Origin of the sequence: Streptomyces ferrugineus (genome assembly GCF_015160855.1) — a bacterium.
Taxonomy (GTDB): domain Bacteria; phylum Actinomycetota; class Actinomycetes; order Streptomycetales; family Streptomycetaceae; genus Streptomyces; species Streptomyces ferrugineus.
Map to the genome: position 1 here is coordinate 3,012,175 of NZ_CP063373.1, position 56,872 is coordinate 3,069,046.

Genomic DNA, 56,872 nt, shown 5'->3' on the forward strand with positions numbered 1-56,872 from the left:
CCACGAGGGAGCGGTAGCGGGCGTCGGGGTGGGTGTGGTTGAGGTTGTGGAGGATGCCTTCCGGGGTCCACAGGATGTACGGGAGCGCGAGATGACGGGCATGGGCAAAGGCCTCGACGTCGGCTCGGTCGTCGGGACGCAGGTCGCGCACGATCACTGTCATGTGCGCGCACGGTACGTGGCGGACAGGCCCGGATGCCTCTCATTTTCCGGCGGGTGCGGGACAATCGGCCTGTGACCTTGAAGATCCACATCGACGGCAGTGCCGCACCGTACGAACAGGTACGGGCGCAGATCTCGGAACAGGCGCGGTCGGGGGTGCTGCCGGTGGGGTACCGGCTGCCGACCGTGCGGGGGCTGGCGGAGTCCCTGGGGCTGGCGGCGAACACCGTCGCCAAGGCGTACCGGGCGCTGGAGAGCGACGGGGTGATCGAGACGCGGGGGCGCAACGGCACCTTCGTGGCCGCCGCCGGCTCGGCCGCGGAACGCCAGTCGGCGTCGGCCGCACAGGAGTACGTGGAGCGGGCTCGGCGGCTGGGGCTCACGGAGGCCGAGGCGTTGGCGGCCGTGCGGGATGCCCTGCGGGCGGCCTACGGGGAGTAGTCAACGGAGAGCGGCGGACTCCGGCGTGCGGGTCACCGTGAGGCCCGCTCGCGTCGCCGCCCTCCCGAAGGCCACCGCGTCCTGAACCGCCGCCCCGCCGGGGTCGTTGTTGAAGTACGCGTACACGTCCTCGGCGTCGGACCAGGTGGTCGCGATGCGGTCGACCCAGGTCTCCAGGGAGCGCCGGCCGTAGCGGGGCCAGGGGTGGGCGCGGCCCTCGTGGAAGCGGACGTAGCCCCAGTCCGCGGTGCGCCACAGGGGCGTCATCGGGCGGGCCCGGACGTCGGCCCAGCACAGGGCGGCGCCGCGGGACCGAAGAACCTCGCGGGTCTCGGACGCCCACCAGGACTCGTGGCGGGGCTCGACCGCGATCCGCGTTCCGGACGGGAAGCAGGCCAGGCAGGCATCGAGGAGGCCGGGGTCGGCGCGCAGAGTCGGCGGGAGTTGGAGGAGTACCGGCCCCAGGCGGTCGCCCAGGCCCGCCGCGTGGGACATCAGACGGTCGACGGGCTCCTCGGGATCCTTGAGGCGCTTGATGTGGGTGAGGTAGCGGCTGGCCTTCACCGCGACCACGAAGTCACCCGGTACCCGGTCGCGCCAGGCCTCGAAGTTCTCCCGCGTCGGCAACCGGTAGAACGCGTTGTTGATCTCCACCGTGGCGAAGTGCCCCGTGTACTCCTCCAGCCACCGTCGCATGGGCACATCGGAGGGGTAGAGGGCGCCCCGCCAGTCCCGGTACTGCCATCCCGACGTCCCGACGAACAGGGTCATACCTCAATCAAAGCACTACAGGTACAGCCCCGCGTCCGCCCCGTCCCGGGGATCCGGCAGCGACGTCGGGGACGTGCCCCGCTTGAGCGCGTACAGCTCCGCCAGGGTCGCCCCCTCCCGTCCGATGCCCTCCTCCGAGCCCAGCCAGCTCACCGCTTCCCGGCGCGTCAGCTGCCCCACCTCGATACGGGCCAGGCAGCGGCCGGGGCGGACGACGGCGGGGTGCAGGCGCTCCAGGTCCTCGTTGGTGGTGACGCCGACGAGGACATTGCGGCCCTGGCCCAGCAGGCCGTCCGTCAGGTTCAGCAGCCGCGACAGCGCCTGGCCCGCGGTGTGCTTCGCCTCGCCCCGGATCAGCTCGTCGCAGTCCTCCAGGAGCAGCAGCCGCCAGCGGCCCTTGCCCGTGGAGTCGTCCTCGCCGATCGCGATGTCCATCAGGTAGCCGACGTCGCTGAACAGGCGCTCCGGGTCGAGGACGCAGTCGACCTGGCACCAGTCCCGCCACGAGCGGGCCAGCGTCCGCAGGGCCGACGTCTTGCCGGTGCCCGGCGGGCCGTGCAGCAGGAGCAGCCGGCCCGCGATGTCCTCCGGGGTCGTCTTCATCAGGTGGTCCATCGCGTCCGCCACGGGCGCGGTGTAGTTGGCGCGCACCTCGTCCCAGGTGCCCGCCGAGATCTGCCGGGTCGTGCGGTGCGGGCCGCGCCTGGGGGAGACGTACCAGAAGCCCATGGTCACGTTCTCCGGCTGCGGCTCGGGCTCGTCCGCCGCGCCGTCCGTCGCCTCGCCCAGCACCCGCGCCGCCAGTTCCTCGCTGGTCGCCGTCACGGTGACGTCGGCGCCCCGGTTCCAGCGGGAGATCAGCAGGGTCCAGCCGTCGCCCTCGGCCAGCGTCGCGCTGCGGTCGTCGTCGCGGGCGGCGCGCAGCACGCGGGCGCCCGGCGGCAGGAGGGTCGCCCCGGACCGTACGCGGTCGATGTTCGCCGCGTGCGAGTACGGCTGCTCGCCCGTCGCGAAGCGGCCGAGGAACAGCGCGTCGACGACGTCGGACGGCGAGTCGCTGTCGTCGACGTTGAGCCGGATCGGCAGAGCGTCGTGTGGGTTCGCAGACATGCGGCCATGATCCGGCACGAAAGCGCCGTGTGCACCCGGTTTCCGTGCGACAACGCCCGGTGGTGGCAGTGCCGGACGCCTCCGCCGGATCCCGCGCGTCCTGTTACAGGACCGTGTGCGACGAAAGCCGCCCCAGCCGCTGTCACCCCCGTTACCGTTGTCCTTGATGGGACGTCATGGGTGGAATTCGGGGGCACGGCGGTGGCGGCTCACCGCGCTGCTCGGCGTGGGCGCGGCCGCGCTGGCACTGGTCGTGACCCTCCTCAACACGCTTCCCGGCAACGGTGTGGACACCGACGGCACCTCACGGGACGGGGACCGGCCGCACGGCACGCCGACCGCCACGCCGGACGCGGCGAACCCGGAGGTCGGCTGGGGCTTCACCCACACCCAGCACAGCGCGGACGAGGGCGCCGCCGCCGCCGTCCGGCGCGTCGAGGGACGGCTCGCGGACGCCGGAGGGCTGCCGCAGATCCAGCACATCATGGGCTGGGGCGCCGACAATCCCGAGCCGGTCGAGGGGCGTTACGACTTCGAGGCGATGGACCGCCGCATCGACTTCGTCCGCGCTTCCGGCGGCACTCCGGTCGTCACCCTGTGCTGCGCCCCCGACTGGATGAAGGGCGGCAAGGCCGGCGTCGGCAACACCGACTGGAGCCAGGCCGCCCTGGAGACCGCGCCCGACCCCGAGCACTTCGAGGACTTCGCCGCGCTCGCCGTGACCGTCGCCAAGCGCTACCCGGACGTACGCCACTTCATCGTGTGGAACGAGTTCAAGGGCTTCTGGAACGACGCCGAGGCCCGCTGGGACTACGAGGGCTACACCGAGCTCTACAACCTCGTCCACAAGGCGTTGAAGAAGGTCAACCCGGACATCATGGTCGGCGGGCCCTACCTCGTGATGGACAGCGTCGACCCGCGCGCGGAGGAGGCCTCGACGGCGCTGAAGGGCCCCTGGGGCGCCATGGACCGGCGCACCGTCGAGGCCTTCGAGTACTGGAACGAGCACAAGGCCGGCGCCGACTTCGTCGTCGTGGACGGCTCCAGCTACACCCGCGACGACGAGCTGCTGCCGGACGAGTTCACCGCCACCGACAAGTTCACGGCCGTCAGCCGGTGGGTGCGGGGGCAGACCGGCGATCTGCCGCTGTGGTGGGCCGAGTACTACGTCGAGCCCGCCGACGGCAACGACGACCGCAAGGACTGGTCCGAGGCCCGCCGCGTCGCCGTCCAGGCGGCCGGGATGATGGCGCTGGCCAAGGGGGGTGCCACCTCCGCCTTCTACTGGAACCCGGAGGAGGAGAAGGGCAGCGAGTGCGCCGGCTGTCTGTGGACACCGACCGACAGCGCGGACGGCGGTGCCAAGCTGCCGATGTACGACCTTCTCTCGCGGTTCGGCGAGGAGTTCCGGCCGGGGACCGCGCACCGGTCGGTGTCCGTGGACCGGCCCGACGTCCGGGTCCTGGCCACGGACCAGGTGGTCCTGGCCGTGAACACCCTCGACCGGCAGACCAGCGCGAAGATCGACGGCAAGAAGGTCGAGTTGCAGGCCTACGAGGTCAGGTGGCTCGAACGCTGAGCCACCCCACCCCTGCTACTTGAGCGTCAGCAGCCGCTGCACCATCGACGCCAGCAGCACCGCCAGCAGCGGCAGCGAGAACCAGAAGCTGCTCTGCAGCCACCGAAGCTGCCGCACGCTCGGTGCCAGCGCCACCCGGACGATCTCGCGGGCCATCAGCAGCACGATCAGCGCGAGCGCCGCGAGGCCCCCGACCACCGACCACGGCGTCCAGGTCACCTGTGGCCCGATCGGCCCGGGATCGGCCTTCGGCACCTCGCCCGCCGGCTGCTTCCTCAGCGCGTACATCGTCACGTCGGCGTTGACGAAGACCCTCTTCAGCTCCGGCCGCCGGTCCAGGTTCTGCAGCAGCCGCGTCTCCCAGCTCGCCGAATAGCCCACGTCCAGCCGGAGGAAGGTGACCTGAGCCTGGTTGATCATCAGATACGAGTTCGGGCCCGCGTCCTTCAACGCCTTCACCAGGCCCGACACCAGCACCGGGTCGGCCGGCGCCTGCGTCGGCAGATACGAGACCTTCTCCATGTCCCGCGAGCCCCACGGCATCGCCGGCGTCACGTCGTTGACCGGATCGCTGCTCAGCCACAGCAGTCTGAGGCTCGGATCGTCATGGGCGTACACGTACTCCATGGCGGCGACCTCGCCGGGCCGCACCCGCTCGAACGGCTCGTTGCCCCAACGAGCCACCAGGAAGCCGCCCATCAGCACCAGGCCCGCCATGAGCGCCGCCAGCGGAGCGAGGCTCACCTTGTCCTTGTCGCGCTCCTTGGCGGTGACGCCGGTGCGCGGGAAGAACGCCAGACCGGTGAGCAGGGCCGCGCCCGGCAGGGCGAACATGAAGACCCGCAGCGCCATCTCACCGCCGTACGACTGCATGCCGAAGCCCAGGAACGGCACGAAGGTGAGGACCAGCAGCGAGCGCTCCCGGTAGTGGTGGAAGCGGCGGCGCCACCAGCCCCAGCAGGCGAAGGCCATCACACCGCCGGCCAGCAGCACCCGCGTGTACAGCACGAGCTTGTGGGTGGAACTGCCGCCCTCGATACGGCCGGAGACGGAGGACGACACATTGCCGCCGACGCCGCCGACCCCGCCGAACAGCTCGTCGAAGTGCCCGGACCAGTACGGCTCGGCCATGAAGCCGATCCAGACCGTCACCATGACGGCGAACAGGATGGGCAGGCCGCGCACTTCGGACCTGCCGATCAGGACGAGTGCCGTCAGCACGCCCAGCATCACGAACGGCGTGAGCTGGTGGGCGGGGACGCTGGCCGCGAACAGTCCGATGACGACCATCAGCAGCACGGCCCGCTGCCGCCGGTTCGTCGGCTCGACCTCCAGCTCGCCGGGGCGCCGCTTCGTCCAGATCACGCGTGGCGCGCGGAACCAGACCAGCAGGATCGCGGCGAACGTCAGGTACAGCAGATAGGTGAAGCCCTGCGGGGAGAAGTAGTCCTGGCCGACCCAGCCGCTGAGCACGAAGACCCAGATGCCGGTCCACTTGGCCCGCCAGCTCGCCCGCATGTGCCGTACCAGCAGGAACATCGGCACCAGATAGAGCAGTTGCATGGCCAGCGGCCACCAGCGGATGACCTCGGTCAGGTCGCCGACCCCGCACGCCTTCGCGACGAACGCGGCCACCGCGAAGAAGCCCGGCCAGCTCCAGCGGGCGTCCAGGTCGGGCACGGCCGAGCCGGTGCGGTCGACGTAGTCCAGGAAGCCGAGGTGCTGCCAGGCCGTCGCGAACCGCGGCTCGGTCTCGATCAGGGCGGGCAGCGCGTGCAGTGACACGACCGTCGCCAGCAGCGTGACCAGCAGCAGCCCTCGGTGCTCCCGGCCCAGCCACAGCAGCGAGGCGAACGTCACCGCCAGCAGCGCGGCACCGAGCAGCGTCGGCGGCGGCAGCACCGAGATCAGTCCGAGCCCGCCCATGCCGTCCAGATCGCTCTCGCCCAGCCGCAGCGCGGGCACCCAGTACAGCAGCAGCGCGGCGGTCAGCAGACAGCCGAGGATCACCCCGAGACGGGTGGGCAGCAGCCGCTCACGCAAGGTCGGCGCAGGTGTCTCGGGCTGTCGTACGGGCTCTTCGGGCATGGGCGGCTCTTCCCGTACGGCACTGTCCGACCGTACGACGGCCTCCTCCTCGCGCTCCTCGGCCACGGGCTCCTCGTCGCCCTTGCCCGCGTCGAAGCCCCCCGCGAACGGCGCGTCCACTTCGGCGGGCCCTGTCGGCGTCCGCCGTTCCTCCACGGGCAGCCCCAGCTCCGGACCGCGTGCCCAGGCCGGCCGGTGTTCCGGGTGGAGGCGCGGGGTGCCCGTGGGCGGCGTCCCCGGACCGGGGCGGACGTCGGGCCGCCGCTCCAGGTGGTCGAAGTCGACGTGGATGCCGAGGGTCAGGGTGTCGGTGTCGGGCGCCCAGCCGGGCCCCCGCCTGCGCGCCCCCTCGGCCGCATCGCGTGCCCCCAGGTCGGCGAGGTCGCCGTCGGGAGCCGCGTCCTCGGGGACCTCGGCCGCACTCGCCCGCGCGGTCCGGTACAGCTTGGGCGCGGCGATCGCGACGATCACCGACAGGGACGCGATCTCGGCGACACCGGCGCCGGTCAGGCCCATGCGGGGGAGCAGCACCAGCGTCAGGCCGAGCACCAGGACGCACAACAGGCCCTGCAGCCAGGCCAGTCCCGCGGTGCGGCTCTGGGCGCGCAGGACCGCGAAGTACGTCTCCATGACGACCCGCAGCAGCGCGCCGATCGCGAACCAGCGCAGCAGCGGGGTCGCCGCGTCCGCGTAGCCCGGGCCGAAGACGCCCAGGATCCAGGGCGCCCCGAAGAACAGGACCGCGGAGACCGGCAGCATGATCCGTGCCATGCGCCTGAGCGCCGCACGGGTGTTGGCGGCCAGCCGTCCGGGGTCGTGCGAGCCCTCGACCGTGAGGGAGGCGCCCATGTTGATGGCGAGCAGGTTGACCGTGCCGCCGATGGTGGTCGTGATGTAGAAGTACGCGTTGTCCTCGGAGGAGACCTGCGCGGCCACGATCACCGGGATCAGATAGACCACGGCCAGCGAGAACAGCGAGCCGGTGTAGTCGCCCGCCAGGAACCTGCCGATCTCCCTCAGGGACGGCGGGGCGGCATGGTCCTCGGTCGCCTTCACATGCCGCGGCACCAGGCGCCGGAACACCAGCCAGCCCAGCGGCAGCACCGACACCGCGATCGCCGCGACCCACGACACGAAGACCCCGGCGGTGGGGATCGCCACCGCGAACGCCACCAGCAGCCCCAGCTTCACCGCCGAGAACACGGTGTTGCCGACCGGCACCCACACCGCGCTGCGCAGCCCGGTCAGCACGCCGTCCTGGAGCGTGAGCAGGTTCCAGGCGATGACGGCCACGACGAAGAAGAGTCCGTTCAGCGGCCCGTCCAGGAACCGGTACGAGGGCCCCCACAGATCCAGCGTCAGCAGGAACACGCCTGCGGCCAGCGCCACGATCACACAACTGCCCGCGTACGTCCGGAAGATCAGCCGGCCGCTCCTGCGGCCGGCCACCGGGATGAAGCGGGCCAGCGCGCCGGTCAGCGCCACCGCGGTGAGCCCGGCGAGGAACTTCATCGCGGCGATCGCGGCGGATCCCTGACCGACCGCGGACTCGGAGTAGTAGCGGGCGGCGGCCAGCCAGAAGCCGAGCCCCAGCACGGCGGAGACGCCGGTGTTGATCATCAGGGCGTAGGCGTTGCGGAACAGCGGACTGCCACCGGCGGACCTGCCCATGCCGGGCAGGCGAAGGCGGCGCCCCGACTGCTCGGGCGCCGTCGCGTCGGTCGAGGCGGGCTCGGTCGTGGTCGTCGTGTCAGACACGGGAACGGATGGCCTTCCGGCGGACCTGTCGGGCTCTGCGGACCAGGGCGTACCCCTTGGTGAGGGCGCGGTCCCGGGCGAAGGCGCGGGCGATGGCACGGCCCTCGACCAGCCGCCCGAACTCCTCGATGCCGGTGGTGCGGCGCACGGTCAGGCGGGTGAGGGCGTACGGGCCCTGCCGGCGCCGCGCGAGGCCGTTGTTGACGGCGAGCGCCTGGGCGTATCCGGTCTCGCGCACCGCCTCGCGCACCCGGCGGCTGGAGTAGCCGTACGGGTAGGCGAACGAGGCCGGGGCGGTGCCGAGCTGGTCCGAGACGATCTCCTTGCACAGGATCAGCTCGGAGCGCAGTCCGCCGTCCGGGAGCTGGTCGAGCTGCGGATGCGTGTGGCTGTGGCCGCCGATCTCGACGCCCGCCTCGGCGAGTTCACGGACCTGGTCCCAGTCGAGCATGGTGTCCAGGCCGCCGCCCATGTCGTGCGGGCCCTTCAGCCAGCCCGTGGAGACGAACACCGTGGCCGCGAAGCCGTGCTTGGCGAGCACGGGCAGCGCGTGCCGGTGCACGCCCTCGTAGCCGTCGTCGAAGGTGATCAGCACCGGCCGCTCGGGCAGCGGTCTGCCGGAGCGCCAGCGCGCCGCGAGATCGGCCGTCGTCACGGGTGTGCGGCCCAGGTCGTCGATCAGCGCCATCTGCCGCGCGAACTCCTCCGGCGCCACCGACAGATCGCGGGTGGCGTCGTTCGGCGCGGTGGAGACGGCGTGGTACATGAGAATCGGTACCCGCGGGTCACTCATCTCGGTCCCCCCTCGATGCCGGGTGCCCCCTCGATCCCCACCACCGAGTAGGTAACGCCGCCCCGGCGCGCCCGGACACTGCCCACGACGTACCCACCGGCCGCCGTCAGGACGCCCGCGACGATCGCCCCCGCCCGTCCCGCACCGCCCGGCCGGGCCAGCACCGCGTCCCGCAGCCCGCGCGCCACCCCGGCCGGCAGCACCCGGGTGGTGTACCGACGCTCGGACTCGAGGCCCTTGCCGGCGCCCACACTGCGGGCCACCAGCGCCTTCGACAGACCCTCGGCGTAGGTGCGGGTACGGAAGTACCGGAAGTGCTCGCGCGGTCCGGGCACCCGGTGGTGGATCACGGCGCGGTCGTCGATCAGCAGGACCGCGTCGGGCCGGGCCCGGGAGAGCCGGATGCACAGCTCCGTCTCCTCGCAGCCCAGCGGCAGCCGGTCGCCGTCGCGGCCGATGCCGGTGGCGAAACCGCCCGCGAAGTCGAACGCCGTGCGCCGGAAGGAGGCGTTGCCGCCGAGGACGTTGCGCACCTTCACCTGCCCGCGCGGCAGGCCGCGGTAGGTGCAGCCGACGACCCAGTCGAACTCCGCCGGGAACCAGTCCGGCCGCCTCCCCGACGCCCAGATCGGCTCCGTGCGCCCGCCGACGGCCATCACGTGCGGGTCGGTGTACCCCGCGGCGAAGTGCCGCAGCCAGTCGCGCTCGGCCACGGCGTCGTCGTCGAGGAAGGCGATCACCTCGCCGTACGAGGCGGCGATGCCGGTGTTGCGGCCCGCGGACAGGCCGCGGGGGCCCGCGTTGGCGAGCACCCGTACATCGGTCGCTTCCTTGTACTCCTTGGTCAGCCGGTCCAGGAGTGCCGCGTTGTGGTCGACGACCAGCAGCGTCTCCAGGGCCGGATACGACTGCGCCCGCACCGAGGAGACCGCCGCGAGGATGTCCTCCCAGCGGTCCTCGGTGTACACGCAGATCACGACGGAGATGTCGGGACCGCTCAAGACGCATCGCCCCGAACCGAGTCGAGCATCGGTGAGTGGTTCCTGCTGCGGCGCAGGGCACGCCGGTTGGAGCGCTCCTTGAGGATCACCTTGAGCACCCGCAGCCCGTCCCGCACGGCGCGCAGATTGCTCGTGCCGTGGATGCGGAGGTACTCGTGGCTGGGTATCTCCTGCACCTTCAGCCCCGCCTTGACGACCCGGATGTTCATCAGGGTCTCCACCTCGAAGCCGGTGCAGTCGAGGTCGATCTTGTCCAGGCAGTGCCGCCAGAACGCGTTGTATCCATAGCAGAGATCGGTGTAGCGGGCGCCGAACTTGCGGTTGACGGCCGTGCACAGCGCCCAGTTGCCCAGCTTGCGGATGGGCGTCATGTCGTCGGTGCCGCCGCCGTTGGCGAAACGGGACCCCTTGGCGAAGTCGGCGCCCGAGACCAGGGCGGAGACATACGACAGGATCTCGTTGCCGTCGGCCGAGCCGTCCGCGTCGACCATCACGATGATGTCGCCGGTGGCCGCCTCGAACCCGGTGATCAGGGCATCCCCCTTGCCCTTTCCGCGCTGCCGCACGACCTTCACCTCGGGCCACAGCTCCCGGGCCACGTCGACGGTGTCGTCGGTGGAGTTGCCGTCCACCAGGACCACCTCGTGGATCCACTCCGGAAGGGTCTTGAAGACGTACGGCAGATTCTCCGCCTCGTTCATGGCCGGGATCACCACGCTCACCGGCGGCGCGATGGCCAGGTGTGAGGAGACGGGCCGGTATTTGCCGGCCGGTGACGGACCGTGGTCCGCGACCGCCGGGCGCAGAACAGAACTCATGAGTCAGGTCCCTCTCGTCCGGTGGACCGCCCGCCCCTGGGCGGCCCGGCTATGTGTCCGGTTCGAAAGGGGGGTTCGTGTCACTCACGGCACGGCGGAGCGGATCCCCGTACGCGTGTGGTGAGCTGGCATGTCTGGCCGGCCGTCCGAAGATGGGCAGCCGGTCGCGCGGCACGACCCGGTCGCAAGTGCGAGCACCTTCACCGAGCACCCCCCTACCGCGCCCCGCGCCGGACTGCCGCGGTCCTTGAGCCCTCCCCTAGAGCCGCTTGCCACAGTCCGATGCGGGTGAGATGTACGACGGTATTGACGATTGAGCCTGTATGGCAAGAGCTGGAACGAGCCCTCACATTTTTGTTGGTTTGACCGGAGTTAACAGAGTTACCGACGTTCCGAGCGGATCTTCCCCATACGCTTGAGGAGCCGGTCCGCCGGTTCGAACAGCTCCGGCCGTGTCTGCACCGTGTTGCGCAGCGCCCGGACCGGGGCACGGCGTGCCCGGTGTCCGAACGCGACCGGGTGACGCCGGGTCACCCACCCCTCCGACACCGTCAGGTCGCGTGTCTTCAGGGAGTCCTTGTACTCCTTCTGGCCTCGGCCCAGGTCGAGGTGGGCGATGCCGTCGGCGGCGGCCGCCTCGGCCATCCGCAGATGCAGCACCAGACCCGGCGAGTACTTCGAGAACGCCGGGTCGTACGCCGGGAACCAGCAGGCCAGCACCCGCTCGCTGCGCAGCCCGAAGTGCGCGGCGATCGGCTTGCCGCCCGCGTACAGCACCGACAGGATCCCCGCGAACGGCTCCGAGCGGGTGTGGAAGAGCTGCTCCACCAGCCGGGTGATCCACTCGTGCGCGAAGCGGTCGCTGCGCCCGGTCCTGCGGTACTGCGCGGACTTCCAGGCCATCAGTGTGCGCAGCGCGGCGGGGTCGCGCTCGTCGTGCACATAGCGCACGCCGTCGTGGTCCCGGCCGAGCCTGCGCTCCTTGGCGAGCGTCGTCCGTGTGAACTTCGGTGACCGCTCCCGGAGTTGGGTCAGGTACGCCTCGTACCCCTGATCGACGTCCATGACCGGGGACGGGTATCTGCCGGAGGCCTCCGCCTCGAACGCCGCCTGGCCCTCCACCAGGTGGTCGAACTCCCACACGGCCAGCCCGCACGCCTTCAGCAGCTCCCGGGCGTCCCAGGTGAACCCGGGCCGGTGCACCACCCCCTGCGCGTCCGAGACGCCGAGACCGATGGCCCGTCCGACGCCGGACGCCGTCCGCTGGAACGGGAAGTACGCGGCCGGCTCGCCGCCCTCCCGTACGACCGCGATCCGCACCCCGCGCCGGCAGCGGCCGACGGCGAGCGCGAACTCGGGCGACAGGAAGGGGTTGGCGAGCTCGGGTGAGCCGTGCAGATGGGCCTTGGACTGCATCGATGTCCACGCCGCCCGGTCGGCGGAGCTGAGCTCCCCGGGGCGGTACACGCTGATGTCCACGTCAGTCAGTCCGCCTTCGCGTCGTACGACCGCGCAGTTGCCGCAGCGCGACCAGCAGGAGAATGAGGGCGCTGATCGTGGTCACGGCCACGATCCCGCCGTGCACCGACCACCGGTGCACGGCCAGCATGCCCTGGGTCACCAGCATGTTGACGACGACCGCGCCCGCAACCGCGGCCACGGTCCGGCCGAAGGGTTCCAGCCCGCGCAGCGCGGCGGCGATGGCCCCGGCCGGTGCCGCGAGCAGGAAGAACAGGGTGAAGGGGCCGCGCAGCGGCGAGCCCGAGTCGACGAGCGCGAGGTACGCGCCGATTCCCCCCACAGCCGTCGCGGCGCCCGCGAGCAGCGGCGTCAGGTCCCTCCCCGGTCCTGGTCGCGCACGCTCGGCGTCCTGAGACGAGTCTGTCTTGATACGTGCCTTGATACGTATGGTCTGCATTGGCGACTTTGCCCCCCGAAGCGCCGGATGCCGGGCTTCAATGTGGCTCAGCGCCATGTCGGCCGTCAAGATGCGAACGGCCCCTTGACAACTGTTCGTATCCCGTTCACACGCACCCGGTCCCCGCAGGAGTGGGGCCTGCGGGGACCGGTGGTTCAGGTGGTGCGGGGGTGGGTCACGGAACGAGCTTCAGCAGCCGGTTCGGTGAGCCGCTGCCGGGGCTGGTGACCACATTGCCGGTGGCGCCGTCGGTGAGTGCCGAGGCCACCGTGGCCGGTGTGGCCGAGGTGTGGCTCGCCAGGTACAGCGCGGCCGCGCCGGCGACGTGCGGGGCGGCCATCGACGTGCCGGAGATGGTGTTCGTCGCGGTGTCGCCGGTGTGCCAGCCCGCCGTGATCGACGAGCCCGGCGCGAAGATGTCCAGGACCGAGCCGTAGTTCGAGTAGCTCGCCCGGGCGTCGGAGCTGGTGGTGGCGCCGACGGTGATGGCCTCGGTGACCCGCGCGGGGGAGTACGAGGAGGCGTTTGCGCTGCTGTTGCCGGCCGCGATCGCGTAGGTCACGCCGCTGGCGATGGAGTTGCGCACGGCCGTGTCCAGCGAGGCCGAGGCGCCGCCGCCGAGCGACATGTTGGCGACCGAGGGGCCGGAGTGGTTCGCCGTCACCCAGTCGATGCCCGCGATCACCCCTGCCGTGGTGCCGGAGCCGCTGTTGTTGAGCACCCGGACCGCGACGATGTTCGCCTTCTTGGCCACACCGTAGGTCGAGCCGGCGATGGTGGTCGCCACATGGGTGCCGTGACCATTGCCGTCGGAGGCGGTGGTGTCGCCGTCGACCGCGTCATAGCCGTAGGAGGCACGGCCGCTGATCTGGGTGTGGGTGATGCGCACACCGGTGTCGATCACATAGGCCGTCACACCACTGCCCGCGCTGTCGGGGTAGGTGTAGGTGCCCGAGAGCGGCAGCGAGGTCTGGTCGATGCGGTCCAGGCCCCAGGGGGCGTCGGACTGGGTGGTGTCGGCCAGGTGGACCGTCTGGTTCTGCTCGACGGAGGCCACGGCCGGGTCGGCGGCGAGTCTTCTGGCCTCGGTCGCGGAGAGGGTGGCGGAGTAGCCGTTCAGGGCGGCGCCGAACGTCTTGTTCACCGCGCCGCCGTACTCCTTGATCAGGCTCTTGCCCGCGCCGGAGGCGGCCTTGAGGCCCGCGTCCTTCTTCAGCGTGACGATGTAGCTGTCCTTGACGGCTGTGGGGGAGCCGGCGGCCAGGACCTTGCCCTCGGCCGGGGCGGCGTGGGCGGGGAGGGAGGTGAGCGAGCCGACGAGGGCGGCGGTCACCAGGCCGGATATCGCGGCGAACCGGAGTGTGCTGCTACGCAGTTGTGCCATTACGAGGGAGTCCTCCTCAAGGCGGTGCGCATGTGGTGCGCGCACATGTGGGGGGTGCATGCGTCGTAAAGGATCTGTGCTCCGGTGGTGGCGGACAAGGGAGTTGACGACCTGTCAACAAGCTTGTCATGGGCACGTAATCAAAGCCATGGCTCAACCACAGGGTGGGGTGCGCGATGCCCGGAAAAGTCTTGGCATGGACACTTCCCGTCAACACGCGTAGTTGGTACGACGGTTATGGCAGTGATCCTGCTATAGGGAGGTTCCATGAGACGTTCCCGACTTTCCGTATACGTCGCCTCACTCCTCCTCGCCGTCGGCACCGCCCTCACCGGGGCCGCCACCGCGCAGGCCGCCGACACCGCCGCAACCGGCGGCTATGTGGCGCTCGGCGACTCCTACTCCTCGGGCCTCGGCGCGGGCGGCTACCTGGGCTCCAGCGGCGACTGCAAGCGCAGCACAAAGGCGTACCCCTACCTGTGGGCCGCCGCGAATTCACCCTCGTCGTTCGACTTCACGGCCTGCTCGGGCGCTCAAACGGGTGATGTGACCGCCCACCAGCTCGGCCCGCTCAGCGCCGGCACCGCCCTGGTGTCCATCACGATCGGCGGCAACGACGCCGGTTTCGCCGACATCATGACGACCTGTGTGCTGCAGGGCGACAGCGCCTGCGTCGCCCGGATCAACACCGCCAAGGCGTTCGTCGACTCGACGCTGCCCGGCCGGCTCGACGCCGTCTACTCGGCCATCCGCGCCAAGGCCCCGCTCGCCCATGTCGTCGTCCTCGGCTACCCGCGCTTCTACAAGCTGGGCGTCTCCGGGTGCCTGGGCCTGTCGGAGACCAAACGCAGGGCGCTCAACGACGCCGCCGACTACATCGACGCCGCCACCGAGAAGCGCGCCCTGGACCACGGGTTCACCTTCGGCGATGTGCGGCCCACCTTCACCGGGCACGAGATCTGCTCCGGCAGCTCGTGGATGCACGCCGTCAACTGGCTCAACATCCCGGAGTCGTACCACCCGACGGCCGCGGGCCAGTCGGGTGGATATCTGCCGGTGCTGAACAGCGCGGCCTGAACCACCCGCGGCTCTCCCGGGAGCCCGGTGACTCAGGAGTCCGGTGACTCGGTAGGCGTAGGCGAGACCCCGTCCGTCGGGGTCTCCGTCTCACACGTCACCGAGAACGGCACCGAGTTCGACTTCGTCTCCACCGGGTCGCGGACCTCGACACTGATCTCGTTCTCGAAGGTCCCGCTGTCGTCGTACGTCGTCACGAACGCCCGGTCCTGCTTGGTCCGCCCCCCGCCCTCCGGGAACGACAGGGTCTTCCAGCCCTGATCCATGACGTCACCGTCCTCGGACACCCAGCGATAGGTGACCTGCGCCGGCAGCCGCCCCACCGTGAACGTCGCCGTGAAGGCGGGCGCCTCGCCGCTCGGCGGCGGACACGCCCCGGAGTACTCCAGGTTCGAGCCCGTCAGCGCCACCCGCACGGACTGCGGCGCCGGAGCGCTCGTACGGCTCTCGCCCGCAGTCGGCTCGGGGCTCTGCGCACCGGAGGCGCTCTCGCCCTCGGTCTCCCGCGGCGAAGTGCCGCCGCCCGCCTGGCCGGTGGTGTGCTCGCCGCCCGCGCCGCCGCCGTCGCCGCCACGGTTGAGGAGCCCGTACGTCAGCCCCGCCACGGCCAGGGCGAGCACGGCGACGCCCGCGATCAGGGTGAGGGCGGTGCGGCGATCGCGCCCGGGGCGGACCGGAGCCGTGCTCGAGACGGCGGCGCCGACGGGCCGGGTCGGCGCGGGCGGTGGCACCGGGGCCGTCGGGGCGGTCCGCGACGGCGCCGGGAACTCCGCGACGGTCGGGGAGTACGGGGTCGCCCGCACGGCGTCCGCACGCGGCGTGCCCCCCGCGCCGATGATCCGCAGGTCCTGCTCCGCCTGCTCGGCCGACAGCCGCTCGGCCGGGTCCTTGCGCAGCAGCCCCTCGATGACGGGAGCGAGCGGACCGGCCCGGCGCGGCGGGGGCAGCTCGTCGTCGACGATCGCGCGCAGGGTGTTCAGCGGAGTGCTCTGGCGGAACGGGGAATTGCCCTCCACCGCCGCGTACAGCAGTACGCCGAGGGACCACAGGTCGGACTCCGGGCCGGGCGTGCGCCCGAGCGCCCGCTCCGGGGCCAGGAACTCGGGGGAGCCGATGACCTCGCCGGTCATCGTCAGCGCGGAGCTCCCCTCGACCATCGCGATACCGAAGTCGGTGAGCACGACCCGGCCGTCGTTCGACAGCAGCACGTTGGCCGGTTTCACGTCCCGGTGCAGCACGCCCGCCTCGAACGCGGCCCGCAGCGCCGCCAGCACCTCGGCGCCGATGTGCGCCGCGCGCTGCGGGCTCAGCGGGCCCTCGGCGTCCAGCAGCTCGGCCAGCGAGATGCCGCGGACCAGCTCCATCACGATCCAGGGCCGGCCGTCCTGCGTGGCCACGTCGTACACCGTGACGACATTGCGGTTGGCGACCCGCGCCGCCGCCCACGCCTCGCGCTCCAGCCGGGCGTACATCCGCTCGACCTCCGACGCGGGAAGCCCGGCCGGCGCGCGCACCTCCTTGACCGCCACCTCGCGGTGCAGCACCTCGTCACGGGCCCGCCAGACGGTGCCCATGCCGCCCTCGCCGAGCGGGGACAGGAGGCGGTAGCGCCCCGCGATCACCCGTTCACTGCCGTGTTCTTCGGACACGGGTGTCCCCCATTCGCATCCGTGCGAAATCTCCACTCCGTGCGACTTCTTCCCAAAAGTAGCTCAGCCGAGTACGGATGCCGCCCCCTGGAACACCAATCCGGCCCCGAGCAGTACGACGAGGCACGCGGATGCCAGCGGGGCGGTCCTGCGCAGGAAGACCGTGAGCGGGTGCGTGGTCCAGCGGGGGCGCCTGTCCAGGAGGCGGGTGACCCCGGTGCCCAGCCTGACGACGGCGAACCCGGCCGCCGTGAGGGTGAGGGCGAGTCCGACGCCGTACGCCACGACCAGCAGCAGCCCGAACCACGCCTTGCCGAGCGCCGCGGCGCCGACGAGCACGACGACCGCGGAGGGGCTGGGCACGAGCCCGCCGGCGAAGCCGAGGAGGATCGTGCCGCGGAGGGTGGGGGCGGTGGAGTGGGTGTGGGTGAAGCCGCCGTGGGTGTGGGTGAGCAGGCCGTGTTTGTGGGGGTGCGAGTGGTCGTGATCGTGGGTGTGCGTGTGGTCGTGGGGGTGTGAGTGGTCGTGCCCGTGGTGGTGAGCGGGTGCGGGGGAGTGGGTGTGGCCCGGTGCGGGTGCGGCGGATTCCGTCGCCGCACGGGTGTGCGCGGCGACCAGGACCGGTTGGCGTTCGTGGGTGTGCTCGTGATCGTGTGCGTGGTCGTGTCCGTGCCCGTATCCGTGCTCGCGGATGTGCCAGGCCCGGCGTACGAGCGTCGCGCCCGCCGCGATCACCAGGGCGCCGCTCGCGATGCCCAGCCAGGTGATCACCGACGGCGCCGCCGCCGAACCGGCCGTGATCAGCAGTCCCAGGGCGACCACGCCCAGGGTGTGGGTGACCGTCACCGAGGCGGCCAGGGGCATGACGTCCTTCAGGCGCGCCCGGCCGCCGCGTGCCGTCGCCACCGCGGCCATGATGGTCTTGCCGTGGCCCGGGGCGAGCGCGTGCATGGCGCCCAGGAAGACCGCGATCAGCAGGGCGAGCGCGGCGAAGCCGAGGGTGAGGTCGTTACGGGAGACCAGGCCGTCCAGGGCACGCGTCCAGCGGTCGGCGCCGCGCGGCAGCACCGAGGCGCCGGGGGCGTCCCGCGCGGACTCGGTGAGAGCGGGGCCGCCGGGGCGGACACGCAGGGAGGCCGTCCTGGTGTCGGCGGGGGAGGAGAGCAACTCCTCGGGGTACTTGGTCAGTTCGCCGGAGACCGACTCCTTCGGCACGTCCGACCCGGTGAGCGTCATCCGGTCGCCGCGCGCCGTGATCTCCCGCCAGCCGGGCCCGGACCGCGCGCCCGCCCCACGGAAGCCCAGGGCGACCGTCGCGTCCTCGGGGAGCGGTGCCGTCAGCCGGCACTCCACCCGGAGCGTGTCGAGCCCCGCCTGACCGGGCCGCACGCGCGCGTGGCTGCTGTTCGGCGTCAGCTCGACGCTGCGGCCGTCCACGGTGACCTCGCTGTCCCGTGCGGCGTCCGCGCACCGCTGCCGGGCCCACGCGGTCATGCCCGCCTTCTCGATGTCGGGCTTGGCCTGGGTCGCCGGGATCTCGGCGAGGTCCTCGACGTGGTGGACGCGCAGTTCGCCGGGTGCGGCGACCAGGCCGTCGTAGCGGTTGACGGTGAAGTTGCCGAGCGGGTGCGCGCTCGCCGGAGAGGAGGGGAACAGGGCGAGCGCGCAGGCCGCCGTGAGGACGGCGGTGCCGGAGGCGAACAGCCGACGAGGGGTCACTTGGCCGCCTCCAGGTCCTTGAGCGCCTTACGGGCTTCCCGGGCGCCCAGCGGTGAGAAGCCCGGGTTCAGCTTCAGTGCGGCGCGCAGGTGCTCGCGGGCGTTGTCGGCGTTGCCCGTGGCGCGCTCGATGATGCCTCGGTGGTAGCGGAACGCGGCGTTGCGGTAGCCGGTCGCCGTCGCCTCGCGGGCGTAGCGGAGGGCTTCCTCGTCCTTGCCGTTGACGTGCAGCGCCCAGGCGAGGGCGTCCGCGGTGTGCACGGTGTGGCGGCGGTTCCACTCGGCGCGGGCGGCGCGCAGGGCGGAGGCCTTGTCGCCGTGGTCGGCGGCCGCGAGGGCGGTGTCCAGATCGGCGTTGACGCCGTTGGCGCGGGCCAGGGCCGTCCAGGCGTCGACCAGGGCGTACTGGTCCTCGGCCTTGGCCTGGTCGTCGGCCGCCTCGTACAGCTCGCCGAGTTCGACGAGGGGGCCGGGGAGGGGGTAGCGGGAGACGACGTCCCGCAGGCTCTTGAGCGCGCCTTCCCTGTCGCCGCTCGCCGACTGGGCGCGGGCGCGGCCCTCCAGGGCGGGGAGGTAGTTCTCGTCGGCGGCGAGGGCCCGGGCGTAGTGGGTGAGGGCCGTTTCGTAGTCGCCCTGGTTCCAGGCGAGTTGGCCCAGCTGGGTGGCGACGTAGGCGACGTCGCCCGGGGCGATCGCGGAGGAGAGGGCCTGTTCCAGCACGCGCTCGGCCGTGCGGACGTCGCCGCGCAGCTCGTGCACATACGCGTACCGGGTGAAGACCGGGATGCCCGGGCGGCGGTCGTCGGCGGTGTCGGCGGCCTCGGCGGCGTCTTCGTAGCGGCCGAGTTCGACGAGGGCGTCCACCCTGCTGCACAGGGCGCGCTCGCTGTACGGGTTCACCTCGAGGGCCTGGTCGGCGTACTTCAGGGCGTCCTCGAAGTCGTGCCGGGCCGCGGCGAGGGCGGCGCGGCCGGCCAGGGCCTGGTCGTTGTCGGACTTCAGCGCGAGCGATCGCTTGAAGGCCTGTTCGGCCTGGGGGTAGCGGGAGGGGTCGCCCATGGTGCGGGCCTGTTCCACATACGCGAGACCCAGGGTCGCCCAACTGCCGAAGTCCCTCGGCTGGTCGCGCAGATGGGCCTGGAGGGAGGCGATGCCGGCGTCGAGGTCGCCGCCGGTGAGGAGGCCCGGGGAGAGGGCGGCGGAGGCGGGGGCGATGCCGCGGTCGTTGTCGTCGCGTGCGGCGCCGAGGGCGATTGAGCCGGCGGTGAGGGCTACGGCCAGCAGGGCCGCGCAGCCGGCGAGGTGCAGGGTGCGGTGGCCTCGGGCGGCTGCGGCTGCGGCGCGGCGTACGGCGGCGACGCGCCGACCATCCTTTTCCTCGCCCCCGCCGCCCCTACCCATTCCCGTCCCCTGGGGGCCCGCGGCCCCCAGACCCCCGCTCCGGCCCTGAACGGGCCTCGTCCTCAAACGCCGGACGGGCTGGAACGCACGCACGCGGCGTACGGCGGCGACGCGCTTTTCGTTCCCGTCGTTCCCCTCGTTCTCCGGCGGGGTGTCGTTCGTGCGCGGGGCCATGCCCTCTCCTCGATCGGGTGCTCAGGAACCGTCGTTGCGTGCGGCGGCGCGGCCCGCGCCGTGGGGGATGAGTACTTCGCGGGCCGCGCCAGCTTTCTTGGGGGGTACGGGGCTCAGTACGCCCGGTCCCGCATCCGGCGCCACCAAAGCAGGGCCATGCCGATCAGCAGGACGCCCAGTGCGCCGGCGCCCGCGGACCCGGCGATCAGGGTCATGTTGTCCGTGCCGCCGCCGGCGCCCGCCGGCTGCAGCGCGTCGCCGAGCTGGCTGCGGACGTCGGTCTCGCCGTCGGTGCCCTTGGCGAGCGGGCCGCGCGAGCCCTCGGTCGGCAGGGCGACGTACGGGAAGGCCTTCTCGAAGTCCTTGTCGTTCTTGTCGACCGCGTCGCCCAAGTCGTTCTTGGCGCCGAGGAGTTCACCCTCGACGACCTGGAGGGAGGCGTCGATCACGTCGTCGGTGAGGCGACGGCCGTTCGGGAAGCCCGCGTTGTCGCCGTCGAGGACGCCGAGCCGCTTGGGCTTGTCCGTGGGCTTGATCGAGGTGTTCAGGCGCAGCATCTCCGACGGAGTGACGTGCGGCGGCTGGTTGAGGTCCTTGACGCCCTTGAGGAAGACGTCGACCAGGTCCTCGCGCGGCTCGTCCGGCGCCGGGATCTTGTAGATCGCCTCGATGAGCTTCGGCAGCTCGGGGTTGGTGACGTTCTTCAGGAACTGCGCGTCGTCCCACGGTGCGGACGCGTTGAACTTGTCCTTGTCCTTCAGCGGGTTGACGACCTCGTTGACCAGCGGGTTGCCCAGCCGCGAGACCTGCTCGTAGTAGCCCTTGGCGTTCTGGCGCTGCGTGGTCGACCAGATGCCGACGATCGGCTGGTCCGCCGACTCGGCGATCATGTGGGTGGGGACCTGCAGGGCTATCGAGTTGACGTTGTAGCCCTTGAGCGTGTCGTTGCCGACCTCGGAGAGGTTCCCGCCGTACAGCAGGTCGAAGACCCGCAGGTCGAGGAAGAAGGGGTCGTCGGCCTGGCCGGCGAACGTCGTCGTGCCGCCGTGGAGCTCGTGGACGGCCTGCTCGCGCAGCTTGGCGTAGTCCGGCATCGACGCCTTGCCGACGTTCGACGGCGCCACCGGCACATCGTTCGCGATCTTCGTCTTCGACACCAGCTTCTGCTTCTTCAGCTTGATCAGCTCGATGTCGTACGTCTGCGTGATGTTGAGGTCGGGATCGTCCAGACTCTCGACCGGACCCGTGTTGTACAGGAACGTCTTCTCGTTCTTGGTGTGCGTGTCGAAGGTGAAGCGGTAGAGCAGGTCGCCCTGCGCGTCACCGTCGTTGTCGATGTGGAGGTCGTACTGGGCGTCCTCGGCGAACGTGAAGAAGTTCGGGCCGCCGGCCGGCTCCTCGAAGGGGATCCAGTTGGCGACGATCGTCGTCGTGTCCGGCTTGTCCGGGCTGACGAACGCGTACACGTCCGTGTTGTCGTACTGCGGCGTCCCCGAGATCAGCGGGGCCTCCCGGTGGCTGGAGGCGGAGGCCGCCCCCGGTTCCAGCGCGGTCACGCCGGCGGCTGCGAGCCCACCGGCGGCCAGCGCACCACACACAAGGGTCGCGAGGCTCCTGCGTCCCGCTCCGCTCCTGGAATTAGGTGTCATGCCGTCCGTCCTCAGTGCCAACTTGCCTGACGAACCCGATTCGGAGCCGTCGTCCGAGCGGATTGGTCGAAATCTCAAGCGTTCTTACGGCCGAACTGAAAACTTGTTTCATCGGCGGGCCACCCGCGTTTTCGGCACGCTGATCCGTAACCCCATCCGGAGGTGTGTTCGTTGCGAATACCTCGTGGGGCGAGGAGGCCGAGATGCGGACTGGCTGGAGGGGGAGACGAGTTGGAGGCGGACGAGCTGCTCGTGCTCGTGGCGGGTGGTGACCAGAAGGCGTTCGAGGACCTGTACGGACTGGTCTCCGGGCCGGTGTTCGGGCTGGTACGGCGCGTGGTGCGCGATCCCGCCCAGTCGGAGGAGGTGGCGCAGGAGGTGCTGCTGGAACTGTGGCGGTCGGCGGCGAAGTTCGACCCCGGCCGGGGCAGCGCCCTGTCCTGGATCCTCACCCTCGCCCACCGCCGCGCCGTCGACCGGGTGCGCAGCGCCCGTGCGGCCGGCGAGCGCGAGCAGCGTGAGGCGCTGCGCGCCAACCACCCGGCCTTCGACCATGTCGCCGAGGAGGTCGAGGCCGGACTGGAACGCGAGTGGGTGCGCCGCTGCCTCGACCGGCTGACCGCCCTCCAGCGCCAGTCCGTCACCCTCGCCTACTACGACGGCTACACCTACCGTGAAGTGGCCGAGCGGCTCTCCCTGCCGCTGGGCACGGTCAAGACCCGGATGCGCGACGGACTCACCCAGCTGCGCAAGTGCCTGGGAGGTGTCGCATGAGCTTCGTCGGCCGCCTCCTGCGGCGCGAGGACCTGCACTCCCTCGCCGCCCCCTACGCCCTCGACGCCCTGGAGCCCGGCGAGCGGCTCCGCTTCGAGAAGCATCTGAGGAACTGCGTCATCTGCGCCGCCGAGGTGCGCGCCCTGTCCGAGGACGCCGTCCGCCTCGCCTGGTCGACGGCCGCCGCGCCGCCGGCCGCGATGCGCGACCGCGTCCTGGCCGCCGTACGCGCCACTCCCCAGGAGCCCGTCGGGCGGGAGCAGGCACGCGCGCGTGCCACCCAGCTGCCGCCGCACGTGTGGGGCGCCCAGCCGCCGCCGCGCACCCGTGCGCCCAGGCCGCGCCCCTTGCTTGTGCCGTTCGCCACGGTCACCGCCGCCGCGGCGCTCGTCGTCGCCTCCCTCTTCGCCGTCCAGGCCGACCGGACACAGGACGAGCTCAACGCCCAGCGTGCCCGGGCGAGTGAGATCGCTAACGTTCTCGGCGCACCCGACGCCCGGGCGACGGCCGGCGAGGACGCCCGGGGCCGCACGATCGGAGTGGTCGCCTCCGCATCGGAGGGGCGCGCGGTCGTCACTCTGAGCGGATACGACGAGTTGCCCAGCGGCCGGGTGCACCAGCTCTGGCTCATGCGCCCCGATGTGCAACCACGCTCCCTGGGCCTTTTCGACGGCGACACGCCCTTGCTCGCGTCCGGTCTCGACAAGTCCGCGACATCACTGGCTGTGACCGTCGAGCCCGACGGGGGATCACCACAGCCCACCAGCCAGCCCGTTGTCCAACTCGCCCTGAAATCGCTTGGATTCGGAGAGTAATCAGGGACGGGTCGTCAACACCCTTACGGGGAAGGTGAATCCTGTGACCGCGATACACGAGTGCCCCACCGGGGCGATAGGGTTAACCTGCCCGGGCCGGGTGGACTCGTACGGGTGGGGAGTGACATGGATCAGATAACAGTGCGCAGCAGGGCCAGGGTCCCTGCGATCACCTGCGGGAGCAACGCGACCAGTTCGCGTCTCGACCGCCATCTCTCGGTACTGGCGGGTCCCGCCGTGCCGCAAGGGGAGGCCGCCGAGGCGACGTCACTGATGCGCGAGCTGACCACGCGTGACGTCGCGCACGAGCGCAGCGACCGGGGTGCACGCGTCCGTCGCGTCTCGCTGTTCGCCCCGCTGCGTCGGCTCCGGCGTTCGCTGTTCGGCGGGCGCTGACTCGTACCCGGCGTTCCTCGAACGACTTCCAGGCCCGCGCCCGGCGCACCACACGTCCCGGCGCCGTACCGCGCTGCCGCCGCCGTCATCCCCAACGGCATGCGTCGGCGCCCCCGGAGCACCACCCGGGCGCGGGCACATCCCCCGGCTTCCCACCCCGCATCCGGTACGTCAGCGCTCGCCGCGCGCGTACCGGCGTACCGCGAGCGGCGCGAACACCGCGATCAGCGCCGCGCACCAGGCGAGTGACCCGGCGACGGGATGCGCGACCGGCCAGGCGGCGTCGTCCGGCACCGGAGCGTTGCCGAACAGGTCCCGCAGGGCCGTCGTGACCGCGCTGATCGGATTCCACTCGGCGAGGGTGCGCAGCCAGTCCGGCAGTCCGTCCGTCGGGATGTACGCGTTGGACAGCAGCGGCAGAACGAAGGTCGCCCCGCCCAGCTGACCGGCGGCCTCCTCGTTCCTGGTGAGCAGCCCCAGGAAGATCCCGATCCACGTCGTCGCGAACCGGAACAGCAGCAACAGCCCCACCGCGCCGACCGCCGCGAGCGCAGACCCCTCGATCCGCCAGCCCACCGCGAGCCCGACCAGCAGGAACGGCACCGTCCCCGCTGCCGTCACGACGAGATCCGCGGCCGCCTGTCCGAGCGGTACGGCGGCCCGGCTCATCGGCAGCGTCCTCAGTCTCTCCATCACGCCGCGATGGGTGTCCTGGGCGGCCTGGAACATCCCCGTCATGATCCCGTTGGCCGCGGTCGCCACCAGCAGCCCCGGCACCAGGAAGGACCGGTACTGCTCGCCGGGCATCGCCAGCGCGCTGCCGAAGACATAGCCGAAGAACAGCAGCATGGTGATCGGCATGGTCTGGGTCAGGACCAGCAGGCCCGGGTTGTTGCGGAGCCGTCGCAGCTGCCGGCCCACCATCGCGCCGCCGTCGTACGCCAGGGTGCTCATGCGGCACGCTCCTCGGTGAGTCGCAGGAAGACGTCGTCGAGCGTCGGTGGTTCGATGCGCGCGTCGAGCAACGGCACGCCCGCCGCGTCCAGTTCGCGCACCAGGCGGGGGAGGGTGAGCGTGGCGTCCCGGGTGACCGCGCCGACCGCGCGCCGCTCGTGGTCGAACGACGGCTCGCCACCGGTGAGTTGATCCAGTACGGCCGCCGCCTTCGCCATGACGTCCGCGTCGGTGACGACGACCTCGACGTGCGCGCCGATCACCGCCTTGAACTGGTTGGGCGAACCCGTGTGCGCGACCTGGCCCCGGTCCACCAGGGCGATGGTGTCGGCGAGTTGGTCGGCCTCCTCCAGATACTGCGTGGTCAGCAGCACGGTGGTGCCGTCGGCGGTCAACTCCCGCACGGACTCCCAGATCCGGTTGCGGCTGGCCGGGTCGAGACCGGTCGTGGGCTCGTCCAGGAACAGCACCTCGGGGCGGCGCACGAGGCTCGCCGCGAGGTCGAGGCGGCGCCGCATCCCGCCCGAGTACGTGGACGCCGGCCGGTCGGCCGCCTCGGTCAGCCCGAAGCGGTCCAGGAGCTCACCGGCCCGCTCGGCCGGTCCGCGCACCCGGTGCAGCCGGGCGAACAGCCGGAGGTTCTCGCGGCCGGTCAGGTCCCCGTCGACCGACGCGTACTGCCCGGTGACGCCGATGCCGCGCCGGACGGCCGCCGGGTCCCGCAGCAGGTCGTGCCCCGCGACGAGGGCCGAGCCGGCGTCCGGGCGCAGCAGCGTGGTGAGGAGCCGTACGGCCGTCGTCTTGCCCGCGCCGTTCGGCCCGAGGAGGCCGCAGACGGTGCCCTGCGCGACGGCCAGATCGAGTCCGCGCAGGGCGTGGACCTCGCCGAATCGCTTCTCCAGGCCTTCACTAAGTACAGCGTACGTAGAAGTCATGGGTCGACCATAGCGCACTACGTACGCTGTACGTAACTAGGATGGTGGCCGAGGTGATGATCGATGGCGGGCCGAGCTGCCGTACCCGAAGTGATCTGGGCGCGTCCCGAGCGGACCGGGCGCGGTCCCAGGCCCGCGTTCACGCGTGCGGACATCGCGGCCGCGGCCGTGCGGATCGCCGACGCGGGCGGGCTGGACGCCGTGTCGATGCGGCATGTCGCGGCCGAGCTGGGCTGCGGGACGATGTCGCTGTACAACTACCTTCCGCGCAAGGAGGACCTGTACGAGCTGATGATCGACGCGGTGGGCGCCGAGCACGAGATCCGGGAGCCCACGGGCGACTGGCGCGCCGACATGATCCGCAACGCTCAGGAGACCCGCGCGATCATGCACCGCCACACCTGGGTGCCGCGGGTGATGTCGGGGGTGTACGGCTTCAGCCCCAACACCCTGCGCTATCTGGAGCACTGCCTGGCCTGTCTCGAACCGCTCGACGCTTCGAACGGCGTGAAGATGGAGCTGGTGGCCCTGCTCAACGGCGTCGTGACGACGTACACCGCGAACGAGATCGCCACCGCCGAGCGCACCCGCTCCGTCCCCTGGTCCGAGGAGGAGGAGAACGCGGTCCGCATGGCCTACCTGGGCAGCCAGGTCGCCACCGGCAGGTATCCGCGACTGGCGGCGGCCTTCATGGAGGGCAGTGAGCCGGTCGATCTGGAGGCGGTGTTCCGGCGGGCGCTGGAACGGGTGCTGGACGCCTTCGACCCGAGCCCGCGTTAGATCAACGCGAGCTGTCCCTCCGGGCCCTCCTCGTGCCCGTCCAGCACCGACGCCGGTCCGCGGGCCGGCTCCGGGACCGGCAGGACTCCGGCCTCGCGGAGGTCGGTCGCGGTGACGGAGGACGTCAACTCCGGGTCGAGCGGCTGGAGTTCCGCCAGCAGGGCCAGGACCGTGATCAGCTCCAGCAGTTCCGATGTCCAGGCCTGTGGCCAGGTCGCCGGGCGGATCGCCGCCAGGGTGCCCGGCTCGGGCTCCATGACGCGGGCCGTGAACCACTGCTCCAGGACCTTCACGCCGGCCACCTCGAAGTCCCAGGCCGCCGGCGGTACCGGTGAGATACGTCCCTCGCCCAGCAGCAGCGCCTCCTCCTCGCGGTCGTACTCGAGGGTCAGCGGGCGGGAGGGGAGCGGCGCGCGGACGTACGGGCGGCGCCCGCCGGGCAGCTTCGGGCGGTCACCGTCGCGGCGCATCAGCCACAGGACGCGCCGGCCCGACTCCACGCCGCGGGCCCACAGCTCGGGGTCGCCGGTGAGGGGCACGGTGAGGTCGGGGCGCACGGCCGCCAGCGTCCAGGCGAGGACGTCCACCGGCTCGACCGGTCCGCCGAGCCGGTCCCTCAGGTGCTCCAGGAGGCCCGGCGCCAGATTGGGTTCCGTGCCGCCCGGGCGGCGGTACAGCGGGCGGACGCGGCCCGGGCGGAGCAGCGGGAGGAGCGAGGTCGCCAGCAGGCCGGACTCCGGGGTCTCCAGGACGAAGATCTGCCGCTCGTCCGCCACCCGCCACAGCTCGGGGCGGGCCGCGTCGATCAGACGGTGGTCGGGGATCAGCCACTGTTCATCGAAGGGCGCGTGCAGGACGCGCACCGGATCCGGGCAGGGGCCCGAGGCGCGGACCAGCTTCTGAGTGCCGGTGGAATGGCCGGGCAGCTGTCCGACCGCCGAGTGCAGCGTGCGGGAGCGCGTCGGCTCCAGCAGGGCCTCCCGGTCCGGGCCCTCGGCCTTCACGAAGGCGTCCCAGCGGGCCTTCAGGGACGCCGCGTCGGGTCCCGTCGGCCACCCCCGGCCGAGCCGCGGCGGTGCGACGGACCACGGCATGAGGTCCGCCAGCGGCGGAGCGTCGTCGTGCGTCACGCTGGGCATCGTAAAGCCTGGCTCCGACACGGGGGTCAGGTGGCGTCCAACGTCACCGTGAAGGAGAAGCGGTCGCCGCGGTAGTGGATGACCGCCGCGTCCAGCACCCGGCCGTCGGTGTCGTACGTGACGCCCGTGTAGTGCAGGATCGGGCTCAGCAACGGGACTTGGAGCAGCTTCGCCGTCTCCGGATCGGCCAGCCTCGCCTCCACCGTGTCCGTGATGCGGCTGATGTCCGCCCCGAGGGCGTCCCGCAGGACCTTCGTCATCGGCCAGCGGACCAGGTCGCCCAGATCGATGCGCGCGGCCAGTTCGGGGCGGACGTAGTTGCGGGCGTGGTTGGTGGGCTCGCCCGTCTTCTCGTCGCTGCGCAGACGGTGAAACGTCGCCACCTCGTCGAGGTCGGGGAAGTGCTCGGCGAGTTCGGGCGGTACCGGTGCCCGGCCGTGGTCCAGCAGCTCGGTCGCCATCCCGGACTGCTGGGCCACGATCGCGTCCACCGAGCCGAGCAGCCGCACGGGGGCGGCCCGGCGGGCGTCCGGCTCGATGAACGTGCCGCGTCTGCGGTGGCGGGTGATCAGGCCCTCGTCCTCCAGTTCCTTCAGCGCCTGCCGCATGGTCAGCACGCTCACGCCGTAGTGCTCCGCCAACTGCTCCTCGGTGGGCAGCCGCAGCGGGTCCTGCGGGCGACGGCCCAGTATCGAGGCGCGCAGCGACTGCGACACCTGGTACCAGAGCGGCAGCTTGCGGTTCAGGACGATCGAGTCCGGGGCGAAGGAGGTCACGGGGCCATCCGTACCGGTAGGGGATCTTTACTGCAAGGGCCTGTTCTGAGTTCCCCGTCGTCCGCGCAGAGCGCGGGCGCAGCGGCGGTCGGTGCGTGCCCTCGGCGTGCGGCGTCGCAGGTCATGTGGCGGAGCCACCTGTCCTGTGGCGCCGTGCGCCGAGGGTGCGTGCCGGGCGTCGGGGCGCAGGCGGGGAACTCAGAACAGGCCCTAGGGGCGGAAGTGGCGCTCCATGCCTTGCCAGACGTCGTCGTAGCGCCGTTGCAGATGGTCGGCGCCCGCCGCCTGTGGGGTCAGCGTCACCGGCCAGCGGGTTTCGAACATGAATGCCAGACCGTCGTCGATCTTCTGCGGCCTCAGTTCGGCGGCGCTCGCCCTGTCGAACGTCTCCCGGTCCGGGCCGTGCGCCGACATCATGTTGTGCAGCGAGCCGCCGCCGGGCACGAAGCCCTCCGCCTTGGCGTCGTAGGCGCCCTCGATGAGGCCCATGTACTCGCTCATCACGTTCCGGTGGAAGTACGGCGGCCGGAAGGTGTCCTCGCCCACCAGCCAGCGCGGCGCGAAGACCACGAAGTCGACGCCGGCCAGCCCGGGAGTGTCCGACGGGGACGTCAGCACCGTGAAGATCGACGGGTCGGGGTGGTCGTAGGAGATGGTGCCGATCACATTGAAACGGCGCAGATCGTAGGTGTACGGCACATGGTTGCCGTGCCAGGCGACCACGTCGAGAGGTGTGTGGTCGTAGGTGGCCGTCCAGAGGTTGCCGCAGAACTTGTTCACCACCTCCACCGGGCCCTCGACGTCCTCGTACGCGGCGACCGGCGCCATGAAGTCCCGGGCGTTCGCGAGGCCGTTGGCGCCGATCGGGCCCAGGTCGGGGAGCTGGAAGGGCGCCCCATAGTTCTCGCACACATAACCTCGGGCCACTTCGTCCAGCAGCTCCACACGGAAGCGCACCCCACGTGGAATCAGTGCCACCTGTGCCGGCTCCACATGCAGCAGCCCGAACTCCGTGCGCAACAGCAGCCCGCCGCGCTCCGGGACGATCAGCAGTTCGCCGTCGGCGTCGCTGAAGACGCGGTCCATCGAGGAGTTGGCGTGATAAAGGTGCACGGCCATGCCGGTGCGCTGGGTCGCGTCGCCGTTGCCGCCCAGGGTCCACAGGCCGGCGAGGAAGTCGGTGCCGGGCGCGGGCTCGGGCAGCGGGTCCCAGCGCAGGCGGTTCGGGTCCGGCACGGAGTCCGTGAAGGGCGCCGTACGGATCGCGCCGTTGTCGGTGCGCGTGAACGCCGGGTGGGCTGCCGACGGGCGGATGCGGTACAGCCACGAGCGGCGGTTGTGCGCCCTCGGCTCGGTGAACGCCGTACCGCTCAGCTGCTCGGCGTAGAGGCCCAGCGGGGCGCGCTGGGGCGAGTTGCGGCCCTCCGGAAGGGCGCCCGGCACCGCCTCCGAGCTGTGCTCGTTGCCGAAACCGGAGAGGTAGGTCAGCCCTTCCGCGGTCTTCCGCGCGTCCCCGCTCATGATCACTCCCTTGGGATCTGATTCCTATGGTTCACCATAGGATTGCGATTTCCCGGGCGCAAGGGATCCGCCGGTCCTCCTCTGGGGGTACGACGAGAACCGGACGCCAACCCGACTCAAGGGGGATTCGGCTGTCGGACCGGTGTTCTACTCTCCGGGCATGTCGTGGACGCGGACCCTTCTCGCCGCGCTCGCGGTCTGTGTCCTGCTGCTGACCGGATCCGCGGGCTGCGGCTCCGGCGATGCCCGGGACCCGGGGGAGAACGGCGTCCCGCCCTCCCCGGTGGGCAAGGTCCTCGACGACACCGACGACGACGGGCGGCACTATCGCGAGGTGGGCGAGGACGACGCTCCCGAGGTCGCCATAGAGGTGCAGCCGGACGCGGACGGCGGCGCGCGGGGAGGCTGGGACGTACGGCTGACGGTGCGCGACTTCCGCTTCTCGCCCGCCGGCGCCGAGCCGCGTGCCGTCGCCGGGCGCGGGGTCGCCCGCCTCTTCGTGGACGGCCGCCCCGTCGCCGAACTGCGCACCCCCGACCACCGCCTCCCGGCCGACCTCCTCCCGCGCGGAACCCACCAGGTCACCGTCCGGCTGTACGCGGACGACGGCACGGTGTGGGCGGTGGACGGCGACCCCGTCGAGAGCACCGCCGACGTCACGGCATCGGAGGCGGAGACGACCGCGACGCCGACGGCGTCCCCCGCGGCGCTGAGCGCGTCGAGCACTCGTTTCCGTACTGGGGGTCGATGTTCACCGGACCGAGCCGGAAAGGCATCATGAAGACCGTGCCCCATCCAGCAACGCTACGCCGGGCGCCCGTGCAGCGCCGCAGCGCCGAACGGCTCACCAGGATCCTCGACGCCTGTGCCGACCTCCTCGACGAGGTCGGCTACGACGACCTGAGCACGCGGGCCGTCGCCCAGCGGGCAGGCGTCCCCATCGGCTCCGTCTACCGCTTCTTCGGCAACAAGCGGCAGATGGCCGACGCCCTCGCCCAGCGCAATCTGGAGCGCTACACCGCCCGTGTCACCGAGCGCCTCGAGGAGACCGGCGAGAGCGGCTGGCGGGGGGCGATGGACGCCGTGCTCGAGGAGTACATCGCCATGAAGCGCACCGCGCCCGGCTTCTCCCTCGTCGACTTCGGCAACCAGATCCCGGTCGGCACCCGCGTCGAGCCCAACCATCGCGTCGCCGACCGCCTCACCGACCTGCTCTCCGGCTATCTCGACCGGGAACCGGACGACGATCTGCGCCGCATCTTCCTGGTCGCCGTCGAGACCGCCGACACCCTGGTCCACCTGGCCTTCCGGGTGTCTCCCGAGGGCGACGAGCGGATCCTGGAGGAGGCGCGGGAGATGCTGCGGGCGTATCTGGCGCGGGTGCTGGACTGACGAGGCCGCGCCGCCGACGCCGGATGGACGGACTGCGGGGCCCTGGCGTGAGGACTGTGCGTGCTGGCGGCCTCGGGCGTGCCGGCGGCGCGGGCGGACCCAGGGGCGGCGGTTGCGTGCGGGCCTGACGCCGGGCGCAGGCGGAATCGAGGCGCGTGCCCCACGGTGGCTGCGGGCGGCGCGGCCGTGCCGGCTCGGCAGCCGTGCGCGGTCACAGCGCTCCTGCGCCCCGGTGGCCGCACGGCCGACGGCGCGCGAATTTCCGACCTCACCCCCGGAAGGGACTCCCCGTTGTGCATACCGGTCGGTATGCTCAGCTCGAGTCAGCGCGTCATTGCCGCCGCCACCTCGGGAGGAACCCGTGTCCCGCACCGCACTGCGCATCTGCCCCCTGTGCGAGGCCACCTGCGGCCTGACGCTCACCATCGAGGGGACCAAGGTCACCGGTGCCCGCGGGGACCGCGACGACGTGTTCAGCCAGGGGTTCATCTGCCCCAAGGGCGCCTCCTTCGGTGCCGTCGACGGCGACCCCGACCGGCTGCGCACCCCCCTCGTGCGCGAGGACGGCGAGCTGCGCGAGGCCAGCTGGGAGGAGGCCTTCGACGCGATCGCCGCCGGTGTCCGGCCGGTCGTCGAGCGGTACGGGCCGAACGCGGTGGGCGTCGTGCTGGGCAACCCCAACGTGCACACCGTGGCCGGTGCGCTGTACCCGCCGGTCCTGATCGCCGGCCTGCGCACCCGCAGCGTCTTCACCGCCTCCACGGTCGACCAGATGCCCAAACACGTCTCCAGCGGACTGCTCTACGGTGACGCCCTCGCGATCCCGGTGCCGGACCTCGATCACACCGACCACCTCCTGCTGATCGGCGCCAACCCCCTGGAGTCCAACGGCAGCCTGTGCACCGCCCCCGACTTCCCCGGCAAGCTCAAGGCGCTCAAGGCCCGCGGCGGCACCCTCACCGTCATCGACCCGCGTCGCACCCGCACCGCCAAGCTCGCCGACCGGCATCTCGCGATCCGGCCCGGCACGGACGCCCTGCTCCTCGCGGCGATGGCACACGTCCTCTTCGAGGAGGGCCTCGTGGACCCGGGCGAGCTGACCCCGCATCTCCAGGGGCTCGACGAACTGCCCGACGCGGTACGGGACTTCACCCCCGAAGCCGTCGCCGACGCCTGCGACGTGGCCGCCGCCACCATCCGCACCCTCGCCCGCGAGCTCGCCGCCGCCCCCACCGCCGCCGTCTACGGCCGCATCGGGAGCTGCACCGTCCCGCACGGCACGCTCGCCAGCTGGCTCGTCGACGTCCTCAACATCCTCACCGGCAACCTCGACCGCCCCGGCGGCGCCCTCTTCCCGCAGGCCGCCACCGACAAGACGCCCCGCCCCGCCGGGCCCGGCCACGGCTTCGCGCTCGGGCGCTGGCGCTCGCGGGTGAGCGAACACCCCGAGGCCAAGGGCGAGTTGCCGCTCTCCGCGCTCGCCGAGGAGATCGACACCGCGACCGAGGAGGGCGAGCCGATCCGGGCGCTCATCGCGGTCGCCGCCAACCCCGTGCTGTCGGCGCCCGACGGCGACCGGCTCGACAAGGCCCTCGGCTCGCTCGACTTCATGGTCAGCGTCGACCCGTACCTCAACGAGACCTCGCGCCACGCCCACGTCGTGCTGCCGCCGCCCCCGCCCTCGCAGAGCCCGCACCACGACTTCGCCTTCAACACCCTCGCCGTGCGCAACCAGGTCCGCTACACCCGCCCCGCCGTCCCGCTGGAGCCGGGCCGCATGGCCGAGTCCGAGATCCTGGCCCGGCTGATCCTGGCCGCCACCGGCATGCACGGCGCCGACCCGTCCGCGGTCGACGACCTGGTCATCGGCCAGACGCTCGGCAAGGCCGTCATGGAGCCGCACTCTCCCGTCCACGGGCGCGACCCCCAGGAACTCGCGGCCCGGCTCACCGGCGACAGCGGCCCCGAGCGCCGGCTCGACATGATGCTGCGCCTGGGCCCCTACGGCGACGGCTTCGGCGTACGACCGGACGGGCTGACCCTCGAGAAGCTGCTCGCGCATCCGCACGGCATCGACCTCGGGCCGCTGAGGTCCCGGCTGCCCCAGCCGCTGAAGACCGTCAGCGGCAGGGTCGAGCTGCTGCCGCGGCCCATCGCCGACGATCTGCCCCGGCTGCGGGAGGCCCTGAGGCGCCGCCCCGACGGTCTGGTCCTCGTCGGCCGCCGCCATCTGCGCTCCAACAACAGCTGGATGCACAACGTGCCCGCCCTCACCGGCGGCACCAACCGCTGCACCCTGCACATCCACCCCGAGGACGCCGAGCGGCTCGGCGTCAGCGACGGGGCGCCCGTGCGGGTCAAGGGCGCGGGGGGAGAGGTCACCGCCCCCGCGGAGGTCACCGACGCGGTGCGTCCGGGCGTCGTCAGCCTGCCGCACGGCTGGGGGCACGACCGGCCCGGCACCCGGCTGAGCCACGCCTCCCGCGCCCCCGGAGTCAACGTCAACCAGCTCCTCGACGGCACCCTGCTCGACCCGCTGTCGGGCAACGCGGTCCTCAACGGCGTACCGGTGAAACTGGTCATCGGATCAGCGCTGTGAGCAGTGCAAAGCTGTGACCAGCAGTTTTGCGCTTATTGCTCGCACGTCAACGTCTTGTTAACGCCGTTTGACGGGACCTAACGTCAACGCACCGCCGGCCCTGGTGGGGTCGTTCAAGGGCGAACGTTAGGTATCCACTCATGCTGACCATCCTTGGCTTCGCCATGATCGCGACCTTCCTGGTCCTGATCATGATGAAGAAGATGTCGCCGATCGCGGCGCTCGTGCTGATTCCGGCACTGTTCTGCGTGTTCGTCGGAAAGGGCGCCAAGCTCGGCGACTACGTCATCGACGGCGTCACCAGCCTCGCCCCCACCGCGGCGATGCTCATGTTCGCGATCGTCTACTTCGGAGTGATGATCGACGTCGGCCTCTTCGACCCGATCGTCCGAGGCATCCTGAAGTTCTGCAAGGCCGACCCGATGCGGATCGTCGTCGGCACGGCGATCCTCGCCGCGATCGTCTCCCTCGACGGCGACGGCTCCACCACCTTCATGATCACCGTCTCGGCGATGTACCCGCTGTACAAGCGCCTGAAGATGAGCCTGGTCGTGATGACCGGTGTCGCCGCCATGGCCAACGGCGTGATGAACACCCTGCCGTGGGGCGGCCCGACCGCCCGTGCCGCCACCGCGCTCAAGCTCGACGCCAGCGACATCTTCGTCCCGATGATCCCGGCTCTGCTCGTCGGCCTGCTGGGCGTCTTCGTCCTGTCGTACTTCCTCGGTCTGCGCGAGCGCAGGCGCCTGGGTGTGCTCACGCTGGACGAGGCCCTGGTGGAGGAGAAGGAGACCGAGACGGTCCTGGTGGGCGCCGGTTCCGGCGACGGCGACTCCGGCAAGCGCAAGGCCACCGGCGGCGCCGGCTCCGGTACCGACGCCGAGGACGAGGAGGAGGACGAGCGCTTCCAGGCCCTCGACCCGAACCGGCCCACCCTGCGCCCCAAGCTCTACTGGTTCAACGCGCTGCTCACGGTCGCCCTGCTCACCGCCATGATCATGGAGTGGCTGCCGATCCCGGTGCTGTTCCTGCTCGGCGCCGCGCTCGCGCTCACCGTGAACTTCCCGCACATCCCCGACCAGAAGGCCCGCCTCGCCGCCCACGCCGACAACGTCCTGAACGTCTCCGGCATGGTCTTCGCCGCCGCCGTCTTCACCGGCGTCCTCCAGGGCACCGGCATGGTCGACCACATGGCCAGGTGGATGGTGGACGTCATCCCCGAGGCCATGGGCCCGCACATGGCCCTGGTCACCGGTCTGCTGAGCCTTCCGCTCACCTACTTCATGTCCAACGACGGCTTCTACTTCGGCGTCCTGCCGGTCCTCGCCGAGGCGGGCGCGGCGCACGGCGTCACCCCGCTGGAGATGGCCCGCGCCTCCCTGGTCGGCCAGCCGCTGCACATGTCGAGCCCGCTCGTCCCGGCCGTGTACGTCCTGGTCGGCATGGCCAAGGTGGAGTTCGGCGACCACACCAGGTTCGTGGTGAAGTGGGCCGCGCTCACCTGTCTGGTGATCCTCGCCGCGGGCATCCTCTTCGGCATCATCTGAGGCAGCGGAATCGTCCGCGCCACAAGCACCGTTCAGGAGGACTCGTCCATGGCGCCCGCTGGGAACCGCGGCTGGCTGCTCCGCCTCGTCATCGCCTTCAGCTTCGCGCAGGGGGCGGTGTCGATGGCGCGGCCCGCCGTGTCCTACCGGGCCCTCGCGCTGGGCGCCGACGAGCGGGCGATCGGCGTGATCGCCGGGGTCTACGCCCTGCTTCCGCTGTTCGTCGCCGTCCCGCTCGGCCGCCGCACCGACCACGGCCGCTGTGCTCCGCTGCTGCCGGTCGGCGTCGTCCTCATCTCCGGCGGTTGCGCGCTGAGCGGCCTCGCGAACTCCCTGTGGGCGATGGCCGTCTGGAGCGGGGTGATGGGCCTGGGCCACCTCTGCTTCGTCATCGGCGCCCAGTCGCTGGTCGCCCGCCAGTCCGCCCCGCACGAACAGGACCGCAACTTCGGCCACTTCACCATCGGCGCCTCCCTCGGCCAGCTCGTCGGCCCGATCGCGGCGGGCGGCCTGATCGGCGGCCGGGACATGGCGGGCAGCAGCGCACTGGCCCTGCTGGTGGCCGGCGCGGGCGGCGCGGCGGCGCTCACCTCGCTGTGGCGCATAGAGAGCCGTACGACGGCCAGGTCCCGTCAAGAGCGGGGCGCACGCGTCCCCGTCCAGCGCATACTGCGCACCCGCGGCGTGCCCGCCGGCATCTTCATCAGCCTCGCGGTGCTGTCCGCGACCGACATCCTCACCGCCTATCTCCCGGTGGTCGGCGAACACCGCGGCATCGCGCCGACCGTGATCGGCCTCCTGCTGAGCCTGCGCGCCGCGGCCACCATCGCGTGCCGCCTGGTCCTGACGCCCCTGCTGCGGCTGCTCGGCCGCACCCTGCTGCTGACGGTGACCTGTCTGCTGGCCGCCCTGCTGTGCGCGGGCATCGCGCTGCAGGTGCCGGTGTGGGCGCTCGCCGTGATGCTGGCGGCGCTCGGGTTCTGCCTCGGCGTCGGCCAGCCGCTGTCCATGACGACGGTCGTCCAGGCGGCCCCCGACGGCGCCCGCTCCACCGCCCTCGCCCTGCGGCTGACCGGCAACCGGCTCGGCCAGGTCGCCGCGCCGGCGTCGGCGGGCCTGGTCGCGGGCCTCGCGGGGGTGGCCGCGCCGTTCGTGATGCTGGGCGCGCTGTTGCTGCTGTCGGCGGGCACGGCGCTGCGGGCGCCGAAGGGCCCGGCGGGGGAGCCGGGCCAGACCGGTGCGCCACGCGGGGGCAGGGCGATCTTGCGGCGAAAGAGTGGTATCTGATGGGCCATTGGGCGCTGCGCCCACGATTCGGCGGGCGCATGTGAAAGAGAGTCAGACGAAGAGCGATTTGTACGAAAATCGTCTGACTCGGAGGATTCGCATGCCCACCACGCCTCTTCCACGCCGCGCCGCGCGCCTCGCCGCCGTCGCGGCGCTCACCGCCGCGCTGACTCCGATCTCCGGAACGCCGACGGCGGGAGCCGCGCCGATGGCCCCCGGCGACAACGGCACCCTCAAGGTCCACACGGCACCGTGGGACGGGGTCGCGCGCACGCCGTACGGGGACGCGATCGACGAGCCGAGGGTCTGCCGGTTCTACCTCGACGCGGCCAACTTCGAGACCGTCACGGCCGTCACCTGGAACATCGCGACCCAGCCCCCGGTGCCGGGCGGAGCCACGCTGCGCGGGACCCTCAACCTCGCGGGCGGCGTCGGCCACACCGAGGACCTGAACCTGCCGGACGGCCAGTACCGGCTGACGTGGACGTTCCCGGGCATGACGGGCGCCGAGCGGCAGAAGGACTTCACGGTCGACTGCCGGGCCTCGATGTCGACGCCCACCCCGCAGGGCGGTCCGCCGGCCGGTGGCGGTGGCATCGCCCGTGGTGAGGCCTTCACCACGGTCGCCGGCGCGGGCGTCGTGGGTCTGGCCGCGGTGGGCGGGGTGATGTGGTTCCGGCTCCGTCGCCGGTCGCATGGCGCGTAGAAGGCGGCGCAGGCCCTGGTACCGCAGGCGCGCCTACCGCCTGGCGAGGACGGCCGTACTGGCCGTCTCGCTGGTGGTGGTCGGCGTCCGGTGCAACCACGCGGCGCCCGGAGCCGGTACGGCCGCTCCGGGCTCCGCGGAGGCCTCCGAGGTCCGAGCCGCCGGCACCGGATCCGGTGCCGGCGGGGCGGGCGCCGACTCCCGCCCCGGCACGGGCGCACCGCCGGCCGACGCGCCCGAGACGACCCCCGCACCCCCCGCGACTCCCGGCGGCACGGCCGGGACCACCGCCCCGGCGAGCACCCCCGCCCCACCCTCACCGTCCCCGTCGCCCCAACCCGCCCGCACCGGCAAGGCCGCCAAGCGCCCCGGCGGCCCCCGCCCGCTGCCCCGCTCCCGGGCGACCCGCCTCGTCGTCCCCTACGTCAGCATCGACGCCCCGGTGACCGACCTGCGCCTCGACAGCGAGCGGCGCCTGCCCGCGCCCCCGGAGGACGAGCCCAACCTGGTCGGCTGGTTCGCGGACGGGCCCTCTCCCGGTGAGCCGGGCACGGCCATCGCCGTGGGGCACCTCGACACCGACACCGGCCCCGCCGTCTTCGGCGGCCTCGGCGAACTCAAGCGCGGCAAGCGCATCGAGGTCCGGCGCGCCGACGGACGGACCGCCGTCTACTCGGTCGACGCCATCAAGACGTACGAGAAGGACAAGTTCCCCAACCGCGAGGTGTACGGCGCCCGGTCCCGTCCGGAGCTGCGGCTGATCACCTGTGGCGGCAACTACAACCGCAAGACCGGCTACACGGGCAACGTCGTCGTCTACGCCCATCTCACCGCGACCCGTGAGCCGAAGGGCGCCGGCCGTCGCTGAATCCGGCCGTCCGTTTGTCCGCCTCATGGACACCGGTGCCCGATTCGGCCCGATCCCTTCCCTCGGCCGCACACATTCCGTTAACTTCCGTGACTCACACGCCCCGTGCGACCCGCGCGAGGCGTTCGACCGCGGAGCACCGGGATCCGTCCGGCGGACGCGCGTGCCGGACCCTGCGTACCCGGCATGCCGGACGGGCCACGGCGCCTGAATGACCCCCCGGGGGCATCCGTCATGACACGCGCCATCTCCCTGCACGACGTGAGCAAGTCCTACACCCGAGGAACCCGTGTCGTGGACCGGCTCTCGCTGGACATCGAGCCCGGCGAGTTCCTCGTCCTCCTCGGGCCCTCCGGCTGCGGCAAGTCCACCGTGCTCAGAATGATCGCCGGCCTGGAGGAGATCGACGAGGGCGAACTGCTGCTGGACGGCGAGTACGCCAACGACCTGATGCCCGCCGACCGGCGCATCGCGATGGTCTTCCAGAACTTCGCCCTCTACCCGAACATGACCAGCCGCGACAACATCGGCTTCCCGCTGCGCATCGAGGCACCCGGCGAGGACCCGCGCCCGCGCGTGGACACCACCGCCCGCATGCTGGGCATCGAGGACCTCCTCGACCGATTCCCCGCCCAGCTCTCCGGCGGCGAACGCCAGCGCGTCGCCATGGGCCGGGCCATCGCCCGCCACCCCACCGCGTTCCTGATGGACGAGCCGCTGTCCAACCTCGACGCCAAGCTCCGGGGCCACCTGCGCGCCGAGATCTCCGCCCTCACCCGCGAACTGGGCGTCACCACGGTCTACGTCACCCATGACCAGGCCGAGGCGATGTCCCTCGGCGACCGGGTGGCCGTCCTGCGCGGCGGCGTCCTCCAGCAGGTCGGCGCGCCCCGCACGGTCTACGCGCTGCCCGCCAACGTCTTCGTCGCCGCCTTCATCGGGATCCCGCGCATCAACCTGCTGCGCGGTCTCGTACGCGCCCCGCTCGACGGCGCGATGACCATCAGCCTCGGCAAGCAGTACCTCCGGCTGCCCGAACCCCTGTGCCTGGACCACCAGTTGCTGCGGGTGCAGCAGGGGCGCGAGGTCATCGTGGGCCTGCGCTCGGAGGCGGTCCGCATCGCCGAGCCCGCCGCCGCCCGGCCCGGCGAGGTGCACATCACCGGCCTGGTCGAGCATGTGGAGTTCCAGGGCCACGAGGTCCTCGTCCACTTCAACACCGGCTCCCGGCCCGCCGTCGTACCCGACCTGGAGGCCCCGCGCCCCGTCCCGCCGGTGCGGCGCCGCCGCCGTGACCCCGGCACGGTCCTCGACCGGCTCCGCACCCGCGCGGGCACCCTGCGCGCCGGGCCGGTGGTGACGCTGGAGCACCCGGCCGACCCCGACCCCGACCCGGCACCGCCCGACGGCCGCCTCCCCGGCGACCTCATCGTCCGCACCACGCCCGACATCGACCTCCGGCACGGCATGCAGGTCCCCCTGCTCGTCGACATCGCCCACCTGTACGTCTTCGACCAGCACGGGGAACGCATCTGCCCGGCGCCGGACCGGCTGCCGGATCTGGAGGAGTGACGGACGCTTCGCCGGGAGTGCCGCGATGGGCTGTCGAGCGTCTGCGGGTTCGTCGTGGCTGGTCGCGCCCACGCGGCGGAGCCGCAGATCGATACAGTCCCGCGCCCCTGAGGCGCTGCCGAACCGTCGGCCAGGACATGAGGGCGGACGACCGGGTATGGGGCGGCGTCTGATGTCATGGGGGTGGCGTCTGGTGCGCAAAAACTATCGCCGCTAGTTTGTGTGTCGGACGACGAGACGGCCCCGCCCCGGAGGAAGCGTGATGAAGGCACACGACGGCATGTACATCGACGGCGCCTGGCGCCCCGCCGCGGGCCGGGATGTGATCGAGGTGGTGAACCCGGCCGACGAGCAGGTCATCGGCCGCGTCCCGGCCGGCACCGCGGCCGACGTCGACACCGCCGTACGCGCCGCCCGCACCGCCCTCCCGGGCTGGGCCGCGACCCCGCCCGCCGACCGGGCCGCGCGGCTGGCCGCCCTCCGGGACGTGCTGGTGGCCCGCAAGGACGAGATCGCCGAGACGGTCACCGCCGAGCTCGGCTCGCCGCTGAAGTTCTCCGAGGGGGTGCACGCGGGCGTGCCGATCGCGGTCTCGGGCTCGTACGCCGAACTGGCGGCGACCTGCTCCTTCGAGGAGAAGGCCGGCAACTCCACCGTGTACCTCGAGCCCATCGGCGTGGTCGGCGCGATCACGCCCTGGAACTACCCGCTCCACCAGATCGTCGCCAAGGTCGCCCCGGCGCTCGCGGCCGGCTGCACGGTCGTACTGAAGCCCGCCGAGGACACCCCGCTGGTCGCCCAGCTCTTCGCCGAGGCGGTCCACGAGGCCGGCCTCCCCGCGGGCGTCTTCAACCTGGTCACCGGCCGCGGACCGGTCGCGGGCCAGGCGCTCGCCGAGCACCCGGGCGTCGACCTGGTCTCCTTCACCGGCTCCACGGCCGTCGGCCGGCAGATCGGCGCGGTGGCCGGCGCGGCCGTCAAGAAGGTCGCCCTGGAGCTGGGTGGCAAGTCCGCCAACGTCATCCTGCCGAGCGCCGACCTGGCCAAGGCGGTCAACGTCGGCGTCGCCAACGTCATGTCCAACTCGGGCCAGACGTGCAGCGCCTGGACGCGGATGCTGGTCCACCGCGACCAGTACGACGAGGCCGTGGAGCTGGCGGCGGCCGCCGCCGCGAAGTACGGCGAGCGCATCGGACCGGTGGTCAGCGCCAAGCAGCAGGCGCGGGTGCTCGGCTACATCGAGAAGGGCGTCGCCGAGGGCGCCCGGCTGGTCGCGGGCGGCACCGAACCGCCGCGCGAGCGGGGCTACTTCGTCAGCCCGACCGTCTTCGCCGACGTGACCCCCGAGATGACCATCGCGCAGGAGGAGATCTTCGGGCCGGTCCTGTCGATCCTGAAGTACGAGGACGAGGAGGACGCCCTGCGCATCGCCAACGGCACCGTCTACGGCCTCGCGGGCGCGGTCTGGGCGGGCGACGAGGCGGAGGCGGTGGCCTTCGCGCGCCGTATGGACACCGGGCAGGTCGACATCAACGGCGGCCGCTTCAACCCGCTGGCCCCCTTCGGCGGCTACAAGCAGTCGGGCGTCGGTCGTGAGCTCGGCTCGCACGGCCTGACCGAGTACCTCCAGACCAAGTCCCTCCAGTTCTGAGGAGCCCGCACGTGGTTCGCGCTGCTGTCCTGACCGCCGTGGGCGCCCCGCTGGAGGTCACCGACGTCGAACTCCCCGACCCCGGCCCCGGCCAGGTCCGCGTCCGCCTCGCCGCCGCCGGCGTCTGCCATTCCGATCTGTCCCTGTCCGACGGCACCATGCGCGTCCCCGTCCCCGCGGTCCTGGGGCACGAGGGGGCGGGCACGGTGGTGGCCGTGGGGGAGGGGGTCGGCCAGGTCGCGCCGGGCGACGGCGTCGTCCTCAACTGGGCGCCGTCGTGCGGCAGTTGCCATGCCTGCGGACTCGGCGAGGTCTGGCTGTGCGCCAACGCCCTGAACGGCGCCGCCGACGTCTACGCCCGCACCGCGGCGGGCACCGACCTGCACCCCGGCCTGAACGTCGCCGCGTTCGCCGAGGAGACGGTCGTCCCGGCGTCCTGTGTGCTGCCGCTCCCGGACGGCGTCCCGCTCACCGACGCCGCCCTGCTGGGCTGCGCCGTCCTCACCGGCTACGGCGCCGTGCACCACTCGGCGCGGGTCCGCGCGGGGGAGACGGTCGCGGTGTTCGGCGTCGGCGGCGTCGGTCTGGCCGCCCTGCAGTCGGCCCGGATCGCGGGCGCGGCGAAGATCGTCGCCGTCGACGTCTCCCCGGAGAAGGAGGAGCTGGCACGGGCGGCCGGCGCCACCGACTATGTGATCGCCTCCGACAACACCGCCCGCGAGATCCGCGGCCTGACCGGCAGGCAGGGCGTGGACGTGGCCGTCGAGTGCGTGGGCCGCGCGACGACGATCCGCACGGCCTGGGACTCCACCCGGCGCGGCGGACGCACCACGGTCGTCGGCATCGGCGGCAAGGACCAGCAGGTCACCTTCAACGCCCTGGAGATCTTCCACTGGGGCCGTACCCTCGCCGGCTGCGTCTACGGCAACACCGACCCGGCGCGGGACGTGCCGGTCCTCGCCGAGCACGTACGGGCGGGCCGCCTGGACCTGGGCGCACTGGTGACGGAACGGATCGCGCTGGAGGGGATTCCGGCGGCGTTCGAGAACATGCTCGCGGGGAAGGGCGGCAGGGCACTGGTGGTGTTCTGAGGTTCTGGTGTCGCCCGGGGCGCTCGGATGCCCCGGGCAATCTTCCCGTACAACCGTTGACGACATACCGTCCGGTCAGTACGTTCGCCGCCAACGTCCCCACCGCACCCATCGGAGTGTGCACGCATGGACATGGCCCCCTCCGCTCACCCCGTCGCCACCACCGCCGCCCCCGCGGTCAACCGGCGTCGCGTAGCCACAGCGGCAGCGCTCGCGTCAGCCGTCGAGTGGTACGACTACTTCGTCTTCGGCATCGCCGCCGCCCTCGTTCTCGGCGACCTGTACTTCCCGGCGGGCAGCCCCACCGCCGGAGTGCTGGCCTCCTTCGCCACCTTCGCGGTCGGCTTCCTCGCCCGCCCCCTCGGCGGCATCGTCGCCGGTCAACTCGGTGACAAGCGGGGCCGCAAGCCGATGCTGGTCCTCGCCCTCACCCTCATGGGCCTGGCCACCACCGGCATCGGCCTGCTCCCGACGTACGAGACGATCGGCGTCGCCGCCCCGATCCTGCTGGTCACCTTCCGGGTGCTGCAGGGCATCGCCGTCGGAGCCCAGTGGGGCGGCGCGATGCTGATGGCCACCGAGTACGCCCCGGAGGGCAAGCGCGGCATCTACGGCAGCTTCGTGCAACTCGGCGTCCCCATCGGCGTGGTGACCGCCAACACCGTGTTCCTGCTGGCCGGAGCGTTCACGACCGACGCCGAGTTCGCGGCCTGGGCCTGGCGCGTGCCGTTCCTCGTCGGCCTGTTCGTGCTCGTGCTCGCCTGGTACATCCACACGCGCGTCGAGGAGACCCCCGAATTCCGGGAGGCGGAGAAGAAGCTCGCCGAGAAGGAGAAGTCCGAGCAGTCCTCGCCGCTGCGCACGATCCTGAAGGGCCACCTCGGCACGGTCCTCCTCGCCGGCGGCTCCTTCGCCGTGAACACCGCGACCTTCTACATCATCATCACCGGCGTGCTCGACTACACGACCCGCGAACTCGGCATGAAGAAGAGCGCCGTCCTCACGGTCTCGCTGTGCATCAGCCTCACCCAGCTGGTGCTGATCCCGGCCGCCGCGGCGCTGTCCGACAAGATCGGCCGCATCCGCATCTACGCCATCGGCGCGACCGGTATCGGCCTGTGGGCCGTACCGCTGTTCCTGCTGATCGACACCGGCTCGCTGCTGTGGCTGGCGGTCGGCACCTTCGTCGCGAGCTGCTTCCTCAGCATCATGTACGGCCCCCAGGCGGCCCTGTTCGCCGAGCTGTTCACGCCCGAGATGCGCTACACGGGCGCCTCCCTCGGCTACCAGATCGCGGCCGTGCTCGGCGGCGGCCTCGCGCCGTTCATCATGGTGCTGCTGCTGGAGGCCGCCGGCACCTCGATGGCGGTTTCGGGCTACATCATCGTCCTCGCGGTCGTCGCCCTGCTGTCCATCAAGGTCCTGGCGGACCGGGCGCGTTCACGCTGACTCGCGGGTCTGCTCGGGTCGCGGCGCGCTCGCCACGACCCGGGCGGACCCCGTCCGGGACCGCGACACGGCGACCCCGGCCAGACACAGCGCCCCGCCCGCCAGCGTGAGCAGTCCCGGCACCTCGCCCAGCGCCAGCCACGACATCAGCACGACCAGCGCGGGCACCGCGTACGTCGTCGCGCCCATGCGGCTGGCGGTCGTACGGGCCAGGGCGTAGGCCCACGTCGTGAAGGCGAGCGCCAGCGAGAAGACGCCCAGGTAGACCATGTTGAGGGTGGCGGACAGGGAGGCCTCGGCCACATCGCCGATCAGCTGCCCGGCGAAGGGCAGGCACAGGACCGCGCCGACGAGGCACCCGTACGTCGTCACCTGCAGCGCGCTCGCGTGGCCGAGGGCCGGCTTCTGCGCCACGACGCCGCCCGCGTACCCGACCGCGGCGAGCAGGCACAGCACCACCCCGAGCACCGAGGACCCGCCCTCGCCCGACATCGACAGACCCACGGTCACCGCACCGGCGAACGACACCGCCATCCCCGCCAGCAGCCGCGGCGGCATCGGGTCACCGAGCAGCCGGGCGCCCAGCAGCGCGATCAGGATGGGCCCGATGTTCACGACGAGCGCCGCCGTACCGGCGTCCACCTGCTGCTCGCCCCAGTTCAGCACGACGCTGTAGAAGCCGAACCACAGCAGACCCGATATCGCGATGCCCGGCCAGGCCGCGCGGGGCGGCGGTCCCTCCCGCCGGACCAGGCAGATGCCGCCCAGCACCAGGGAGCCGACGAGCAGGCGCCCCAGCGCGAGCGCGCCCGGCGAGTACTGCGCACCCGCGCTGCGGATCGAGACGAAGGCGGAGGCCCAGAGGACGACGGTGACGGTGGCGGCTGCGGCGGCGAGCAGTTCGGTGCGGCGGGTGGAGGGGGTGTGCGGGGAGTGCGGGGAGTGCATCATGCTCCAGAGGCTAGGGAGGCAGGGGTTCGGAAGCTCGCGGATTTCGGACGGGTCGTTGGCCGTCTGCGGGTGTGTGAGGGCGCTCAGCGCAGGGCTGCCTCATCGATGCCCAACAGCTCGGACAGGGCCCGCTCCCCCGACGGAGTCACCTTCACCGCCCGCTCCGACCCGATCCGTACACACCACCCCGCGTCCAGCGCATGCCGGCACAGGGCCGCCCCCGCGACCCCGGCCAGATGGGGGCGGCGTTCCGTCCAGTCGAGGCAGGCGCGGGCCAGCGGACGGCGGCCGTCCCGGTCGAGGGAGATACCGGCGGTGTCGAACCAGCCGAGCCCCGCATCCGTCAGGGCGAACCCGGTGTCCTGCCGCAGCAGCCCGCGCGAGGTCAGTGCGTCGGTGACCGCGATGCCGAGCCGCCCGGCGAGGTGGTCGTAGCAGGTGCGCCCCCGTGCCATGGCGGACCCCGCACTGGACTCCCGCAGACTCCGGGGCCGTCGTACCGTCCCCGGAGACACCTGCGCGACCAGGTCCTCCACCAACTGGGCCACCCGCGCGTCGGCCAGCCGCACATACCGGTGCCGCCCCTGCCGCTCCTCGGCGAGCAGGCCGCCCGCGACGAGCTTGCCCAGATGCTCGCTGAGCGTCGACGCCGCGACCCCGGCATGCCGCGCCAGCTCACCGGCGGTCCAGGCCCGTCCGTCGAGCAGCGCCAGCAGACAGGCGGCCCGGGTCTCGTCGGCGATCAGCGCGGCGAGCCGGGCCAGCCGAGGTGCCTGTGGATCCCTGGTGGTCATGCGCCCCAGCATGCGGCACGGACACTTCGGCGGCCGCCGAAACGTGGCTAGCCGGCCCGCCCGACCTGCTCGTACTGCCGGGCCAGCCCGTCCAGCAGTGCCGCGAGGCCCGTCTCGAAGGCCCGCTCGTCGATCTTCTCCTGCTGGTCGGCGAGGAGGTGGGCCTGGCCGAGGTGCGGGTAGTCGGCGGGGTCGTAGGCGCTCGCGTCGTCCACGAAGCCGCCGGCGAAGGAGCCGAGTGCCGAGCCCATGATGAAGTACCGCATCAGGGCACCGATGGAGGTGGCCTGGGCCGCCGGCCAGCCCGCCTCGACCATCGCGCCGTAGACGGCGTCGGCGAGCCGCAGCGCGGCTGGGCGACGGCCGGGGCCGCGGGCGAGCACGGGGACGATGTTGGGGTGGTCGCGCAGGGCCGCCCGGTACGAGACGGCCCAGTCGTGCAGCGCGGTCCGCCAGTCCCGGACGTCCTCGAACATCGACAGGTCGACCTGCGCGCTCACCGAGTCGGCGACCGCCTCCAGGATCTCGTCCTTCGTGCGGAAGTGGTTGTAGAGGGACGGCCCGCTCACCCCCAGCTCGGCGGCGAGCCGGCGGGTGGAGACGGCCGACAGGCCCTCCGCGTCCACGAGTTGGCGAGCCGTCTCGACGATCCGGTCGTAGCTGAGAAGGGGCTTGCGCGGTCGGGCCATGGCGCACATAGTAGGGCTGCCAAGTGGAAACTAGCAGTGCTAATTTAAATGTACGGCTTTCAATGGACGGCCGTCCGCGTCCACCGACTGTGGGGTGACTCCGCATGAACCTGGAGCTCAGCGAGGAGCAGACCGCCGTCCGCCGGCTCGCCCGGGACTTCGTGGAGCGCGAGATCGCCCCGAACGTCGTCGAGTGGGACCGTGCGGAGGACGTGGACCGTTCGATCGTCAAGAAGCTCGGCGAGGTCGGCTTCCTGGGCCTGACCATCGACGAGGAGTACGGCGGCTCGGGCGGCGACCACCTCGCGTACTGCCTGGTCACGGAGGAGCTGGGACGCGGTGACTCCTCGGTGCGCGGCATCGTGTCGGTCTCCCTCGGCCTGGTCGCCAAGACCATCGCCGCACGGGGGAGCGAGGAGCAGAAGAGGCGCTGGCTGCCCGGGCTCACCTCCGGCGAGCTGGTCGGCTGCTTCGGCCTCACCGAGCCGGGCACCGGCTCCGACGCCGGCCACCTCACCACGCGGGCGGTGCGCGAAGGCGACGCGTACGTCATCAACGGCACCAAGATGTTCATCACGAACGGCACCTGGGCCGACGTCGTCCTGCTCTTCGCCCGCTCCACCGACGCGCCCGGCCACAAGGGCGTCTCCGCCTTCCTGGTCCCCACCGACACCCCCGGCCTGACCCGGCGCACCATCCACGGCAAGCTCGGCCTGCGCGGCCAGGCCACCGCCGAGCTGGTCCTGGAGGATGTACGGGTGCCCGCGACGGCCATGCTGGGCGAGGAGGGCAAGGGCTTCTCGGTCGCGATGTCGGCCCTGGCCAAGGGGCGGATGTCGGTCGCCGCGGGCTGTGTCGGCATAGCCCAGGCCGCGCTGGACGCGGCCGTCCGTTATGCCGGTGAGCGCGAGCAGTTCGGCAAGCCGATCGCGGGGCACCAGCTCGTCCAGGAGCTGATCAGCGACATCGCCGTCGACGTGGACGCGGCCCGGCTGCTGACCTGGCGGGTCGCCGACCTGATCGACCGCGGGCAGCCCTTCGCCGTCGAGTCCTCCAAGGCCAAGCTGTTCGCCTCGGAGGCCGCCGTGCGCGCCGCCAACAACGCTCTCCAGGTCTTCGGCGGCTACGGCTACATCGACGAGTACCCGGCGGGCAAGCTGCTGCGCGACGCCCGGGTGATGACCCTCTACGAGGGCACGAGCCAGATCCAGAAGCTGGTCATCGGGCGGGCGCTGACGGGGGTCTCGGCGTTCTGAGTAGCCGTCTGAGTACTTCAGCGGATGTGTCCGGGGCCACAACGGCCGACCCTGTTCCCCATGAGTGACACACCGGTCAAACAGCAGAGCACGGCGGCCTTCTACGGACAGTCCGTGGCCTCCTTCGCGGTCGCCATGGCCGCCACCGGCATCGGCATCTACCAGCTGAACGCCGACGCCTGGGTGCGCGGATTCCTCGCGATCGCCGTCCTCTACCTGGTGACGTCGGCGTTCACCCTGGCCAAGGTCATCCGGGACCGCCAGGAGGCCGGGCAGATCGTGAGCCGGGTGGACCAGGCCCGGCTGGAGAAGCTGCTCGCGGAGCACGACCCCTTCGAGAAGGTCTGACCCTCCGATTCGAGAAGGCCTGACCCTCCGGATGGCCCCGAACGCCCACGCTAAGCGCCCGCTCAGCTTCAGCGGTATGGTGGTTCCTCTGTCAGCGAGAGGGGCGAGTGAGCGATGAGTGCGGCGGAGGAGACGGCCGGCGGCGAGACGTCGGGGTGGGGTGAGGTCACGCCCGACGCGGCCCGGCGGCTGCTGATCGCCGCCGTGGAGGCCTTCGCCGAGCGCGGCTACCACGCCACGACGACCCGTGACATCGCGGGCCGCGCCGGCATGAGCCCGGCCGCGCTCTACATCCACTACAAGACCAAGGAAGAGCTGCTCCACCGCATCAGCCGGATCGGCCACGAGAAGGCGCTGGAGATCCTGCAGACGGCGGCCCGGCGCGAGGGCACGGCGGCCGAGCGGCTCGCGGACGCCGTCAGCTCCTTCGTCCGGTGGCACGCCGGGGGGCGCACCACCGCGCGGGTCGTGCAGTACGAGCTCGACTCGCTCGGCCCGGACGCCCGTGCCGAGATCCTCGAACTGCGCCGGCAGGTCGACGCCGAGGTGCGCGGGGTCATCGAGGACGGCGTGGCGGCCGGTGAGTTCGACGTGCTGGACGTGAAGGGCACGACCCTCGCCGTGCTGTCGCTCTGCATCGACGTGGCCCGCTGGTTCAACGTCGATGGTCCCTGGACCCCGGACGAGGTCGGCGCGCTGTACGCCGACCTCGTGCTGCGGATGGTCGGCGCGAAGTAGCGCCGGCCGCCCTGCCGAAGGCGGCTACAGGTAGTACCGCGAGACGGACTCGGCGACGCACACGGGCTTGTCCCCGCCCTCGCGCTCCACGGTGAAGGCGACGCTGACCTGGACACCGCCCGTCACGTCCTCGACGGCGGTGATGGCGGCGGTGGCGCGCAGCCGTGAGCCGACAGGCACCGGGGCGGGGAAACGCACCTTGTTCGTCCCGTAGTTGACGCCCATCTTCACGCCCTCGACCTTGATGAGCTGAGGGCCGAAGAGCGGCAGCAGGGAGAGCGTGAGGTACCCGTGGGCGATGGTGGTCCCGAAGGGCCCGGTGGCGGCCTTCTCCGGGTCGACATGGATCCACTGGTGGTCGCCGGTGGCCTCCGCGAACAGATCGATCCGCTTCTGGTCGACCTCCAGCCAGTCGGTGTACCCCAACTGCTCACCCACCGCCGACTTCAGGTCGTCGGCGGAGGTGAAGATCCTCGGCTCTGCCATGTCCCGGCCTCCCACGTCACGTATCCCGGAGAAGTTATCTCTAAGCAACTGCTTAGCATGCTAGGGAGCGGAGCCCGTGTCAACGGACCGGGGCCAGGGCGCGGTAGGTAGGGTTTGAGGGATGCCCCAGATCCCCGAGAAGATCCACGAGCTCACGGTCGGCCAGCTCTCCGCCCGTAGCGGCGCCGCCGTGTCCGCCCTGCACTTCTACGAGTCCAAGGGCCTGATAAGCAGTCGCCGCACGACGGGCAACCAGCGGCGCTACTCCCGCGACATGCTGCGCCGGGTGGCCTTCGTACGGGCCGCCCAGCGCGTCGGCATCCCGCTCGCCACGATCCGCGAGGCGCTGGCCGAACTCCCCGAGGAGCGGACGCCGACACGTGACGACTGGGCCCGCCTCTCCGAGCGGTGGCGCTCGGAGCTGGACGAGCGCATCTCCCAGCTCAACCGGCTGCGGGACCATCTGACCGACTGCATCGGATGCGGATGCCTGTCCCTGAGCAGTTGTGTGCTGTCGAACCCGGACGACGCGTTCGGCGAGCGCGGCACGGGTTCGAGGCTGATGGTCGAGCGGTCGAAACGGGAGCCCGGCGGCCGCTCGTGACGACCGGGTGAGCCGCTACTCGCACTCGGTCCCGCCCTTGCGGGTCAGATACGCCGGACTCACCGCCTTCGCGATCGCCCGACCGCCGACCACGGCGCTGTAGCGCTCCACGGCAGGCCTGATCACCACGCCCTCACGCAGATGCAGCTCCCGCCCGGACACGGTCTCCCGCCCGCTCGCGACCTCCAGCACCCGCTCGATGTCGTATGGCCCGTCGAACAGCCGTGGTACCAGGGGCAGTTCCCCCCGTCGCGATCTTCGCTCAAGCGCCCTGTCTACGACCGCCGCTGGACCGCCCCGTGCTGAACCAGCCCCTCCGTCACCAACTGTGCGTTGGACAGGGCCCGTTCACCGCCCGGCAGGACCAGCGTGTCCTCCAGGCCGATCCGCGTCGCAAGGCCCAGCCGCCCCGCCAGCCGCAGCACCGGCCACGCACCCCCGTCCTCGCCGTGCAGCAGCACCGGGCGGCCGAACGCCGGGCCCAGGTCGGCGAGCAGCGCATGCGCGCTCTCCTCGGCCGTCTCCGGGGCGGTGTCCGTCACCTCCGCCAGCACACGCAGCACCCTCGGCCCCAGTGGCGAGGCGGCGAACCGCGTCGCCCCCTCGGTTCCGGACCAGATGCCCGCCTCCACGGCCACGCCCCGCTCCAGCAGGGCCGCCGCCAGCTCCTCGGCGCCCGGTTCGTGCCAGTTGACCGAGGCGTGGTCCGGTAGCACCGTCCAACTGCGGACACGCGCCAGCGCCGCCTCGGGATCCGGCTCCGCCCACGCGCCCGTCGTCACTCCCACCGGCACCGACACCCTGGCCCGTATCGCCTCCAGGGTCGGCGCGAGCACGCGCGGCGAGAGACTGTCCTGCCCGCAGGGCGTCTTGGGGTGGACATGGATGTCGGTGGCCCCGGCCGCGACGGCCTCGGCCGCGGACTCGGCCAGCGCCTCGGGCGAGAGCGGCACCACCGCACCGTCACCCGCTCCCCGGGGCCCGTTCAGACACACCTGGATCATGTCTCGATGGTGCCAGTCACCACTGACAACGGCCCACGACGGAAGGCCGGCAAGGAGGGACCGGCAAGGGGGGTGCGGCATCCCCGGCGCACCCCCGTCGTACTAGGCGGACACGAGCAGCCGCCGACCGCGCCTGGCCGTGGCCAGGGCCTCCGGTGTGAGAACCGGGCGCGGAACCACGATTCCGCACTCCGTGCAGACCGGGCCCGACGACGGTTCATGGGCCAGGTCGTACTTCCAGATCAGCCGCTCCCCGCCACACACCGGGCACTCCGAGCCCGGTTCGCGCTCCAGCGCTGAGATCAGTCGGCGCAGCACCTCGGCCAGGGGTTCATGCGGGTGGACCCGGGGGTTGTCGCACCAGGCGACTCCGAAACCGCCCCAGGTCAGCCGGTGCCAGTCGTCCACGCTGCCCGGCCTGCGCAGTCCGTCGTGCTTCTCCCTCTTGCGTCGCTCGGCGAACTCGACCTCATAGGCCAGCCAGACCGAACGCGCCTCTTCCAGCTCGTCCAACGCGGCCACGAGCCGCGCAGGATCGGGGGACCGGTCCTCCGGACCGAACCCTGCCCGGGAGCACAAGTGGTCCCAGGTCGCCCTGTGCCCGTATGGGGCGAATCGCTCAAGGCACTTGCGCAGCGAGTAGCGCCGCAGTGCCAGATCGCACCTCGGGTCGCGCACCTGTCTCGCCAGACTCCGGAAACCGGCCATCGCCCTGCACCTCCGTCACACCTGCACCTGTACTTCGGTCACTTCGGCGTCGCCGCACGGACTTCGCACGACGTTGACGAATAGACGTATCGACATGCGATTCGGCTCCATCCGATTTCCGATGACCTTTCACAGCCGGTCCTGACGACTTCAAAAAGTGACGCATGTTCATCTTCAATCCCGGGGATACCGCCGGTAACATCCCGGCTCAGCCTCGTCGGTAGGAGCGGCCATGCCATGGCGTACCCCACGCAACGCCCTCGTCAGACTGAGAACTCCCGGCACGATCCCCGGGTTCCTGAAGACCGCATCGATATGCGCGCTGATTGCCGGTCTTTTGTCGCCTCTTTCCCCAGCCGTCACCGCGACCCAGGCCGCTGCAGCCGAGGTCACGGCATGGAACGACCACTGCGGCAACCAGTGTTCCGAGATCCTGCCGCCGGGCCAGAACGGCAACGCCACCCTCGCCCAGATCCTGCTCAACCAGGCCTTCGGCGCCATGCCCGAGCACGCCTCCGACCAGCTCGGCCCTTACGCGAACCTGGCCACCGGCTACTCCGGCCTCACCAACGCGACGATCAACAACTTCTTCAACGACGCCTCGTTCGGCGTCCCCTCCGATCAGGTCGCCTCCACCGTCAAGCCCGCCGGGCGCGGCGATGTGACGATCGTCCGTGACAAGAAGACGGGTGTGCCGCACATCACCGGTACCACCCGATACGGCACGGAGTTCGGCGCGGGCTATGCCGCCGCCCAGGACCGGCTGTGGCTGATGGACGTCTTCCGGCACGTCGGACGCGGCCGGCTCACCTCCTTCGCGGGCGGCGCGCCCTCCAACCAGGGCCTCGAACAGCAGTTCTGGCGCCACGCGCCGTACACCGAGGCCGATCTCCAGGCCCAGATCGACAACGCCGTCGCCACCAACGGCGAGCGCGGCCGGCTCGCCCTCGACGACGCCAAGGCCTATCTCGACGGCATCAACGCCTATATCGACGCCTCCGACAGCGGCCGCTACTTCCCCGGCGAGTACGTCCTGACCGGCCACAAGGACTCCATCACCAACGCCGGCACGATCGAGCACTTCAAGCTGACCGACCTGGTCGCGCTCGGCTCCGTCATCGGCGCCCTGTTCGGCTCCGGAGGCGGCGGCGAGGTCAACAACGCCATCTCGCTGCTGGCCGCGCAGGAGAAGTACGGCGTGGCGAAGGGCACCGAGGTCTGGGAGTCGTTCCGCGAACGCAACGACCCCGAGGCGGTCGTCACCGTCCACGACAAGAGCTTCCCGTACGCCACCCGCCCCGACGACCCGCAGGGCGAGGCCCTGCCCGACGCCGGCTCGGTGAGCGAGGAACAGCTCGTGTACGACCGTACCGGCAGCGCGGCCGGCGCCGCCGCGACCGGCGCCTCCACCGCGGCCGCCGAGACCGCCATGAGCTCGGCCAAGCGGGGCATGTCCAACGCCCTCGTGGTCGGCGGCGAGCACACCGCCAGCGGCCACCCGGTCGCCGTCTTCGGCCCGCAGACCGGCTACTTCGCGCCCCAGCTCCTGCTGCTCCAGGAGATCCAGGGCCCGGGCATCAGCGCCCGCGGCGCCTCCTTCGCCGGCCTGAGCATGTACGTCGAGCTCGGCCGCGGCCAGGACTACTCGTGGAGCGCCACGACCTCCGGCCAGGACATCATCGACACCTACGCCGTCGAACTGTGCCAGGACGACTACCACTACCTGTACCGCGGCACCTGCACGCCGATGGAGAAGGTCGAGCAGAAGAACGCCTGGAAGCCGACGACGGCCGACAACACCCCCGAGGGCTCGTACACGATGCGGGTCTGGCGCACGAAGTACGGTCCGATCACGCACCGCGCCACCGTCGGCGGCAAGAAGGTCGCCTACACCACCCTGCGCTCCTCCTTCATGCACGAGGCGGACTCGATCATCGGCTTCCAGATGCTGAACGACCCCGACTTCGTCAAGGGCCCGCAGGACTTCCAGAAGGCGGTGCAGCACATCAACTACACCTTCAACTGGTTCTACGCCGACTCCGAGCACACCGCGTACTACAACAGCGGTGACAACCCGGTGCGGGCGAGCGGCGTCGACGCGGAGTTCCCGGTCTGGGCGCGGTCGGCGTACGAGTGGCGGGGCTGGGACCCGGCGACGAACACGGCGGACTACACCCCGCCGTCGGCCCACCCCAACTCCATCGACCAGGACTACTACATCTCCTGGAACAACAAGCAGGCCAAGGACTACACGACCGCTCCCTGGGGCGACGGCTCGGTCCACCGCGGCAACCTGCTGGAGAACCGGGTGAAGAAGCTGGTCGCCGCGGGCGGCGTGACCCGGGCCTCGCTGGTGAAGGCGATGGCCGAGGCGGGCCTCGCCGACCTGCGGGCGGAGGACGTGCTGCCGGACCTGCTGAAGGTCGTCAACAGCTCGCCGGTGACCGACCCCACGGCCGCCGCCGCGGTGAGCAAGCTCCAGACATGGCTGTCGGCGGGCGGCAGGCGCACCGAGACGTCGGCCGGTTCGAAGAAGTACGCCGACGCCGACGCGATCCGCATCCTGGACGCGTGGTGGCCCCTGCTGGTGAAGGCCCAGTTCGAGCCGGGCCTCGGCAGCGAGCTGTACGCCGCCATGACGAACAACCTGCCCATCGACGAGTCCCCGTCGGCCGGGCACGGCCCGACCGGATCGCACGCCGGAAGCTCCTTCCAGTACGGCTGGTGGTCTTACGTCGACAAGGACATCCGGGCCGTGCTCGGTGAGCCGGTGCAGGGTCCGCTGGCCCAGAAGTACTGCGGCGACGGCAGCCTCGGCGCCTGCCGGGACATCCTGATCAGCACCCTGAAGGAGGCCGCCGGCAAGACCGCGGCCCAGGTCTACCCCGGCGACGACCAGTGCTCGGCGGGCGACCAGTGGTGCGCCGACTCGATCGTCCAGCGCACGCTGGGCGGCATCAAGCACGGCAAGATCAGCTGGCAGAACCGTCCGACGTATCAGCAGGTCGTGGAGTTCACCTCACACAGGTGACGTGGAGTTCACCTCACACAGGCGCTGGTGAGCGGCCGGCGGCGGGTCAGTGGACACGGCCCGCCGCCAGCACCACCTGCGCCAGCTCCCGGTGCACGATGTCGCTGTGCGCCCCGGCCGGCGGCCCGCCCCGCCTGACGACCGCCGCCGCGTCCACGTTCACGCACCCCGACGCCGGCAGCTTCGCCTGCAGCGCTTCGGCCAGCTCGTAGGACTTCGTCCCCGGCACCGCCTGCACCCCGTCGTGCCCCATCGCACCCCACTTGGCACCCAGCATCCGCCCGACGTCCGGCGCCGCGATCCCGCGCGCGTCCCCCGCCATGCGGGAGGCCAGCGGGTACATCGTGGACAGGGCCGAGTCGTGCCGCGAGTAGCAGCACACCAGCGGCCCGTCGACACGGTTGTGCTGGCCCTCCAGCACACCGCCCGCCCGGGCGTCGTGCGGCAGCCGGGACGCGAACGCGTAGTGCGAGAAGGCCCCTTGGAGCAGCGTCACGGACTTCACCGTTCGCACCCCCTTCGGCAGCCCGCGCAACGCGAACGACACCAGCCGCGCGCCGAAGCTGTGCCCGACCAGATGCACCCGCACCTCGGGCGCCCGCGTGGCCAGTTGCCCCACCACCCGCCCAAGCCCGCGCTCACCGACCGTCCCCGCGCGCCGCTTCATCGCGTAGTACGTCGCCTGCCGCAGCAACTCGTGCGCACCCTCCCACGGGTTCGGCAACGAGAACGACGCCGCCGTGCCGTCCGGCGCCTCCAGATGTGCCAGCGCCCGCGCGAACTCCACGCACACCGCCGCGGTCGAGCCGGTGAAGATGTCCGGCGAGTCCTGCGGCACCCCCTCGCACAGCGTGTCCGCCGCGAACAGCGCCTGCGGCCCCGGCGGCACCACGTCCACCAGCATCCGCACCAGCCGCCCGAACTCCTCCAGCTCGGCCTCCTCACGCGGCTGCTGGTCCAGCAGTCGCGCGATCTGGTCGATCACGGTCGCCCGCCCCGGGAACGTCTCCAGCAGCGCGTGCCGCGTGTCCTTGTCGAGCACCGGCCTGCGCGGCATCTCGGCCGCCACGGCACGCGGGAAGTCCGGAATCGGCTCGTCCGAGAACCGCATCGAGGGCCAGACCACACCCGCGAACCCGACCTTCGCCCGCGGCACGAGCCGCGGGATCGGCGCGAAGAAGCCGTCGTAGAGCCGCGTGGCCCCCGAGCGGTCGCTGTTCCAGCCGTGCGCGAAGACGATCAGATCACGGACGTGCTGCCGCATCACCCCGGCCAGCAGCCGGTCCCGCCTCCCGGCGTCCGGGTCCCCGTCCGCGTCGAAGGTCAGCTCCCAGTAGGGAGTCACGCTCACTGCCGGATCCGCCATCACAGGCCCCCTCGTCCCCCGAAGTGGTGCGATACGGGCGCATCGTCCTGCTACCGGGCGGGAAAGGCCATACGTCGTCACCCATCCGTGGGGCGTTCATGTGTACAGCAGGTACTCCCCGCGCAGCCGCCGGAACGCCGCCAGCTCCCGCCGCCAGCCCGCCACGACCTCGTCGGTGCTCGCGCCCGCGTCGATCATCGTGCGCACCCGGGTGGAGCCGGTGAGCTTGTCGATCCAGTGGTCGGGGCGCCAGGCGAAGCCGCTCCAGACCTTCTTGGCGGTCACGAGCAGGGCGATTGCGGTGCGCACGGGGTCGTACGCGGCCCGGTCGTGCACATGGACCTGCACGCCGCCGATGGTCCTGCCCTGGAACTTCGAGAACGTGGGCGCGAAGTACGCCTCCCTGAAGTGCACGCCGGGGAGGGCGAGTTCGCCCGCAGCCTCGGCCCAATGCCGGTCGATGCCCTCGGCGCCGAGCAGTTCGAAGGGGCGGGTGGTGCCGCGGCCCTCGGAGAGGTTGGTGCCCTCGAAGAGACAGGTGCCCGAGTAGACGAGGGCCGTCTGGGGGGTGGGCATGTTCGGGCTCGGCGGCACCCAGGGCAGGCCCGAGGCGTCGTAGAAGTCGGAGCGCCGCCAGCCCGTCATCCGTACGGTCTCCAGGGGGACCGGGGTGGTGAGGAACTCCCCGTTGAACAGCCGTGCCAGCTCGGCGACCGTCATCCCGTGTGCCTGGGAGATGGGCTGCCGGCCGACGAAGCTGGCGAACTCCTTGTGCAGCACCGGGCCTTGGGCCGCTCGTCCGGTCACCGGGTTCGGCCGGTCCAGGACGACGAAGCGCTTGCCGGCGAGCTGGGCCGACTCCATGCAGTCGTAGAGGGTCCAGATGTAGGTGTAGAAGCGGGCACCGACGTCCTGGATGTCGAAGACGATCGTGTCGACGCCGGAGGCGGTGAAGATGTCGGCCAAGGGCCGGCCGCTCTTGAGGTAGGTGTCGTAGACGGGGAGGCCGGTCGCCGGGTCGTCGTAGCGGCCTTCCGAGCCGCCCGCCTGGGCGGTGCCGCGGAAGCCGTGTTCGGGGCCGAACACGGCGGTCAGGTTCACACGGCCGTCGGTGTGCATGACGTCGACGATGTGGCGGACGTCCCTGGTGACGC

General features: G+C 71.7%; 50 protein-coding genes and 1 pseudogene (2 of these 51 running past the window's edge). 23 read left to right on the top strand and 28 right to left on the bottom strand.

The genetic code is table 11. The annotated features are described in order from the left end of the window. Positions 1-163: the 5' portion of a GNAT family N-acetyltransferase gene (locus tag IM697_RS13765; RefSeq protein ID WP_194047967.1), read on the bottom strand. The gene continues 767 nt to the left of window position 1, outside the view; the window shows 163 of its 930 coding nt (coding positions 1-163); the start codon lies at positions 161-163; its stop codon lies off the left edge, out of view. Between the two features lie 71 nt (positions 164-234). On the opposite strand from IM697_RS13765, the gene IM697_RS13770 reads away from it, so the two are divergent. Next, entirely contained in the window at positions 235-603 is a 369-nt protein-coding gene (locus IM697_RS13770; protein WP_194047968.1) for a GntR family transcriptional regulator, read from the top strand. Here IM697_RS13770 and IM697_RS13775 read toward each other — a convergent pair whose 3' ends face one another. After that, positions 604-1,374, bottom strand: coding sequence for a DUF72 domain-containing protein (locus IM697_RS13775; RefSeq protein ID WP_194047969.1), 771 nt, complete (start codon positions 1,372-1,374; stop codon positions 604-606). 15 nt (positions 1,375-1,389) lie between these two features. After that, positions 1,390-2,484: a DUF5925 domain-containing protein gene (locus tag IM697_RS13780; protein ID WP_194047970.1), complete on the bottom strand. Its 1,095-nt coding sequence runs from the start codon at positions 2,482-2,484 to the stop codon at positions 1,390-1,392. A 166-nt stretch (positions 2,485-2,650) separates the two neighbouring features. On the opposite strand from IM697_RS13780, the gene IM697_RS13785 reads away from it, so the two are divergent. Then, positions 2,651-4,063: a GH39 family glycosyl hydrolase gene (locus IM697_RS13785; protein WP_194047971.1), complete on the top strand. Its 1,413-nt coding sequence runs from the start codon at positions 2,651-2,653 to the stop codon at positions 4,061-4,063. 15 nt (positions 4,064-4,078) lie between these two features. Here IM697_RS13785 and IM697_RS13790 read toward each other — a convergent pair whose 3' ends face one another. From IM697_RS13790 to IM697_RS13820, 7 genes are all read right to left on the bottom strand, one after another. Next, positions 4,079-7,909 (bottom strand): lipopolysaccharide biosynthesis protein, encoded by a 3,831-nt coding sequence (locus IM697_RS13790; protein WP_194047972.1) that lies wholly within the window; start codon positions 7,907-7,909, stop codon positions 4,079-4,081. Then, entirely contained in the window at positions 7,902-8,702 is an 801-nt protein-coding gene (locus tag IM697_RS13795; RefSeq protein WP_194047973.1) for a polysaccharide deacetylase family protein, read from the bottom strand. The genes IM697_RS13790 and IM697_RS13795 overlap by 8 nt, the downstream gene beginning before the upstream one ends. Continuing rightward, complete coding sequence (locus tag IM697_RS13800; protein ID WP_194047974.1) at positions 8,699-9,703, bottom strand: glycosyltransferase family 2 protein; 1,005 nt, start codon at positions 9,701-9,703, stop codon at positions 8,699-8,701. The genes IM697_RS13795 and IM697_RS13800 overlap by 4 nt, the downstream gene beginning before the upstream one ends. Then, positions 9,700-10,521, bottom strand: coding sequence for a glycosyltransferase family 2 protein (locus IM697_RS13805; protein ID WP_194047975.1), 822 nt, complete (start codon positions 10,519-10,521; stop codon positions 9,700-9,702). Before IM697_RS13805 ends, IM697_RS13800 begins: the two co-directional genes overlap by 4 nt. Positions 10,522-10,902: 381 nt before the next feature. Next, complete coding sequence (locus IM697_RS13810) at positions 10,903-12,000, bottom strand: GNAT family N-acetyltransferase (RefSeq protein WP_194047976.1); 1,098 nt, start codon at positions 11,998-12,000, stop codon at positions 10,903-10,905. Between the two features lies 1 nt (position 12,001). After that, on the bottom strand, positions 12,002-12,439 hold the full coding sequence (locus IM697_RS13815) for a hypothetical protein (protein ID WP_228044655.1): 438 nt from the start codon (positions 12,437-12,439) through the stop codon (positions 12,002-12,004). Between the two features lie 175 nt (positions 12,440-12,614). After that, entirely contained in the window at positions 12,615-13,823 is a 1,209-nt protein-coding gene (locus IM697_RS13820) for a S8 family peptidase (protein WP_194047977.1), read from the bottom strand. Positions 13,824-14,090: 267 nt separating this feature from the next. Between IM697_RS13820 and IM697_RS13825 the strand changes: the two genes are divergently transcribed. After that, complete coding sequence (locus IM697_RS13825) at positions 14,091-14,900, top strand: SGNH/GDSL hydrolase family protein (RefSeq protein ID WP_194047978.1); 810 nt, start codon at positions 14,091-14,093, stop codon at positions 14,898-14,900. A 32-nt stretch (positions 14,901-14,932) separates the two neighbouring features. On the opposite strand, the gene IM697_RS13830 is transcribed toward IM697_RS13825, so the two are convergent. The 4 genes from IM697_RS13830 to IM697_RS13845 all read right to left on the bottom strand — a co-directional run bounded on the left by IM697_RS13830 (position 14,933) and on the right by IM697_RS13845 (position 21,491). Then, on the bottom strand, positions 14,933-16,549 hold the full coding sequence (locus IM697_RS13830; RefSeq protein WP_194047979.1) for a serine/threonine-protein kinase: 1,617 nt from the start codon (positions 16,547-16,549) through the stop codon (positions 14,933-14,935). A gap of 63 nt (positions 16,550-16,612) precedes the next feature. Beyond that, positions 16,613-18,268: an urease accessory protein UreH domain-containing protein gene (locus IM697_RS13835; RefSeq protein WP_194047980.1), complete on the bottom strand. Its 1,656-nt coding sequence runs from the start codon at positions 18,266-18,268 to the stop codon at positions 16,613-16,615. Next, positions 18,265-19,842: a tetratricopeptide repeat protein gene (locus IM697_RS13840; RefSeq protein ID WP_194047981.1), complete on the bottom strand. Its 1,578-nt coding sequence runs from the start codon at positions 19,840-19,842 to the stop codon at positions 18,265-18,267. The genes IM697_RS13835 and IM697_RS13840 overlap by 4 nt, the downstream gene beginning before the upstream one ends. 113 nt (positions 19,843-19,955) lie before the next feature. Further along, entirely contained in the window at positions 19,956-21,491 is a 1,536-nt protein-coding gene (locus IM697_RS13845) for a DUF4331 domain-containing protein (RefSeq protein ID WP_194047982.1), read from the bottom strand. Between the two features lie 231 nt (positions 21,492-21,722). Between IM697_RS13845 and IM697_RS13850 the strand changes: the two genes are divergently transcribed. The 3 genes from IM697_RS13850 to IM697_RS13860 all read left to right on the top strand — a co-directional run bounded on the left by IM697_RS13850 (position 21,723) and on the right by IM697_RS13860 (position 23,476). Further along, on the top strand, positions 21,723-22,265 hold the full coding sequence (locus IM697_RS13850; protein ID WP_194047983.1) for a sigma-70 family RNA polymerase sigma factor: 543 nt from the start codon (positions 21,723-21,725) through the stop codon (positions 22,263-22,265). After that, positions 22,262-23,080 (top strand): anti-sigma factor, encoded by an 819-nt coding sequence (locus IM697_RS13855; RefSeq protein WP_194047984.1) that lies wholly within the window; start codon positions 22,262-22,264, stop codon positions 23,078-23,080. Before IM697_RS13850 ends, IM697_RS13855 begins: the two co-directional genes overlap by 4 nt. Positions 23,081-23,206: 126 nt before the next feature. Beyond that, on the top strand, positions 23,207-23,476 hold the full coding sequence (locus IM697_RS13860) for a hypothetical protein (protein ID WP_194047985.1): 270 nt from the start codon (positions 23,207-23,209) through the stop codon (positions 23,474-23,476). Positions 23,477-23,647: 171 nt separating this feature from the next. On the opposite strand, the gene IM697_RS13865 is transcribed toward IM697_RS13860, so the two are convergent. Further along, complete coding sequence (locus IM697_RS13865) at positions 23,648-24,430, bottom strand: ABC transporter permease (RefSeq protein WP_194047986.1); 783 nt, start codon at positions 24,428-24,430, stop codon at positions 23,648-23,650. Beyond that, a complete protein-coding gene (locus tag IM697_RS13870) occupies positions 24,427-25,365 on the bottom strand; it encodes an ATP-binding cassette domain-containing protein (protein WP_194047987.1) in 939 nt (312 codons plus the stop codon). Before IM697_RS13870 ends, IM697_RS13865 begins: the two co-directional genes overlap by 4 nt. A 63-nt stretch (positions 25,366-25,428) precedes the next feature. Between IM697_RS13870 and IM697_RS13875 the strand changes: the two genes are divergently transcribed. Then, a complete protein-coding gene (locus IM697_RS13875) occupies positions 25,429-26,145 on the top strand; it encodes a TetR/AcrR family transcriptional regulator (RefSeq protein WP_194047988.1) in 717 nt (238 codons plus the stop codon). Here the strand turns inward: IM697_RS13875 and IM697_RS13880 are convergent. From IM697_RS13880 to hmgA, 3 genes are all read right to left on the bottom strand, one after another. Further along, a complete protein-coding gene (locus IM697_RS13880) occupies positions 26,142-27,284 on the bottom strand; it encodes a type ISP restriction/modification enzyme (RefSeq protein WP_194047989.1) in 1,143 nt (380 codons plus the stop codon). The two genes, IM697_RS13875 and IM697_RS13880, sit on opposite strands and share 4 nt — an antisense overlap. Positions 27,285-27,310: 26 nt before the next feature. Beyond that, positions 27,311-28,060: a GntR family transcriptional regulator gene (locus IM697_RS13885; protein ID WP_194047990.1), complete on the bottom strand. Its 750-nt coding sequence runs from the start codon at positions 28,058-28,060 to the stop codon at positions 27,311-27,313. Positions 28,061-28,270: 210 nt separating this feature from the next. Further along, the gene (gene hmgA / locus IM697_RS13890) at positions 28,271-29,581 is read right to left on the bottom strand and encodes a homogentisate 1,2-dioxygenase (protein WP_194047991.1); all 1,311 of its coding nucleotides are present in this window, start codon (positions 29,579-29,581) and stop codon (positions 28,271-28,273) included. A 160-nt stretch (positions 29,582-29,741) separates the two neighbouring features. Here hmgA and IM697_RS13895 point away from each other — a divergent pair, with 160 nt between their 5' ends. The 11 genes from IM697_RS13895 (at position 29,742) to IM697_RS13945 (ending at position 43,743) form a co-directional block, all read left to right on the top strand. Beyond that, a complete protein-coding gene (locus IM697_RS13895; RefSeq protein ID WP_194047992.1) occupies positions 29,742-30,362 on the top strand; it encodes a hypothetical protein in 621 nt (206 codons plus the stop codon). Then, on the top strand, positions 30,359-30,973 hold the full coding sequence (locus tag IM697_RS13900) for a TetR/AcrR family transcriptional regulator (RefSeq protein WP_194047993.1): 615 nt from the start codon (positions 30,359-30,361) through the stop codon (positions 30,971-30,973). The genes IM697_RS13895 and IM697_RS13900 overlap by 4 nt, the downstream gene beginning before the upstream one ends. 361 nt (positions 30,974-31,334) lie before the next feature. Continuing rightward, positions 31,335-33,572: a molybdopterin oxidoreductase family protein gene (locus tag IM697_RS13905; protein WP_194047994.1), complete on the top strand. Its 2,238-nt coding sequence runs from the start codon at positions 31,335-31,337 to the stop codon at positions 33,570-33,572. A 140-nt stretch (positions 33,573-33,712) separates the two neighbouring features. Beyond that, the gene (locus IM697_RS13910; protein WP_194047995.1) at positions 33,713-35,119 is read left to right on the top strand and encodes a CitMHS family transporter; all 1,407 of its coding nucleotides are present in this window, start codon (positions 33,713-33,715) and stop codon (positions 35,117-35,119) included. Between the two features lie 48 nt (positions 35,120-35,167). Next, a complete protein-coding gene (locus IM697_RS13915) occupies positions 35,168-36,406 on the top strand; it encodes an MFS transporter (protein ID WP_194047996.1) in 1,239 nt (412 codons plus the stop codon). A 100-nt stretch (positions 36,407-36,506) separates the two neighbouring features. Beyond that, a complete protein-coding gene (locus IM697_RS13920) occupies positions 36,507-37,112 on the top strand; it encodes a hypothetical protein (RefSeq protein WP_194047997.1) in 606 nt (201 codons plus the stop codon). Beyond that, positions 37,102-37,980, top strand: coding sequence for a class F sortase (locus tag IM697_RS13925; RefSeq protein WP_194047998.1), 879 nt, complete (start codon positions 37,102-37,104; stop codon positions 37,978-37,980). Before IM697_RS13920 ends, IM697_RS13925 begins: the two co-directional genes overlap by 11 nt. Positions 37,981-38,214: 234 nt before the next feature. Next, positions 38,215-39,552, top strand: a complete 1,338-nt coding sequence (locus IM697_RS13930) for an ABC transporter ATP-binding protein (protein ID WP_194047999.1) — start codon at positions 38,215-38,217, stop codon at positions 39,550-39,552. A 262-nt stretch (positions 39,553-39,814) separates the two neighbouring features. Beyond that, positions 39,815-41,203: an aldehyde dehydrogenase family protein gene (locus tag IM697_RS13935; protein WP_194048000.1), complete on the top strand. Its 1,389-nt coding sequence runs from the start codon at positions 39,815-39,817 to the stop codon at positions 41,201-41,203. An 11-nt stretch (positions 41,204-41,214) separates the two neighbouring features. Continuing rightward, the gene (locus IM697_RS13940) at positions 41,215-42,294 is read left to right on the top strand and encodes a Zn-dependent alcohol dehydrogenase (protein WP_194048001.1); all 1,080 of its coding nucleotides are present in this window, start codon (positions 41,215-41,217) and stop codon (positions 42,292-42,294) included. 126 nt (positions 42,295-42,420) lie between these two features. Next, a complete protein-coding gene (locus IM697_RS13945; RefSeq protein WP_194048002.1) occupies positions 42,421-43,743 on the top strand; it encodes an MFS transporter in 1,323 nt (440 codons plus the stop codon). Here IM697_RS13945 and IM697_RS13950 read toward each other — a convergent pair. The 3 genes from IM697_RS13950 to IM697_RS13960 all read right to left on the bottom strand — a co-directional run bounded on the left by IM697_RS13950 (position 43,735) and on the right by IM697_RS13960 (position 46,177). Continuing rightward, positions 43,735-44,694, bottom strand: coding sequence for a DMT family transporter (locus IM697_RS13950; RefSeq protein ID WP_228044658.1), 960 nt, complete (start codon positions 44,692-44,694; stop codon positions 43,735-43,737). The two genes, IM697_RS13945 and IM697_RS13950, sit on opposite strands and share 9 nt — an antisense overlap. 83 nt (positions 44,695-44,777) lie before the next feature. Then, complete coding sequence (locus tag IM697_RS13955) at positions 44,778-45,488, bottom strand: ArsR/SmtB family transcription factor (RefSeq protein ID WP_228044660.1); 711 nt, start codon at positions 45,486-45,488, stop codon at positions 44,778-44,780. A gap of 47 nt (positions 45,489-45,535) precedes the next feature. Continuing rightward, positions 45,536-46,177, bottom strand: coding sequence for a TetR/AcrR family transcriptional regulator (locus IM697_RS13960; protein WP_194048004.1), 642 nt, complete (start codon positions 46,175-46,177; stop codon positions 45,536-45,538). Between the two features lie 104 nt (positions 46,178-46,281). Between IM697_RS13960 and IM697_RS13965 the strand changes: the two genes are divergently transcribed. The 3 genes from IM697_RS13965 (at position 46,282) to IM697_RS13975 (ending at position 48,519) form a co-directional block, all read left to right on the top strand. Then, a complete protein-coding gene (locus tag IM697_RS13965) occupies positions 46,282-47,433 on the top strand; it encodes an acyl-CoA dehydrogenase family protein (protein WP_194048005.1) in 1,152 nt (383 codons plus the stop codon). A gap of 60 nt (positions 47,434-47,493) precedes the next feature. Beyond that, positions 47,494-47,781, top strand: coding sequence for a YiaA/YiaB family inner membrane protein (locus IM697_RS13970; protein WP_194048006.1), 288 nt, complete (start codon positions 47,494-47,496; stop codon positions 47,779-47,781). Between the two features lie 114 nt (positions 47,782-47,895). Further along, positions 47,896-48,519 carry a TetR/AcrR family transcriptional regulator gene (locus tag IM697_RS13975; RefSeq protein ID WP_194048007.1) on the top strand — a complete coding sequence of 208 codons (624 nt, stop codon included), beginning with the start codon at positions 47,896-47,898 and terminating at the stop codon, positions 48,517-48,519. Between the two features lie 24 nt (positions 48,520-48,543). Here the strand turns inward: IM697_RS13975 and IM697_RS13980 are convergent, their stop codons facing one another. Beyond that, positions 48,544-49,005: a MaoC family dehydratase gene (locus IM697_RS13980; protein WP_194048008.1), complete on the bottom strand. Its 462-nt coding sequence runs from the start codon at positions 49,003-49,005 to the stop codon at positions 48,544-48,546. Between the two features lie 121 nt (positions 49,006-49,126). Here IM697_RS13980 and soxR point away from each other — a divergent pair, with 121 nt between their 5' ends. Beyond that, positions 49,127-49,609: a redox-sensitive transcriptional activator SoxR gene (soxR, locus tag IM697_RS13985; protein WP_194048009.1), complete on the top strand. Its 483-nt coding sequence runs from the start codon at positions 49,127-49,129 to the stop codon at positions 49,607-49,609. Positions 49,610-49,624: 15 nt separating this feature from the next. Here soxR and IM697_RS13990 read toward each other — a convergent pair. The 3 genes and pseudogenes from IM697_RS13990 to IM697_RS14000 all read right to left on the bottom strand — a co-directional run. Then, positions 49,625-49,855: pseudogene (locus IM697_RS13990) on the bottom strand (RNA ligase family protein); the annotation flags it as partial. Between the two features lie 29 nt (positions 49,856-49,884). After that, entirely contained in the window at positions 49,885-50,613 is a 729-nt protein-coding gene (locus IM697_RS13995) for a 3-keto-5-aminohexanoate cleavage protein (protein ID WP_194048010.1), read from the bottom strand. A gap of 102 nt (positions 50,614-50,715) precedes the next feature. Further along, positions 50,716-51,321, bottom strand: coding sequence for a hypothetical protein (locus tag IM697_RS14000; protein ID WP_194048011.1), 606 nt, complete (start codon positions 51,319-51,321; stop codon positions 50,716-50,718). 232 nt (positions 51,322-51,553) lie between these two features. On the opposite strand from IM697_RS14000, the gene IM697_RS14005 reads away from it, so the two are divergent. Next, positions 51,554-54,352 carry a penicillin acylase family protein gene (locus tag IM697_RS14005; protein WP_194048012.1) on the top strand — a complete coding sequence of 933 codons (2,799 nt, stop codon included), beginning with the start codon at positions 51,554-51,556 and terminating at the stop codon, positions 54,350-54,352. A 46-nt stretch (positions 54,353-54,398) separates the two neighbouring features. Here the strand turns inward: IM697_RS14005 and IM697_RS14010 are convergent, their stop codons facing one another. Together IM697_RS14010 and IM697_RS14015 are read right to left on the bottom strand one after the other, a co-directional pair. After that, positions 54,399-55,718, bottom strand: coding sequence for a serine-threonine protein kinase (locus IM697_RS14010; RefSeq protein ID WP_194048013.1), 1,320 nt, complete (start codon positions 55,716-55,718; stop codon positions 54,399-54,401). Between the two features lie 96 nt (positions 55,719-55,814). Beyond that, on the bottom strand, positions 55,815-56,872 hold the 3' portion of the coding sequence (locus IM697_RS14015) for an exo-beta-N-acetylmuramidase NamZ family protein (RefSeq protein ID WP_194048014.1). The gene runs 178 nt beyond the window's last position; only the last 1,058 of its 1,236 coding nucleotides appear in the window; its start codon lies beyond the right edge, outside the window — the gene reads right to left on this strand; it ends in the stop codon at positions 55,815-55,817.

What these genes read in the sequence shown, in the direction of transcription:
- IM697_RS13865 (WP_194047986.1), bottom strand. Translation starts at nt 24,430, where the DNA reads ATGAGCACCCTGGCGTACGACGGCGGCGCGATGGTGGGCCGGCAGCTG.
- IM697_RS14005 (WP_194048012.1), top strand. Translation starts at nt 51,554, where the DNA reads ATGCCATGGCGTACCCCACGCAACGCCCTCGTCAGACTGAGAACTCCC.
- IM697_RS14010 (WP_194048013.1), bottom strand. Translation starts at nt 55,718, where the DNA reads ATGGCGGATCCGGCAGTGAGCGTGACTCCCTACTGGGAGCTGACCTTC.
- hmgA (WP_194047991.1), bottom strand. Translation starts at nt 29,581, where the DNA reads ATGAGCGGGGACGCGCGGAAGACCGCGGAAGGGCTGACCTACCTCTCC.
- IM697_RS13840 (WP_194047981.1), bottom strand. Translation starts at nt 19,842, where the DNA reads ATGGCCCCGCGCACGAACGACACCCCGCCGGAGAACGAGGGGAACGAC.
- IM697_RS13870 (WP_194047987.1), bottom strand. Translation starts at nt 25,365, where the DNA reads ATGACTTCTACGTACGCTGTACTTAGTGAAGGCCTGGAGAAGCGATTC.
- IM697_RS13995 (WP_194048010.1), bottom strand. Translation starts at nt 50,613, where the DNA reads ATGATCCAGGTGTGTCTGAACGGGCCCCGGGGAGCGGGTGACGGTGCG.
- IM697_RS13815 (WP_228044655.1), bottom strand. Translation starts at nt 12,439, where the DNA reads ATGCAGACCATACGTATCAAGGCACGTATCAAGACAGACTCGTCTCAG.
- IM697_RS13775 (WP_194047969.1), bottom strand. Translation starts at nt 1,374, where the DNA reads ATGACCCTGTTCGTCGGGACGTCGGGATGGCAGTACCGGGACTGGCGG.
- IM697_RS13960 (WP_194048004.1), bottom strand. Translation starts at nt 46,177, where the DNA reads ATGGCCCGACCGCGCAAGCCCCTTCTCAGCTACGACCGGATCGTCGAG.
- IM697_RS13920 (WP_194047997.1), top strand. Translation starts at nt 36,507, where the DNA reads ATGCCCACCACGCCTCTTCCACGCCGCGCCGCGCGCCTCGCCGCCGTC.
- IM697_RS13825 (WP_194047978.1), top strand. Translation starts at nt 14,091, where the DNA reads ATGAGACGTTCCCGACTTTCCGTATACGTCGCCTCACTCCTCCTCGCC.
- IM697_RS13935 (WP_194048000.1), top strand. Translation starts at nt 39,815, where the DNA reads ATGAAGGCACACGACGGCATGTACATCGACGGCGCCTGGCGCCCCGCC.
- IM697_RS13855 (WP_194047984.1), top strand. Translation starts at nt 22,262, where the DNA reads ATGAGCTTCGTCGGCCGCCTCCTGCGGCGCGAGGACCTGCACTCCCTC.
- IM697_RS13785 (WP_194047971.1), top strand. Translation starts at nt 2,651, where the DNA reads ATGGGACGTCATGGGTGGAATTCGGGGGCACGGCGGTGGCGGCTCACC.
- IM697_RS13845 (WP_194047982.1), bottom strand. Translation starts at nt 21,491, where the DNA reads ATGACACCTAATTCCAGGAGCGGAGCGGGACGCAGGAGCCTCGCGACC.
- IM697_RS13880 (WP_194047989.1), bottom strand. Translation starts at nt 27,284, where the DNA reads ATGCCCAGCGTGACGCACGACGACGCTCCGCCGCTGGCGGACCTCATG.
- IM697_RS13860 (WP_194047985.1), top strand. Translation starts at nt 23,207, where the DNA reads ATGGATCAGATAACAGTGCGCAGCAGGGCCAGGGTCCCTGCGATCACC.
- IM697_RS13970 (WP_194048006.1), top strand. Translation starts at nt 47,494, where the DNA reads ATGAGTGACACACCGGTCAAACAGCAGAGCACGGCGGCCTTCTACGGA.
- IM697_RS14000 (WP_194048011.1), bottom strand. Translation starts at nt 51,321, where the DNA reads ATGGCCGGTTTCCGGAGTCTGGCGAGACAGGTGCGCGACCCGAGGTGC.
- IM697_RS13795 (WP_194047973.1), bottom strand. Translation starts at nt 8,702, where the DNA reads ATGAGTGACCCGCGGGTACCGATTCTCATGTACCACGCCGTCTCCACC.
- IM697_RS13820 (WP_194047977.1), bottom strand. Translation starts at nt 13,823, where the DNA reads ATGGCACAACTGCGTAGCAGCACACTCCGGTTCGCCGCGATATCCGGC.
- IM697_RS13900 (WP_194047993.1), top strand. Translation starts at nt 30,359, where the DNA reads ATGAAGACCGTGCCCCATCCAGCAACGCTACGCCGGGCGCCCGTGCAG.
- IM697_RS13980 (WP_194048008.1), bottom strand. Translation starts at nt 49,005, where the DNA reads ATGGCAGAGCCGAGGATCTTCACCTCCGCCGACGACCTGAAGTCGGCG.
- IM697_RS13895 (WP_194047992.1), top strand. Translation starts at nt 29,742, where the DNA reads ATGTCGTGGACGCGGACCCTTCTCGCCGCGCTCGCGGTCTGTGTCCTG.
- IM697_RS13975 (WP_194048007.1), top strand. Translation starts at nt 47,896, where the DNA reads ATGAGTGCGGCGGAGGAGACGGCCGGCGGCGAGACGTCGGGGTGGGGT.
- IM697_RS13910 (WP_194047995.1), top strand. Translation starts at nt 33,713, where the DNA reads ATGCTGACCATCCTTGGCTTCGCCATGATCGCGACCTTCCTGGTCCTG.
- IM697_RS13925 (WP_194047998.1), top strand. Translation starts at nt 37,102, where the DNA reads ATGGCGCGTAGAAGGCGGCGCAGGCCCTGGTACCGCAGGCGCGCCTAC.
- IM697_RS13875 (WP_194047988.1), top strand. Translation starts at nt 25,429, where the DNA reads ATGGCGGGCCGAGCTGCCGTACCCGAAGTGATCTGGGCGCGTCCCGAG.
- IM697_RS13965 (WP_194048005.1), top strand. Translation starts at nt 46,282, where the DNA reads ATGAACCTGGAGCTCAGCGAGGAGCAGACCGCCGTCCGCCGGCTCGCC.
- IM697_RS13780 (WP_194047970.1), bottom strand. Translation starts at nt 2,484, where the DNA reads ATGTCTGCGAACCCACACGACGCTCTGCCGATCCGGCTCAACGTCGAC.
- IM697_RS13930 (WP_194047999.1), top strand. Translation starts at nt 38,215, where the DNA reads ATGACACGCGCCATCTCCCTGCACGACGTGAGCAAGTCCTACACCCGA.
- IM697_RS13950 (WP_228044658.1), bottom strand. Translation starts at nt 44,694, where the DNA reads ATGATGCACTCCCCGCACTCCCCGCACACCCCCTCCACCCGCCGCACC.
- IM697_RS13915 (WP_194047996.1), top strand. Translation starts at nt 35,168, where the DNA reads ATGGCGCCCGCTGGGAACCGCGGCTGGCTGCTCCGCCTCGTCATCGCC.
- IM697_RS13805 (WP_194047975.1), bottom strand. Translation starts at nt 10,521, where the DNA reads ATGAGTTCTGTTCTGCGCCCGGCGGTCGCGGACCACGGTCCGTCACCG.
- soxR (WP_194048009.1), top strand. Translation starts at nt 49,127, where the DNA reads ATGCCCCAGATCCCCGAGAAGATCCACGAGCTCACGGTCGGCCAGCTC.
- IM697_RS13955 (WP_228044660.1), bottom strand. Translation starts at nt 45,488, where the DNA reads ATGACCACCAGGGATCCACAGGCACCTCGGCTGGCCCGGCTCGCCGCG.
- IM697_RS13945 (WP_194048002.1), top strand. Translation starts at nt 42,421, where the DNA reads ATGGACATGGCCCCCTCCGCTCACCCCGTCGCCACCACCGCCGCCCCC.